This is a genomic window from Pseudomonas delhiensis, assembly GCF_900187975.1.
GTDB lineage: Bacteria > Pseudomonadota > Gammaproteobacteria > Pseudomonadales > Pseudomonadaceae > Pseudomonas > Pseudomonas delhiensis.
Genome location: NZ_FZPC01000025.1, coordinates 54,278 through 109,493, shown reverse-complemented (window position 1 = coordinate 109,493; position 55,216 = coordinate 54,278). Strand labels below are relative to the sequence as shown.

The window sequence follows — 55,216 nt, the reverse complement described above, 5'->3', positions numbered from 1 at the left end:
CGGCGTGGAGATCTTCGAAAACGACCTCCTGTACTACGACGGCAGCCCCCGCGACGTGCGCCAGATGTGCGCCGACCTGGGGCTTGCGATCACCCTGTTCCAGCCCTTCCGCGACTTCGAGGGCTGCCGCCGCGACCGCCTGGCGCGCAACCTGGAGCGCGCCGAGCGCAAGTTCGACCTGATGCAGGAACTGGGCACCGACCTGGTGCTGGTGTGCAGCAACACTGCCGCCGATTCCCTGGGCGAGCGCGACATCCTCGTCGACGACCTCCGTGAGCTGGCCGGGCGCGCCGGCAAGCGCGGCCTGCGCATTGGCTACGAGGCCCTGGCCTGGGGCCGCCACGTCAACACCTGGCAGCAGGTCTGGGACCTGGTGAAGGCCGCCGACCACCCGGCCCTGGGCGTGCTGCTGGACAGCTTCCACACCCTGTCGATCAAGGGCGACCCCCGCGGCATCGCCGACATCCCCGGCGAGAAGATCTTCTTCGTGCAGATGGCCGACGCGCCGATACTGGCCATGGACGTGCTGGAGTGGAGCCGGCACTTCCGCTGCTTCCCCGGCCAGGGCGAGTTCGACCTGGCGGGTTTCCTCGCGCCCATCCTGCGCAGCGGCTACAAGGGCCCGCTGTCGCTGGAGATCTTCAATGACGGCTTCCGTGCCGCGCCGACCCGCTCCAACGCCGCCGACGGCCTGCGCTCGCTGCTCTACCTGGAGGAGAAGACGCGCCGCCTGCTGGAGCAGGACGCCGCGCCCGCCGGCGACCCCGGCATCCTCTTCGCGCCGCCGCCGGCCAGCCGCTACGACGGCGTCGAGTTCCTCGAGTTCGCCGTGGACGAGGACCTCGGTGCGCGCCTTTCCGGCTGGCTGGAGAAGCTCGGCTTCGCCCGCGCCGGCGAACATCGCTCCAAGGCGGTGAGCCTGCTGCGCCAGGGCGACATCAACATAGTGCTCAACGCCGAGCCGTACTCCTTCGCCCACAACTTCTTCGAGGCCCACGGCCCCTCGCTGTGCGCCACCGCGCTGCGGGTGCGCGACGGCAACCGCGCGCTGGAACGCGCCCAGGCCTTCAGGGGCCAGCCGTTCCGCGGCCTGGTCGGCCCCAACGAGCGCGAAGTCCCCGCGGTGCGCGCCCCCGACGGCAGCCTGATCTACCTGGTGGAGCAGGGCGGGCCGGGGCAGACCATCTACGACAGCGACTTCCGCCTCGACCCCCAGGCCCGGGCCCCCGGCAACCTGCAGCGCATCGACCACATGGCCATGGCGCTGCCGGCCGACAGCCTGGACAGTTGGGTGCTGTTCTACAAGGCGTTGTTCGACTTCGAGGCCGACGACGAGGTGGTCCTGCCCGACCCCTACGGCCTGGTGAAGAGCCGCGCCATCCGCAGCCGCTGCGGCAGCCTGCGCCTGCCGCTGAACATCTCGGAGAACCGCAACACCGCCATTTCCCACGCGCTGTCCAGCTACCGCGGCTCGGGCGTGCACCACATCGCCTTCGCCTGCGAGGACATCTTCGCCGAGGTCACCCGCGCCAAGGAGGCCGGGGTGCCGCTGCTGGACATCCCGCTGAACTACTACGACGACCTGGCGGCGCGCTTCGACTTCGACGACGAGTTCCTCAGCGAACTGGCCTACTTCAACGTGCTCTACGACCGCGACGCCCAGGGCGGCGAGCTGTTCCACGTCTACACCGAGCCGTTCGAGGGGCGCTTCTTCTTCGAGATACTCCAGCGCAGGAATGGCTACGTCGGCTATGGCGCGGCCAACGTCGCCGTGCGCCTGGCCGCCATGGCCCAGGCGCGCAGCGGCGCTGCGCGCAAGCCCAAGCTCTGACGGGCCGCGGCGGAGGGCGGCGCGCGGTGCCTTCCCCCGCCGCGCGCCACGGCCCATAATCGGCGGATTCCAAAGGGCAGTGAGCCAACCATGCCGAATCTCGCCGAACCCCTGGACCGCGTCACGGAAGTGCGCGGCAAGGGGCGCAAGAACAATCCCGAAAAGACCCGCGAGGGCATCCTCCAGGCGGCCATCGCCGAGTTCGTCCAGCAGGGCCTGTCCGGCGCCCGGGTGGACGCCATCGCCGAGCGCACGCACACCTCCAAGCGCATGATCTACTACTACTTCGGCAGCAAGGAGCAGCTCTACGTCGAAGTCCTGGAGAAGCTCTACGGCGACATCCGCAACACCGAGGACAAGCTGCACCTGGCGGAGCTGGCGCCACTGGAGGCGATCCGCCGCACCGTGGAGTTCGCCTTCGACCACCACGACCGCAACGTCGACTTCGTGCGCATCGTCAGCATCGAGAACATCCACCATGGCGAGTACGTGAAGAAGTCCTCGGCGATCCGCTCGATGAGCAACAACATGCTGCTGTCGCTGGCCGAGATCCTCCGCCACGGCGCCGAACAAGGGCTGTTCCGCGACGGCATCGACCCGCTGGACCTGCACCTGTTCATCAGTTCCTTCTGCTTCTACCGCATCTCCAACCGGCACACCTTCGGCGAAATCTTCCAGATCGACCTGACCGACGAGCAGGTCAAGCAACGCCACAAGCAGATGATCTGCGAGGCGGTGCTGCGCTACATCCAGCGCTGAGCCCGGCCAGCTCCAGGCCGGCGAGGTAGCCGAAGGTCATGCCCGGCCCCAGGGTGATGCCGCCGCTGGGGTAGTGGCCGGCCATCACGCTGGCCATGTCGTTGCCCACCGCGTACAGCCCCCCGATGGCCGCGCCGCTGCCGTCCAGCACCCGCGCGCGGGCATCGGTGCGCAGCCCGGCGAAGGTGCCGAGGCTGCCGGGCAGCAGTTTCACCGCATAGAAGGGGCCTTTCCCCAGGGGCCGCAGCGACGGGTTGGGCCGCTGCCGCGCTTCGCCCTGGGCCTTGTTGTAGGCCGAGCGGCCGCGCTGGAAATCGGCGTCCTCGCCGAGGGCGGCGTGTTCGTTGAAGCGCTTCACCGTCGCCTGCAACTGCGCGGCGTCGATGCCGCAGCGCGCCGCCAGCTGCGCCAGGCTGCGGGCCTTCACCAGGTAGCCGCGGCGCTCGTAGGGCAAGTCCGGGAAGGGCAAGGGCTTCACCCAGCCGATGCCGTAGCGCCGCCGTGCCCGGGCGTCGGCGATCAGCCAGGCCTCGTGGGGCTCGCCCGCTGGCGTGGCGGCGAACAGGGCGTTCATGAAGTCGTGGTAGCAGTCGGCCTCGTTGGCGAAGCGCCGGCCGTCGCGGCGCACGCAGAGAAAGCCGGGCTTGGCCCGTTCGACCAGGTGCGGGAAGTGGCCGACGCTGCCGTCGCGGCGTGGCACCAGCGACACCGGCACCCAGGCGCCGGCGTGGGCCAGGTCGGTGGCCACCCGGGCGCCCACGGCTTCGCCCAGGCGCAGGCCATCGCCGCTGTTCTGCGGCGGCGCGGCGGAGCGGTGCTGCCAGCCGTCCGGGGCGTGGGGCATCAGCTGGGCGATGCGCGCGCGGTCGTGGGGGAAGCCGCCGCAGGCCAGGACCACGCCACGGCGGGCGCGGATTTCCAGGGTGTCGCCGCGGGCGCCGGTAACCTGGCCGCCTTCGTGGAGCAGTTCGCGGATCGGCGTTTGCGTCAGCAGTTGCACCTTCAGGTCCAGGGCGCTGCGCAGCAGGCGGGCCACCAGGGCGTTGCCGTTGACCAGTTGCGTGCCGCGCCCGTGGCGCAGGCGCCCGTACCAGTGCCGGGCGATGCGCTTGAGCACGTAGAGCGCGGCCCTGGGCGAGCGGGTGGCGTCGAGGAAGCTGGCCAGGTCGGCGCCGCCGGCGATGCCCATGCCGGCCAGGCTGACGACGTCCAGCGGCTCGCGCAGGTGGCGCAGCCAGGGGCCGAGTTCGCGGCCGTCGTAGGGCAGGGCGCACAGCGAGCGGCCGCCGCGGGCGGCGCCCTCGCCGTCGCGCATGTCCGGCATGCGCGTGCCGGAGAAGAACCGCACGGCGGTATGGCGCTGGAAGAAGTCGACCATTTCCGGACCGTGGCGCAGGAAGGCGGCCTGGCGCTCGTCCAGTTGCTCGGCATGGACCTGGGCCTTCAGGTAACGCTCCGGCGCATCCTCCGGTTCGATGCAGCCTTCGGCGATGGCCAGCGGGTTGCGCGGGATCCACAGCCAGCCGCCGGACCAGGCGCTGGTGCCGCCGAGTTGCGCGGCTTTTTCCGCGACGACCACGCGCAGGCCATGGTGCGCGGCGGTGACCGCGGCGGCCAGGCCGGCGGCGCCGGAGCCGACCACCAGCAGGTCGCAGTCGAGGGTTTGCAAGGTGGGCATGGGGTTTCTCTTGTCGTCATGGGGCGCGCGGAACGGCTCCGCGCGCCTTGGGGCTCACTGCAGCGGGGAGAAGCCGGTAGGCTTCATCAGCCGCGACTCCAGCCTGAGCACCGCGCCCAGCTCCCTGTTGCGCTTGCCGAACTCGGCCCAGCGCGGGTCGGCGGCCATGCTGGCGCGGCGCTGCATGCGCTCGTCCAGGCTCTCGTAGGCCCACAGGTGCACCACCTGGCTGCATTCGCCGAACTCGGTGGTGAAGAAGCCCACCAGCTTGCCCAGGTGCTCGGTCTGCACCGCGTAGGCGTGGCTGTGGTAGAGGGCCAGCCAGTCGGCCAGTTTCAGCGGGTCGATGCTGTAGGTGCGCAGTTCGTAGTACATCGTCAGTGCTCCAGGGTTGCTTGTTGCGAGGCCGGCGTGGCGAGGCGCGCGGCGATATGGTTGGCGGCCAGCCAGGCGAAGGTCAGGCCGGGGCCGAGGGTGATGCCGGGGCCGGGGTAGGTGCCGTCCATCAGCGAGTTCATGTCGTTGCCGGCGGCGTAGAGGCCGGGGATGGGCCGGCCGGCCGCGTCGAGCACCCGCGCCTGGCCGTCGGTGACCAGCCCGCGGGCCGAGCCGAGGTCGCCGGTGTGGAGGCGGATGGCGTAGTAGGGCGCCTTCTCCAGCGGCGCCAGGCAGGGGTTGGGGCGGTGGTCCGGGTCGCCCATGTAGCGGTTGTAGCTGTTGCCGCCCTTGGCGAAGTCCGGGTCGATGCCGTTGCGCGCGTTGGCGTTGAAGCGCTCCAGGGTCTGGCGCAGGCCGCCGGCGTCCACGCCGATGGCGCGGGCCAGGGCTTGCGGCGAGTCGGCGCGGAACAGGTAGCCGGCTTCCACCAGCGCGCGGTTGTCGACCGGCTTGGGCCGCGCCAGGCCCAGGCCGTAGCGGTTCATGGCGGTGGCGTCGCAGACCAGCCAGCATTCGGTGTTGCCCGTGGCGAACATGGTCTGCACGAAGTGGTGGTAGGAGTTGGATTCGTTGACGAAGCGTTTGCCCGCCCGGTTCACCGCGATGACGCCCGGCTTGGCGCGGTCGGTGACCAGGTGCGGGAAGCGCTCGCGGCTGCCGTCGGCGCGGCGCAGCTCGGAGACCGGCGCCCAGAAGAAGTTCGCCGCCAGCCCTTCGCCTGCCGCCGCGCCGACGCCTTCGCCCAGGCGCAGGGCGGCGCCGTCGTTGCATTCCGGCGACATGCTCAGGTGCTCGCCGTCGCTCGCCGGGCGGAAGCGTTCGGCCAGCTTGCCGGCGGCGAAGCCGCCCATGGCGCAGACCACCCCGCCATGCACGCGGATGCGTTCGATGCGGCCTTCGTGCAGCACCTGCGCGCCCACCACGGCACCGTTCTCGACGAGCAGTTGCTGCGCCTCGCTGTTCAGCCACAGCTCCACGCCCTTGTCGAAAGCCGTGGTGGCCAGGCGCGCGATCAGCGCATTGCCGGTGGTCAGGCGCGTGCCGCGGTGGTGCCCGAGGCGGTCGATGCCGTAGCGGGCCAGCAGCTTGAGGCAGTGCCAGAGCGACTTCGGCGAGCGGCGGAAGCTGAGGAAGTGCTGGATGTCGACGCGGTTGACCATCATGCCGCCGAACAGCAGCATGCCCGGCGGCGGCATGCGCAGGTCGCGGAAGCGCTCGCCCAGGCGGCGGCCGTCGTACTCGACCATCTCCAGCGCGCGGCCGAACTCGGTGCCGCCTTCCTCGTCGGGGTAGTAGTCCGGCGAATGCGGGCGCAGGGCGTAGCGCAGCTCGGTGTTGGCCTCCAGCCAGCGTAGCGCCGCGTGGCCATTGCCGATGAAGCTGTCCACCAGCTCGGGCTTGTAGCCCCGGCCGATGGTGCGCTGCAGGTAGGTGCGCATGGCCTGTTCGGAATCCTTCGCGCCGGCCGCGCGGGCCTGGTCGGTGCCGTAGATCCACACCGCGCCGCCGGAGATGGCCGAGGTGCCGCCGAAGCTCTCGGCCTTCTCCAGCATCAGCACGCGCAGGCCCTGGCAGGCGGCGCTGGCCGCGGCGGCGAAGCCGGCGGCGCCGCTGCCCAGCACCAGCACATCGCACTCGCGGCTCCAGGCCGGGGCGTTGAGGCTGGTCATGGCTGGATCTCCAGCGGGGTGACGCCCATGAAGGCGCCTAGGTTGCCCAGTTGCGCGAAGGCCATCTCGGCGCCGGTCTGGATGCGGCAGCCGGCCTCGCGGGCACGCTCCAGCAGCGGGGTGATCTCGGGCTTGGTGACCACGTCGGCCACCAGGGTGTGGGCCTGCAGGCCGTCGAGCAGCATGCCCGGCAGCGGCAGCTCGCCGGTGCCGCCCATGCCCACGGGGGAGGCGTTGACCAGCAGGTCGAGGCTGGCGATGTCGTCGCCGCCGACGCCGATGCGCACGTCCGGGAAGAGGGCGCCCAGGCGTTCGGCCAGCGCGCCGGCGCGGACCTGGTCGAGGTCGCGCAGCCGCAACTCGCCGATGCCGGCTTCGCACAGCGCATAGGCGATGGCGCTGCCGACGCCGCCGGCGCCGACCACCAGCGCGCGTTTGCTGGCGGGTTGCAGGCCATGGCGCCGGGCGGCGTTGAGGAAGCCGGCGCCGTCGACGTTGTCGCCCAGCAGGCGGCCGTCGCGCTCGCGGCGGATCACGTTGACCGAGCCCAGCGCCTCGGCGCGGGCGCTCAGGCCGTCCAGGCGCGGCGCCAGGGCCTGCTTGTAGGGCACGGTGACCACGCAGCCGCGCAGGTTGTGCCAGCCACGCAGGGTGGCGACGAAGGCATCCAGGGCATCGGCGCCCAGGTCGATGGCGATCATCGCGAGGTCCTGGCCGTTGTGGGCGAACCAGGTGTTGAAGTTCTCCGGCGATTTCACCTGAGCGATGGGCGTACCGAGGATGGCGACCAGTTCGGTCGAACCACGAATCATGCTGACCTCCAGGGTTCTTGGCGTTGTTCTGCTGGCCAGGGTGCGGCGGCGGGCTCTTGCGCTCAATGCGATTGACGGCGCTTTAGTGCGCTATTCGCAGTGGTAATGCGATAATCGCAATATTCGGCCGAATTACCCGGAGCCCGTACCTTGGAAACCCCCGGCGTCCACCCCCGCGACCTGATCGCCGGCCTGCAGAAGGGCCTGGCGCTGATGCAGCTGTTCAGCGCCGAGCGCCCGCGCCTGAGCGTGCCCGAGGCGGCGCGCCTGTCGGGCCTCACGCCCAGTGCCGCGCGGCGCTTCCTGCTGACGCTGGTGCACGAGGGCTTCGCCGAGACCGACAGCCGCCACTACTGGCTGACGCCCAAGGCCCTGCGCATCGGCCAGGCCTACGTGGACTCGGCGCAGCTGCCGCGCATGCTGCGGCCGATCGTCGAGCAGGTGGCGCGGCAGACCCAGGAGCACGTCTCGGTGGGCACCCGCGACGGCGACGAGATCGTCCACGTGGTGCGAAGCCGCTACAGCCACATCGCCTCGCTGTCGATCCGCCCCGGCTCGCGGGTGCCCATGTACTGCACCGCCAGCGGCCGCCTGTGGCTGGCGGCGCTGGATGAGCAGGCGCTGGATGCCTACTTCGAGCGCAACCCGCCACGGGCGCTGACGCCCTATACGCTGACGGACCTGGCGGCATTGAAGGCGGAAATAACCAAGGTCGCCCAGCAGGGCTACTGCCTGGTGGACCAGGAGTACGAGATCGGCATGCGGGTGATCGGCGTGCCGCTGCCGGACCGCAGCGGGCGCCTGCGCGCCAGCCTGGCGATCACCACCCACGCCTCGCGCCTGGGCCTGGACGAGATGCGCCTGCGCTACCTGCCGGCGCTGTACGAGGCCCAGGCGCTGCTGCGCCCGGTGCTGGACTGAGCGGGTGCTGATCGCCCCAAAGGCCTGGCGCAGACGCGCCGACGCGGCATAATCGGCGGCTCCGCTTGCCGACGAGTTCCACGATGACCCTCGAATTCCTCCTGGTGGCGATCCCCGCCGTGCTGCTCACCGGCGTCTCCAAGGGCGGCTTCGGCGGCGCCCTGGGCGGCATCGCCGTGCCGCTGATGGCCCTGGCCATGCCGCCGACCCAGGCCGCCGCGCTGATGCTGCCGATCCTCTGCATGGCCGACGTCACCGGCCTGCGCCGCTTCTACGGCAAGTGGGACGTGCGCAACCTGAAGATCATGCTGCCCGGCGCGCTGCTGGGCGTGGCGGTGGGCGCGCTGAGCTTCGGCCTGCTCAGCGAGCGCTTCATCGCCCTGCTGATCGGCGGCATCGCCATCGCCTTCGTGCTGCTCAACGCCCTGGTGTCCCGCGCCGCGGCCCAGCCGAAGCCGGCGGCGGTAGGCAAGGGCGTGGTGCTCTCGGGCATCGCCGGCTTCACCAGTTTCGTCGCCCACGCCGGCGGCCCGCCGGTGATGATGTACCTGCTGCCGCAGCAACTGGAGAAGGTGCGCTACATCGCCACGGTGAACTGCTTCTTCCTGCTGACCAACGCCATCAAGCTGGTGCCCTACGCGCTGCTCGGCCAGTTCACCTGGCACAACCTGGGCACCAGCCTGCTGCTGGCGCCCATCGTGGTGCTGGGCGTGTGGCTGGGCATCTGGCTGCAGGACAAGGTCAACCATCTGTGGTTCTACCGCATCGCGCGGCTGGGGCTGCTGGCGACCGGGGTGCAGCTGCTATGGGAGAACTGGCAGGGATAGGGGCGCTTTTCGTAGGAGCGAGCTTGCTCGCGAACAATGGCGTCAGGTTTGACTCCGGAGCTGGGGTGGCGTCCGCAACCCTCTCCCCAGCCCTCGGCTGCGCGCCCCGCCCTGAAGGGAGAGGGGGCTAGTCCGTGCCGAGATAAGTGATGGTTTCAGCCTGATATCGCCGAGATTGCCGGCTAACACCATGACATCCAACTCTGCCCAACGGTCCCCTCTCCCTTCAGGGAGAGGGCGCTCTTCAACGCAAACACCATGGACCCAAGGAGCGTAGGGCGAATAACGCTCCGCGTTATCCGCCGCCTGACCATGGTCGAGCGCCCGCTGGCTGTAGAACAGGGCTCCGCCAGGTGTAGCAGCGTATAACCGCGAACGGTCATACGCCCTACGCTCAATCCAGGCTGCGGAAGTGGGCCTGCATGCGCTGTGCATCGGCCGGGCGGCCGCTGAAGAGTTCGAAGGCCTTCACCGCCTGGAACACCGCCATGGTGCCGCCGTCGAGGGTGCGGCAGCCGAGGCTGCGGGCATGGCGCAGCAGTTCGGTTTCCAGCGGGAAGTAGATGATCTCCGCCACCCACAGCTCGGCGCGCAGCAGCTCCACCGGCAACGGCGTGCCGGGCAGCTTGGCCATGCCCACCGGGGTGGTGTTGACCAGGCCGTCGGCCACCGCCATGGCGGCCGGCAGGTCCTCGCAGAGCAGGGCGCGGCCGTTGCCGAAGTGGGCGTTGAGGTTGTCCACCAGGGCCTGGGCGCGGCTGGCGTCCACCTCGTAGACGCTCAGTTGTTCCACGCCTTCGCTGAGCAGTGCGTGGGCTACCGCCGCGCCAGCACCGCCGGCACCCAGTTGCACCACGCGGTTGCGCTTCACGTCCGCCAGGCCGCGCCGGAAGCCTTCGGCGAAGCCCAGGCAGTCGGTGTTGTGGCCGACGCGCTTGCCGTCCTTCAGCACCACGGTGTTCACCGCGCCTATGCCGCGCGCTTCCTCGGACAGCTCGTCCAGCAGCGGGATGATCGCCTGCTTGCACGGGAAGGTGATGTTCAGCCCGGTGAAGCCCAGGCGCTGGGCGCCGTCGAGCAGTTCGGGCAGGGCGTCCAGGTTCAGCTTCAACTGGTCCAGGTCGATCAGCCGGTACAGATAACGCAGGCCCTGGGCGTCGCCTTCGTGCTCGTGCAGGGCGGGGGTGCGCGAGGCCTGGATGCCGGCGCCGATCAGGCCGGCGAGGATGGAGGCTTTCTGGCTCATGGCGTCAACCCCGCTGCAGGTGGGCGAAGTGGTCGAGGGCCAGGCGGTAGCCGTTGCTGCCGAAGCCGGCCAGCACGCCCACGGCGATGCCCGAGACGAAGGAGTGGTGGCGGAATTCCTCGCGCTTGTGCACGTTGGACAGGTGCACTTCGATCACCGGCAGCTCCACGGCGGCGAGGGCGTCGCGGATGGCCACCGAGGTGTGCGTCCAGGCCGCCGGGTTGATGACGATGCCGGCGCAACGGCCGCGGGCCTCGTGGATCCAGTCGATCAACTGGCCCTCGTGGTTGGTCTGCTTGAAGTCCACCTGCAGGCCCAGTTCGTTGGCGCGGGCGTGGCACAGCGCCTCGACGTCGGCCAGCGTCTCATGGCCGTAGGTGGCTGGTTCGCGGGTGCCGAGCAGGTTCAGGTTGGGGCCGTTGAGGATCAGGATCGGGAGGGGCATGCGGGTGTCTCTTGTAGGTCTTGTCGCCGCTGGAGTGCGGTCATCAGAAAATGTACTAAGCAGTTACTTTCGTCAATCGACCCCCGCGACGCCTGTCGAAAGCCCTGGAAGCCAGGCGCGGCAAGGCCCGGCGCGGTTTCTGGCCGGGCCGGACGGAAGGAGGGGAGCGCGGAAGTGTGCGATCAGCGAACGGTCAGTCCCATTGCGGGGCGAATTCCGGGCTGACCAGGCGGACGTTCTTCGGCAGGGCGGCGATCTGCGCGCGGTCCTCGTCGTCCAGGCGCAGGTCGAGGGCGGCGAGGTTGGAGCTCTGGTTGGCCAGGCTGGCGGCCTTGGGAATGGCGGCCACGCCGTCCTGCTCCAGCAGCCAGGCCAGGGCCACCTGGCTGGGCAGCACGCCGTGGCGCCGGGCGATGGCCTGGATCGCCGGCTCTTCCAGCATGCGCCCGCGGCCCAGCGGGGTGTAGGCGGTGAGGGCCATGTCGTGGGCGCGGGCGTAGTCCAGCAGTGGCTGCTGGTCGAGCATCAGGTGGTACTCCACCTGGATGGCCGCCAGCGGCGCGCCCAGGGTTTCCACGGTCTCGCGCAGCAGCGCCAGGGGGAAGTTGGCCACGCCGATGGCGCGCGCCTTGCCGCTGTCGCGGGCGGCCACCAGGGCCTCGACGCTGCGCTTGAGGTCGTCGCCGGCCAGGCTGCCGTTGCGGCCCGGCCAGTGGATCATGAACAGGTCCAGGTAGTCGCTGCGCAGCGCGCGCAGGCTGTCGTCCAGGGACTGGGCGAGGTCGGCCGGGGCCAGGCGGTCCCACCAGACCTTGCTGGTGACGTGGATGTCCTCGCGGGGCAGGGCGCTGTCGGCCAGCGCCTGGCCGACGGCATCCTCGTTGTGGTAGCCGGCTGCCGTGTCGATGTGCCGGTAGCCCAGCTCCAGGGCCTGGAGCACGGCGGCGGTGCACTCGGCGCCGGTCATCGGCCAGGTGCCCAGGCCGAGCCTGGGCAGGTTCAGGCCGTGGCGGTTGCGGATGCGTGCTTGCATGGGGTGGCTCCTGCTTGGGGTTCGTAGTCGTGGGCGCCGGCGGCATGGCGGCCGGCGACGTAGCCGAAGGTCAGCGCCGGGCCGAGGTTGATGCCGCCGGAGGGGTAGTGGCCGCCGAACACGCTGGCCATGTCGGTGCCGGCGGCGTACAGGCCGGGGATGGGCTCACCGTCGGCGCCGAGTACGCGGGCCTGGCCGTCGGTCTTCAGCCCGGCGAAGGTGCCGAAGCAGCCGGGTTGCACTTTGACCGCGTAGAAGGGGCCGTGCTCGATGGGGGCGACGCACGGGTTGGGGCCGGGGTTGGCCGCATCGCCCTGCTTGCGGTTGAAGGCCGTGCTGCCGCGGCCGAAGGCCGGGTCCTCGCCGTTGCGGGCGTGGCGGTTGTACTCGGCGACGGTGGCGGCCAGGCCCTGCGGGTCGATGCCGCAGACCTGTGCCAGTTGCTCGATGGTCGCGCCGCGCCTGAGGTAGCCGCTGCGCAGGTGCGCGCCGATGGGCAGCGGCGCCGGGCGCACGTAGCCCAGGCCGTAGCGGCGCAGGAAGCGGTGGTCGCAGACCAGCCAGGAGCAGGCTTCCTGGTCTTCCGGCAGGGCAGCGATCATCGCGCTGACGTAGTCGTAGTAGCCGTGGGCCTCGTTGACGAAGCGCCTGCCGTTGGCCAGCACGCCGATGATTCCGGGCTTGCCGCGCTCGATGATGTGCGGGAAGTGGCCGACGCTGCCGTCGCGGTGCGCCACCTTCGACACCGGGGCCCAGGCCACCGGCGAGCGCAGGTTCGTCTCGACGCTGCCGCCGGCGGCTTCGCCCAGGCGCAGGCCGTCGCCGGAGCAGGATTCCGGCGGCAGGGCCAGGTTGTCGTGGCCGCTGGCGTCGCGGGGGAACAGCTGGCGGCGGCGCTCGGCGTCGTTGGGGAAGCCGCCGGCCGCCAGCACCACGGCTTTGGCGCGGATTTCCAGTTCGCCGCGCGGCGTCTGCACCACTGCGCCGCGCACGGCGCCGTCCTCCAGCAGCAGGCGCCTGGCCGGGCAGGATTCCATCAGGCGCACGCCCAGGTCCTCGGCCGACCTGGCCAGGCGCGCCACCAGGGCCACGCCGTTGACCAGGTGCATGGCACGGCCGTAGCGGGCCAGGTGGTAGAAGTGGGCGAGCACGCGCCTGGCCACGTGGACGAAGGCGCGGGGCGAGCGGGTCATGTTGAGGAAGGCGGCCAGGTCGGCGCCGGCCATGATCGGCATGCCGAGGAAGGAGGTTTCGCGCATTGTCCTGCGCAGGCGCGGCAGCAGGTCGCCGACCTCGCGGGCGTCGTAGGGCGCGGCTATCACCTGGTGCCCGCCGGTGGCGGCGCCGGGAGTGTCGCCATGCATGTCGGGGATGCCGTTGCCGTCGGCGAACTGCAGACGGGTGTGCTGCTCGAAGAAGGCCACCATGTGCGGCGCGGCTTCGAGGAAGGCGTCCACCCGCGCGGCGTCGTAGTGCTCGCCCAGCTCGTTGCGCAGGTAGGTGCGCGGCTGCTCGATGTCCTCGACGATGCCGGCGCGGCGCGCCAGCGGGTTGCGCGGCACCCAGGCCCAGCCGCCGGACCAGGCGGTGGCGCCGCCGAACACCGCTTCCTTCTCCACCAGGATGACCTTCTGGCCATGCCAGGCGGCAGTGACCGCGGCGGCCAGGCCGGCGGCGCCGGAGCCGACCACCAGGAGGTCGCAATCGGTGGGTGGGAGGTTCGAGGCAGGGGACATGGGCAGGGGACTCCGCGAGATTGTTTTTGGAACCTGGTTCCATAATCTTGTTTGGGGCGGAGAGAAGGCAAGCTGTCGGGAGTAACTACTGGTCGATAATCGGCCGGGGGGCGAAGCGATACCCATCATTCATCGGGGCGCGCAGCCGAGGGCTGGGGAGAGGGTTACGGACTTCGGCTCCACTCCGGAGCAAGGCTTGGCACCGCTGTTCGCGAGCAAGCTCGCTCCTACAGAGGTTTCCCGTCTTCTCTGAAAACCGGGAACGCTCGGGCGTGAGTCTGCGCTACTTCGGATTGTTGCCCCCGAGTTGCTCTCGCTAGGGTTCGGCCGTCATGACTTATGGCGGGCACCACGGCGGCTAGGCACAAGTATTAGTGGAGGTGCATTGTGAGCAAGATCATTGAGTCGCTACGTGGCGACCTGGCTGTTCTCCATGAGGCGGGCGCGATCAGCAAGGTGACGATGCGCGAGTTCGACACGATCTGCCCGCCGCCGGTACGGGAGTTCAGTGCTGCCGACATCAAACGCCTTCGCGAAGGGCTGAAATTCAGCCAGCCGGTGTTCGCGCTTCACCTGCACACCACTGCTTCGACCGTGCGCAAGTGGGAGCAAGGCGAAACCCATCCGACGGGGCCTGCGCTCAAACTGCTCAATGTCATTGCCGACAAGGGTTTGCAGGCGATTCTCTGATAAAGGCACTTGGGCGTCCCCGGTCGAGCGGCGTTACCAGCTAACATCAGACTTCTCCGCTGCACGGACAAGCCCCCTCTCCCCGAAGGGAGAGGGGGCCGTTGGGCGTCTGCGGGATACCCTGGGGCTCAGATATGCAACGCGTGCCCCAGGGCGCGCAGGGCGGCTTCCTGCACCGCTTCGCCGAGGGTCGGGTGGGCGTGGATGGTGCCGGCGATGTCTTCCAGGCAGGCGCCCATCTCGATGGACTGGACGAAGGCCGTGGACAGTTCCGAGACCGCCTTGCCCACCGCCTGCCAGCCGAGGATGAGGTGGTTGTCCGCGCGGGCCACCACGCGGACGAAGCCGTCGTGGGCTTCCAGGGTCATGGCGCGGCCGTTGGCGGCGAACGGGAAGTTCGCCGTCAGCACCTCGTGCCCGGCGGCCCTGGCCTGGTCCGGGGTGAGGCCGACCACCACCACTTCCGGGTCGGTGAAGCACACCGCCGGAATGGCCGCGGGGGTGAAGGCGCGGCGCTTGCCGGCAATGAGTTCGGCGACCATCTCGCCCTGGGCCATGGCGCGGTGCGCCAGCATGGGCTCGCCGGCGATGTCGCCGATGGCCCAGACGTTGCGCATCGAGGTACGGCACTGCTCGTCGATCCTGAGCGCGCGGCCGTCCATGTCCAGGTGCAGGCTCTCCAGGTTCCAGCCTTCGGTGTTGGGCCGGCGGCCGACGGCGACCAGCATCTGGTCGGCCTCGATCACCCGCTGCTGGCCCTGGCCGTCGCGCAGGCGCAGGCCCTTGCCGTCGGGTTCCAGGCCCATCACGCTGTGGTTCAGGTACGTCTCCACGCCGAGCTTGCGCAGGGCTGCCGCCACCGGCTTGGTCAGTTCCTCGTCGTAGCCCGGCAGGATGCGCGGCTGCGCTTCCACCACCGTCACGTCCACGCCCAGCTTGCGGTAGGCGGTGCCCAGTTCCAGGCCGATGTAGCCGCCGCCGATCACCGCCAGGCGCCGGGGCAGGGCCTTGGGCGCCAGGGCTTCGGTGGAGGAGATGACCTTGCCGCCGACCGGCAGGAAGGGCAGTTCCACCGAGCGCGAGCCGGCCGCCAGCAGCAGGTGCTCGGTGTGGATGCGCTGGGTGCCGCCGTCGGCCAGGGCGACTTCCACGGTCTTGCCGTCGACGATCTGCGCCCAGCCGTGCACCACGCTCACGCCATGCTTCTTCAGCAGGGCGGCGACGCCGGTGGTGAGGCGGTCGACGATGCCGTCCTTCCATTCCACGGTGCGCTGGATGTCGATGGCCGGCGCCTGCACGCTGATGCCCAGCGCGGACTTGCCGGCGAACTCGCGGGCTTTCAGGTATTCCTCGGCGGCGTGGATCAGCGCCTTGGAGGGGATGCAGCCGATGTTCAGGCAGGTGCCACCCAGGGCCGCGCCTTCCACCAGCAGGGTGCGGATGCCCAGCTGCCCGGCGCGGATGGCGGCGACGTAGCCGCCGGGGCCGCCGCCGATGACCAGCAGGGTGGTTTCCAGGGTCTGGTTGTGCTTCACGGCGGTCACTCCAGGAACAGGGTGGCGGGGTGTTCGAGCAGGGCGCGCACGGCCTGGATGAAGGCCGCCGCGTCCATGCCGTCGACCACCCGGTGGTCGAAGGAGGAGGACAGGTTCATCATCTTGCGCACCACGATCTGGCCGTTGACCACCATGGGCCGCTCGACCATGCGGTTGACGCCGACGATGGCCACTTCCGGGTGGTTGATCACCGGCGTGCTGACGATGCCGCCCAGGGCACCGAGGCTGCTCAGGGTGATGGTCGAGCCGGAGAGTTCCTCGCGGCTGGCCTTGCCGTGGCGCGCGGCCTCGGCCAGGCGCGCCACTTCCGCGGCGTTGCCCCAGAGGTCGCGGGATTCGGCGTTGCGCAGCACCGGCACCATCAGGCCGCTGTCGCTCTGGGTGGCCACGCCCAGGTGCACCGCGCCGTAGCGGGTGATGACCTCGGCCTCGTCGTCGTAGCGGGCGTTGAGCTGCGGGAACTCGCGCAGGGCCACCACCATGGCGCGGGCGATGAAGGGCAGCAGGGTGAGCTTGCCGCGGCTGGCGGCGTACCTGGCGTTGAGGTGTACGCGCAGCGCTTCCAGGTCGGTGACGTCGATTTCCTCGACGTAGCTGAAGTGCGGGATGCGCCGCTTGGCCTCGGCCATCTTCTGGGCGATCCTGCGGCGCAGGCCGATGACCTGGATCTGCTGCTCGTCGTGGCGCGCGGCGTAGCCGGAGGCGACCACCGCGCCGCCGTGGGCCAGGTACTGGTCGAGGTCGTCATGCAGGATGCGCCCGGCCGGGCCGCTGCCCTGCACGAACTGCAGCTCGACGCCCAGGTCGCGGGCGCGCTGGCGCACCGCCGGGGAGGCCAGCGGTTTCTCGCCGGGGGCGCGGCGCGGGGCCGGCGTGGCGGCAGCGGGGCGTGGCGCGGGGGCTGCCTTCACCTCGGCCCGGGGGGCTTCCTTGGTCGGCTGGGCTTTTGCTTCGGGTTCTGCGGCGGGCGCGCTTTCATGGGGCTTGGCCGCGGCTTCGCGGTGGTTGCCGGCGCCTTCCACTTCCAGGCGCACCAGTTCGCCGCCCACGGCCATGACCTGGCCGGGCTCGCCGCCCAGGGCGAGGATGCGGCCGGAAACCGGCGAGGGGATTTCCACGGTGGCCTTGTCGGTCATCACTTCGGCCAGCACCTGGTCCTCGTGGACCTCGTCGCCGACCTTGATGTGCCATTCCACCAGTTCCACTTCGGCGATGCCTTCCCCGATGTCCGGCATCTTGATCACGTGAATGCCCATTCAGACCTCCATGGCACGCTTGAAGGCGGCGCCGACGCGGGCCGGGCCGGGGAAGTAGTCCCATTCCTGGGCGTGCGGGTAGGGGGTGTCCCAGCCGGTCACGCGGGCGATGGGGGCTTCCAGGTGGTGGAAGCAGTGCTCCTGCACCAGCGACATCAGCTCGGCGCCGTAGCCGCAGGTGCGGGTGGCCTCGTGGACGATGACGCAGCGGCCGGTCTTCTTCACCGATTCGACTATGCTGTCCAGGTCCAGCGGCCAGAGGCTGCGCAGGTCGATGATCTCGGCGTCGATGCCGGTTTCCTCGGCGGCGGTCTGCGCCACGTAGACGGTGGTGCCGTAGGTGAGCACGGTCAGCTCGGAGCCGGCGCGGGCGATGGCCGCCTTGTCCAGCGGCACGCGGTAGTAGCCTTCGGGCACCTGGCTCTGCGGGTGCTTGGACCAGGGCGTCACCGGGCGCTCGTGGTGGCCGTCGAAGGGGCCGTTGTACAGGCGCTTGGGCTCCAGGAAGATCACCGGGTCGTCGTTCTCGATGCAGGCGATCAGCAGGCCCTTGGCGTCGTAGGGGTTGGACGGCATCACCGTGCGCAGGCCGCAGACCTGGGTGAACATCGCCTCCGGGCTCTGGCTGTGCGTCTGCCCGCCGTAGATGCCGCCGCCGCAGGGCATGCGCACCACCATGGGCACGACGAAGTCGCCCACCGAGCGGTAGCGGATGCGCGCGGCCTCGGACACCAGCTGGTCGGTGGCCGGGTAGACGTAGTCGGCGAACTGGATTTCCACCACCGGGCGCAGGCCGTAGGCGCACATGCCCACGGCGGCGCCGACGATGCCGCTCTCGGAGATCGGCGCGTCGAACACCCGCGAGGTGCCGTACTTCTTCTGCAGGCCTTCGGTGCAGCGGAACACGCCGCCGAAGTAGCCCACGTCCTGGCCGAACACCACCACGTCGTCGTCGCGTTCGAGCATCACGTCCATCGCCGAGCGCAGCGCCTGGATCATGGTCATGCTGGTGAGCGCCTGGGCGTTCTCGTGTTGCGGATTCATGGCGTTCATACCCCGAGCTCCTGGCGCTGCCGGCGCAGGTGCTCCGGCAGGTCCTTGTAGACGTCGTCGAACAGGTTGGCGGCGCTGAAGACGTGGCCGTCCACCAGCGAGCCGTGGCGTTCGGCCTCTTTCTGCGCGGCCATCACTTCGGCTTCCAGCTCCTTGTGCAGCGCCTCGTGCTGTTCTTCGCTCCAGATGCCGAGGGCCAGCAGGTGCTGCTTCAGGCGGGCGATGGGGTCGCCGAGGGGGAAGTTGGTCCAGTCGTCGGCCGGGCGGTACTTGGACGGGTCGTCCGAGGTGGAGTGCGGGCCGGCGCGGTAGGTGACCCACTCGATCAGGCTCGGCCCATGGCCGCGGCGGGCGCGTTCGGCGGCCCACTGCGAGGCGGTGTAGACGGCCAGGAAGTCGTTGCCGTCCACCCGCAGCGAGGCGATGCCGCAGCCCACGCCGCGGTTGGCGAAGGTGGTGCCCTCGCCGCCGGCGATGGCCTGGAAGGTGGAGATGGCCCACTGGTTGTTGACCACGTTGAGGATCACCGGGGCACGGTAGACGTGGGCGAAGGTCAGCGCGGTGTGGAAGTCCGACTCGGCGGTGGCGCCGTCGCCGATCCAGGCCGAGGCGATCTTGGTATCGCCCTTGATCGCCGAGGCCATGCCCCAGCCCACCGCCTGGATGAACTGGGTGGCCAGGTTGCCGGAGATGGAGAAGAAGCCCTTCTCGCGGCTGGAGTACATGATCGGCAGCTGGCGGCCCTTGAGCGGGTCCTGCTCGTTGGAGAGCAGCTGGCAGATCATGTCCTTGAGCGGGTAGTCGCGGGTGATCAGGATGCCCTGCTGGCGATAGGTGGGGAAGCACATGTCGCCGTCGCGCAGGGCCATGGTGTGGGCGGTGGCGATGGCTTCCTCACCCAGGCACTGCATGTAGAAGGACATCTTCTTCTGGCGCTGCGCGGTGAGCATGCGGGCGTCGAAGATGCGCGTCTTGAGCATCAGCCGCAGGCCGCGCAGCAGCTGTTCGTGGCTGAGCTGCGGGTCCCAGGGGCCGAGGGCGTTGCCCTGGTCGTCGAGCACGCGCACCAGGCTGTAGGCCAGGTCGGCGGTCTGCGCCGGCTCGACGTCGACGGCGGGCTTGCGCACTTCCCCGGCGGGGGACAGGTGCAGGTAGGAGAAATCGGTCTTGCAGCCCGGGCGCCCGGTGGGCTCGGGGACGTGCAGGCGGAGGGGGGCGTAGTCGGTCATGGTGGGTCTCCAGTTGTGATCGGGGGTGGGGATCAGCAGACGGAAGACGCCGTGCCCGGCGGGTGCGGCTGGCCTGGTTGGGCGACGGTGCGGGTGCCGCGCGCGGTAGCGCGGCGGGTGCTGACATCACTCATGGTGAGGTCCTCGTTCGTTGTTCTTGTGATTTCAGTATAGGTGTGACCGGCTGGTTTTTTGCTCCAATTTGACTAGCTTGAGACAGAAGATTTAGTGTCTTTGAACTACAAAAAACCTCTTCCGTAGAAGTGAGCGCCATGGCCGACATCGACCGCACCGACCTCAAGATCCTCCGCGCCCTGGCCGACGACGGCCGCCTGAGCTGGCGCGACTTGGCGCAGCGGATCGGCCTGTCGCTGACGCCGACGCTGCGCCGGGTGCGGCGCCTGGAGGAGGAGCAGTACATCCAGGGCTATTTCGCGCGGCTGGACGAGGAACGCCTGTCCGGGGCCATGAGCGTGTTCGTTTCGGTGACCCTGGAAAAACAGACCGGCGACTACCTGGCGCGGTTCGAGGAAAACATCGTCCAGGCCCCGCAGGTGATGAGCTGCTTCCAGATGACCGGCGACGCCGACTACATGCTGCGCGTGGTGGTCAAGGACCTGGCGGCCTACCAGGCCTTCCTCACCACCACCCTGACGCAGATACCCGGGGTGGCCGGGATCAAGTCGGCGTTCGCGCTGAAGTCGGTGCTCAAGCGGGCGGCGCCGCCGATTTGAGGGGGTAGGATTTATCCGCGATTGCGCCGGCAGGGCCGGCGCCCATGCCATCGCGAGCGTTACGAGCCAACCTGTAGGAGCGGGCCCTGCCCGCGATTCGCGCGGGGGAATGGCGTGGGTGGGGCAGCGTAGGAGCGGATCTCATCCGCGAAGCGCGCCGGTGGTTCCGGTTATCGCGGACAAGGTCCGCTCCTACGGGAGCGGTATGGCGCGCGCCAGCGGCGGATAACCGCGAACGGTTATGCGCCCTACGGTTTCGGGGGGCGCACGGCTGTGGGGAATGGCCTTACTGCTCGTCGAGGGCGAAGGCGGTGAGGCTGTAGGTGGGGATGCCGGCATCGGCCAGCTTGGCCGAGCCGCCGAGTTCCGGCAGGTCGATGATGGCGGCGGCCTCGAGGACCTTGGCGCCCATGCGCCGTACCAGCTGGGCCGCGGCCAGCAGGGTGCCGCCGGTGGCGATCAGGTCGTCGAAGATCAGCACGCTGTCGCCTTCGCACAGGCTGTCGGCGTGCACTTCCAGCAGGGCCTCGCCGTACTCGGTCTGGTAGGCCTGGGCCAGCACGTCGGCCGGCAGCTTGCCCTGCTTGCGGAACAGCACCAGCGGCTTGTTCAGTTCGTAGGCGATGATCGAGCCGATCAGGAAGCCGCGCGCGTCCATGGCGCCGATGTGGCTGAAATCCGCTTCGACGTAGCGCTGGATGAAGCTGTCGGCGACGAAGCGCAGCGCGCGCGGCGACTGGAACAGCGGGGTGATGTCGCGGAACATCACGCCCGGCTTGGGGAAGTCGGGGACCGCGCGGATCACGGATTTCAGGTCGAGCTGGTTGGGGATCATGCTGGCTGGGCACCTGGTGACTGCTTTCGAAGCCCCGAAGTATAACGGGCCCGCCACAAGGCGAGCCCGTTTTACGCGATGACCGGAGGGTCGTGCCTTCAGCTTTCCATCTGGCCGCCGGCCAGGGCGCACAGCTCGATGGAGTCGAGGATGCGCACTTCCTTGCCTTCGGCGGCGATCAGGCCGTTCTGCTGGAAGCGGGTGAACACCCGCGACACGGTTTCCACCGCCAGGCCCAGGTAGTTGCCGATCTCGTTGCGCGACATCGCCAGGCGGAACTGCTGGGCGGAGAAGCCGCGGGCGCGGAAGCGCGCCGAGAGGTTGACCAGGAAGGTGGCGATGCGCTCGTCGGCGGTCTTCTTCGACAGCAGCATCATCATCTGCTGGTCGTCGCGGATTTCCCGGCTCATCACCCGCATCAGCTGGCGGCGCAGCTGCGGCAGCTGCTCGGACAACTCGTCCAGGCGCTCGAAGGGGATCTCGCACACCGAGGTGGTTTCCAGGGCCTGGGCCGACACCGGGTAGGCCTCGGTGTCCATGCCGGACAGGCCGACCAGCTCGCTGGGCAGGTGGAAGCCGGTGATCTGCTCCTCGCCGCCGTCGGTGATGCTGAAGGTCTTCAGCGCGCCGGAGCGCACCGCGAACACCGAACCGAAGGCGTCGCCCTGGCGGAACAGGAACTCGCCCTTCTTCAGTGGCCGGCCGCGCTTGACGATTTCGTCGAGGGCGTCCATGTCGTCGTTGTTCAGCGACAGGGGCAGGCACAGGGGCGCCAGGCTGCAGTCCTTGCAATGCGCTTGGGGCAGGGCGCGCACCTTGATGGTTTCGGCCATGGGGAATCCTTGGGTGGAAAGGCACAAGAAACGCAAGGGTAACGCACCCAAGGGGTCGGCTGCCAGCATACCGGGGGGATTTCGGAATTTTCCGGCGTTTATTCCGAAACCTTATGTAAAAAAGGCCGGATTCGTACTTCTTCGATAGGTCTTTTCCTTCAGATAACCCGCGAGAACCGCTGCAGGTTCTGGTGCGGCAGGTAGTGGTCGAAGAGCATGCACAGGCTGCGCACCAGCAGCCGCCCGGCGGCGGTGACGTCGATGCCGCGGGGGTTCAGCTCGATGAGGCCGTCCCGGGCGAAGCGCTCCAGTTCGCTCCAGATGTCGGCGAAGTAGCCGTGGAACTCGATGTTGAAGCGTTCCTCGATGTCCTCGAAGTCCAGTTGGAAATGGCAGATCAGCTGCTGGATCACCGCGCGCCGCACGCGGTCGTCGGCGCTGCAGTAGAGGCCGCGGCGGGTGGCCAGTTGGCCGTTGTCCAGGCTGCTCTGGTAGGTGTTGATGTCGGTGCTGTTCTGGCAGTAGAGGTCGCCGATCTGGCTGATCGCCGAGACGCCCAGGCCCACCAGGTCGCAATGGCCGTGGGTGGTGTAGCCCTGGAAGTTGCGCTGCAGGGTGCCGTCCTCCTGGGCGCTGGCCAGTTCGTCGTCGGGCAGGGCGAAGTGGTCCATGCCGATGTAGCGGTAGCCGGCGGCGCTGAGCTGCTCGATGGTGCGCTGGAGCATGTCCAGTTTCTGCGCGGGGGAGGGCAGGTCCTGGGCGTTGATGCGCCGCTGCGGCATGAAGCGCTCGGGCAGGTGCGCGTAGTTGAACACCGAGAGGCGGTTGGGCTGCAGGCCGATGACCTGTTCGACGGTGCGGGCGAAGCTGTCGGGGTTCTGCTTGGGCAGGCCGTAGATCAGGTCGATGTTGATCGAGCGGTACTGCAGGGTGCGCGCCGCGTCCATGATGGCGCGGGTCTCGTCGAAGCTCTGCAGGCGGTTCACCGCCTGCTGCACTTCCAGGTCGAAGTCCTGCACGCCGACGCTGACGCGGTTGAAGCCCAGCTCGCGGAGCAGGCCCATGGTGGACCAGTCGGCCTCGCGTGGGTCGATCTCGATGCCGTAGTCGCCGGAGTCGTCTTCCACCAGGTTCAGGTGCTCGCGCAGCTGGCCCATGAGTTCGCGCAGCTGGCCGGGGCTGAGGAAGGTGGGGGTGCCGCCGCCGAAGTGCAGCTGTTCCACGCACTGGTCCTTGCCCAGGTGGCGGCTGACGATCTCGATCTCGTGGATCAGCCGGGCGAGATAGGGCGCGCTGCGCCCGCGGTCCTTGGTGATGACCTTGTTGCAGGCGCAGTAGTAGCAGATGTTGGCGCAGAACGGGATGTGCACGTACAGCGACAGCGGCCGGTCGGCCTTCTGGCTGTTGCGCAGGGCATGCAGCATGTCGAAGGGGCCCACGCCTTCATGGAACTGCACGGCGGTGGGATAGGAGGTATAGCGCGGGCCCGACAGATCGTATCGACGGATCAGATCTGTGTCCCAGCGGATATTGTCGAGCATGCCGCAGTCCCCGAATCAGGCGAGCTTTTCGGCGCAGTCTAGGGAGACTGCGGGAAAAGCCTCTTGACCTGCATCAAGCGGTCGCAGGGGGTACCTCGTTGGAGGGGGGGGCTTGCAGTGGTGTTGGGGTTGGCTCTGGAGTTGGGGTGGTGTCCGTTGCCCTCTCCCTAACCCTCTCCCTTCAGGGAGAGGGTTAGGGAGAGGGAGCTCTTCGGGCCGGGCACCAGGCTGAAGCCTGTTCGCGAGCAAGCACGCTTCCACGAAAAGCGGGGGCTTCAGTGCATCGCATGGCCCATCAGCCAGGCCTGGTGCGGGCCGGGCAGTGTCCACAGGCCGAAGAGGATCACCAGCAGGCCGCCGGCCATGCGTACGCTGCGTTTGCGCAGCAGCGCCGTGATCCGCTCGGCGGCGAGCCCGGTGGCCAGCAGCACCGGCCAGGTGCCCAGGCCGAAGGCGAGCATCAGCAGCGCGCTCTCCAGCGCCGAGCCCTGGCTGCTGGTCCACAGCAGGGTGCTGTAGACCAGGCCGCAGGGCAGCCAGCCCCAGAGCGCGCCGAGCAGCAGCGCGCGCGGCATGCTGGCCACCGGCAGCAGGCGGCTGGCGAAGGGCTGGATGTACTTCCACAGGCCGCGGCCCAGGGCTTCGATGCGCGTCAGGCCGCTCCACCAGCCGGCCAGGTACAGGCCCATGGCGATGAGCAACAGGCCGGCGACCACGCGCAGCGCCGAGGCGAAGGGGGTGCTGGCGATCGCCCAGCCGGCCAGGCCCAGCAGCAGGCCGGCGGCGGCGTAGCTGAGGATGCGCCCGAGGTTGTAGGCCAGCAGCAGCTGCAGGCGGCGCCCGCGCTGCTCGGGGGGAATGGCCAGGGTCAGCGCGCCCATCAGGCCGCCGCACATGCCCAGGCAGTGGCCGCCGCCGAGCAGGCCGAGGATCAGCGCGGACGCCAGCATGGGCGCCAGGTCAAGCATCGCGCGAGTCCTTGTCCCGGGCTTCGGCCTGCGCGTCCCTGGTGCCTTCGGCCTCGTCGATGCCGGCCTGGTGCCTGGGGTCCTCGTCGTCGAACAGGATGCTGTGGGCCGGACCGTCCATGTCGTCGTACTGGCCGCTGTTCACCGCCCAGAAAAAGATCCAGACGGCGATGGCGACGATGATCAGCGCCACCGGGATCATCACGTAGAGAGCGGGCATATCGACTCCGTTGAAAAGGCCTGCGCGCCTTCAGCGGGCGGCGAGCGGGATGGCCAGCGGCGCGGCTTCGGGGGCCGCCGGCAGGCCGCGCACGCGGGTCAGGCGCAGGGCGTTGAGGACCACGGTCAGCGAGCTGACCGACATGCCGATGGCCGCCCAGGCCGGGGTGATCCAGCCGAGGGCGGCGAAGGGCAGCATCAGCCCATTGTACAACCCCGCCCAGGCCAGGTTCTCGATGATCACCCGGCGCGTGCGGCGGGCCAGGGAGAAGGCCTGCACCAGGCTGTCCAGGCGGTTGGACAGCAGCACCGCGTCGGCGCTGGTCTTGGCCAGGTCGGTGGCGCTGCCCATGGCCACGCTGATGTCGGCGGCGGCCAGCACCGGCACGTCGTTGACGCCGTCGCCCAGCATCAGCACGTGGCGGCCTTCGCCGTGCAGCTGCCTGAGGATCGCCAGCTTGTCGTCCGGGCGCAGGCCGCCATGGACTTCGTCGATGCCCAGTTCGGCGGCCACGCTCTGCACCATCGGCGAGCTGTCGCCGGACAGCAGCAGGGTGCGCCAGCCGCGCTCGCGGCAGGCCTGCAGCAGGGCCGGGGCGTCGTCGCGCAGGCGGTCGTCGAGCACCAGCCAGGCCAGCGGGCCATGTTCGTCGCCCAGCAGCAGCCACTGGCCGTGCTCGCGGGGCATGACCGGTTCCGGCTGGCCGCTCAGGGCGCAGACGAAAGCCGCCTGGCCGATGCGCAGGCGCTGGCCGTCGACCACGCCTTCCAGGCCCAGGCCGGGGTGGCTCTCCACCGCTTCGGCGGGCTGCGGGGCGCGGCCGAAGGCGCGGGCGATGGGGTGTTCGGAACGGTTTTCCAGGGCCGCGGCCAGGCCCAGGCAGCGCTCGCCGTCCAGGGCTCCCAGGGGCTGCACGGCGCGCAGGGTCAGGCGGCCCTCGGTGAGGGTGCCGGTCTTGTCGAAGATCACCGTGTCGATGCGTTTCAGGCCTTCCAGCACATGGCCGCGGGTGAGCAGCAGGCCGAGCTTGTGCAGGCTGCCGGTGGCCGCGGTGAGGGCGGTGGGCGTGGCCAGGGAGAGGGCGCAGGGGCAGGTGGCGACCAGCATGGCCAGCACCACCCAGAAGGCCCGCGAGGCGTCGTGCTGCCACCAGAACAGACCGACCACCACGGCCAGCACCAGCAGCACCAGCAGGAACCACTGCGCGGCGCTGTCGGCGACCTGCGCCAGGCGCGGCTTGTCGGCCTGGGCGCGTTCCAGCAGGCGGACGATGGCCGACAGCCGGCTGTCGTCGCCCAGGGCCTGTACCTGCAGGGTCAGCGGGCCCTCGACGTTGAGGGTGCCTCCGGTGACGTTGTCACCGGCCTGGCGTGGCTGCGGCAGGTATTCGCCGGTGAGCAGGGATTCGTCGACGCTGGACTGCCCGGCGAGGATCAGGCCGTCGGCCGGCAGCACCGCGCCCGGCGGCACCAGCACCCGGTCGCCGACGCGCAGCTCGCTGAGCAGGATGCGCTGGCCGTTGCCGGCCTCGTCCAGGCGCAGGCAGGAAGCCGGCAGCAGGTTCACCAACTGCGCGGTGGCCGCCGCCGTGCGCTCGCGGGCGCGGCGTTCGAGGTAGCGGCCGGCGAGCAGGAACAGGGCGAACATGCCCACCGCGTCGAAGTACAGGTCGCCCTTGCCGGTGATGGCGGTCCAGATGCCGGCCAGGTAGGCGCCACCGATGGCCAGGGACACCGAGACGTCCATGGTCAGGTGGCGCGTGCGCAGGTCGCGCAGGGCGCCGCGGAAGAACGGCTGGCAGGAGTAGAAGACGATGGGCGTGGTGAGGAACATCGCCACCCAGCGCAGGATCTCGTGCATCTCGGCGCTGAGGTCGATGTTGAATTCCGGCCAGGTGGCCATGGTCGCCATCATCGCCTGGAACCACAGCAGGCCGGCCACGCCGAGCTGGCGCAGGGCGCGGCGGTTCTCTTCGGCGAGCTGTTCGGCGGCCTTGTCCGGGTGGTAGGGGTGGGCGGCGTAACCGATCTTGCGCAGCTCGGCGAGCAGGGCGCTGAGCGGCAGCTGGCTGTCGGCCCAGCGTACGTGCAGGCGGTGGTTGGACAGGTTGAGGCCGGCCTCGGCCACCGCCGGCAGGCGCCGCAGGTGCTTCTCGATCAGCCAGCCGCAGGCGGCGCAGCTGATGCCTTCGAGGATCAGGGTGGTCTCGGCCAGCTCGCCCTGGTGCTGGACGAAGGGTTGCTGCACGTCCGGGCGGTCGAGCAGGGCCAGTTCGTCGTTCAGCTGGGCCGGCAGCGCCTCGGGGTTGGTGGCCGTCTCGGTGCGGTGCCGGTAGTAGCCTTCCAGGCCGCCGGCGACGATGGCCTCGGCCACCGCCTGGCAGCCGGGGCAGCAGAATTCGCGGGTCTCGCCGAGGACCCGGGCGGTGAAGCGGCTGCCGGGCGGAACCGGCAGCGCGCAGTGGTAGCAGGGCAGGGGGGCGCTCATGGGCGCTGGACTTCATCCCCCTTGAGGGGTTCGTCGCCGAGGAGGATCTCGCCGTCGGCAACCAGCTTCTCTTCCTCGAACAGGCGCCAGGCGCGGCCGTCCTGTTCGCCGAGCAGCTCGACGAAGCGGCGCCCTTCGACGGCGCTGTCCAGGCGGCCGGTGTAGCGGCCCGGCTCGTTGGCCGGCAGCAGGCTGACGTGGCGGTCCTGGGATTCCAGGGTGGGGGAGATCAGGTTGAGGGTCAGCTGCGCCGGCTGGCTATTGCCTTTCAGGCGCACCTCGACCTCGCCGGTGAGCCTGTCCAGGCGTACCCGCGCCTGCATCTGCAACTGCTGGGCCAGGTGTTCGCGGTCCAGCGAGCGGTTGATGCCCTTGCCGGCCTCGTAGTAGTTGTCGTTGACCAGGGTGTCCTGGTTCTCCACGGCGATGCGCACCATCGTCAGGCTGAGGAACACCGAGGTGGCTAGCATGCCGATGATGATCCAGGGCCAGAGGTGCTTGTACCAGGGTTGTGCGGGAGCCGACTGCATGGCTTTTCTCTCTCGTGGTCCGCGGGGCGGAAGCGGCCTGCCCGAGGGGTGGGCGGCTCGCCGGGGTGGTGCGGATTCTACGTGCTCCGGGCGCCGCTGGCATCCCGCCGCGGGGGCGGGATGCGTTGCGGTTCAGCCGGGGTTCAGCGTACGACAGGGCCGATGAAGCGGCTGTCGGCTTCCTTGCTGATGGACGGCTCGTCCACCGACTGGATGGTGAAGGTGATCTTGTTGGTGCTGGACGGCAGCTTGTCCGGGTCCACCGCCAGTTCCACCGGCATGGCGAGGATGTCGCCGGCGGCCACCTGGACTTCCTTGCGGCCTTCCAGGGTCAGGCCTTCCAGGCCCTTGGCGCCGAGCACGTAGGTGTGGTCGCGCTGGTCCTTGTTCATGATCTTCAGGCTGTAGACGTTCTCGATCCGGCCTTCGGCGTTCTCGCGGTAGAGCACGCGGTCCTTGCTGACGTCGAAGCCCACCAGCGGGCGGATCACCACGGCGGTCGCCAGCAGGCTCATCATCACGCACAGGGCGATGGCGTAGCCGATCAGGCGCGGGCGCACCAGGTGCGTCTTCTGCCCGGACAGGTTGTGCTCGGTGGTGTAGCTGATCAGCCCGCGCGGGTAGTTCATCTTGTCCATGATGCTGTCGCAGGCGTCGATGCAGGCGGCGCAGCCGATGCATTCGATCTGCAGGCCGTCGCGGATATCGATGCCGGTGGGGCAGACCTGTACGCACATGGTGCAGTCGATGCAGTCGCCCAGGCCCTGGGCCTTGTAGTCCAGGGTCTTCTTGCGCGGGCCGCGCTTCTCGCCGCGGCGCGGGTCGTAGGAGACGATCAGGGTGTCCTTGTCGAACATCACGCTCTGGAAGCGCGCGTAGGGGCACATGTAGATGCACACCTGCTCGCGCAGCCAGCCGGCGTTGCCGTAGGTGGCCAGGGTGAAGAAGCCCACCCAGAAGTAGGCCCAGCCGTCGGCCTGGCCGGTGGCCAGGTCGGCCAGCAGCTCGCGCATGGGGGCGAAGTAGCCGACGAAGGTCAGGCCGGTGACCAGGCCGATCAGCAGCCACAACGAGTGCTTGGCGGCCTTGCGCAGCAGCTTGTTGGCGCTCATCGGCGCCTTGTCCAGCTTCATGCGCTGGTTGCGGTCGCCTTCGGTGACCTTCTCGCACCACATGAAGATCCAGGTCCATACGCTCTGCGGGCAGGTGTAGCCGCACCAGACGCGGCCGGCGAACACCGTGATGAAGAACAGCCCGAAGGCGCAGATGATCAGCAGGCCGGAGAGGAGGATGAAGTCCTGCGGCCAGAAGGTGGCGCCGAAGATGTAGAACTTGCGCTCGGGCAAGTCCCACCACACCGCCTGCCGACCGTTCCAGGTCAGCCAAACGGTGCCGAAGTAGAGAAGGAACAGGAAGGCGCCGCCGACACGGCGCAGGTTGCGGAAGAACCCGGTGAAGGCCCGGGTGTAGATCTTCTCGCGGGAGGCATAGAGGTCGACGTTCTCTCCACCCTTCTTCGCGGGCGGTGTGACGTCTTGCACGGGAATCTGTTTGCTCATCAGTGCGTACCACGGCAGTGGGAGGGTGCCCCGTCGATACATGCCGAAAGGGTCAGGATATGGCTGCACGCCTAAACATGATACGACTTGGCCCTGCGTGCAACGGTGCGACCGTTGGTCGCGTCAGACAAATCCTAAAATTTTTCGTCCCCCCGAAATAGAGCGGCGCCGGTGGTAGCCGGCGCCGCTGGGTGGTGCGAGGGGAGGGCGGAAGCGCTTATTCGCTCTTCTGCGCATCACCCTGGGACAGGCTGTACACGTAGGCGGCCAGCAGGTGCACCTGGTCACCGCCGAGGCGCTCCAGCTGGGCCGGCATCTGGCCCTGGCGGCCGTAGCGGATGGTCTGCTGCAACTGGGAGAAGCTCGAGCCGTAGATGAAGGCGGCCGGGTGGGTCAGGTTGGGCGCGCCCATGGCGGCGGTGCCCTTGCCTTCGGGGCCGTGGCAGGCGACGCAGGTGGTGGCGAAGATCTTCTGGCCGTTGGCGACCTGTTCGTCGGTCACGCCTTCGGGCAGCTTGCGGCCGTCCAGCTTGCTGGTGACGAAGGCGGCCACGTCATGCACGCCCTGGTCACCCAGCACCTCGCCCCAGGCCGGCATGGCGGCGTGGCGGCCACCCTTGATGGTGGTCTCGATGTCCGCGGTGCTGCCGCCCCAGCGCCAGTCCTGGTCGGTCAGGTTGGGGAAGCCGTAGGCGCCCTTGGCGTCGGAGCCGTGGCAGACCGAGCAGTTGGAGGCGAACAGGCGGCCGCCCATCTTCAGCGCCAGCGGGTCCTTGGCCACCTCTTCGATGGGCATGGCGGCGAATTTGGCGAAGATCGGCCCATATTTCTCGTCGGCCTTGGCCATTTCCTTCTCCCACTGGTGCACGCCGGTCCAACCCGGCTGGCCATTGGCGAAGGGCTTGCCGTCGCTGACTTCCTGGTAGCCCGGCAGCAGGCCTTTCCAGTTGCCCAGGCCCGGGTACAGGACCAGGTAGCCGAGGGCGAAGACGAAGGTGGCGACGAACAGCATGAACCACCACTTCGGCAGCGGGTTGTCGTACTCCTCGATGCCGTCGAAGGAGTGGCCGACGGTCTCGTCGGTGGCTTCGCTGCGCTGGCCGCGGCGGGTGGCGAACAGCAGCCAGGCCAGGGCGAAGATGGTGCCCAGGGTAAGTACGGTGACGTACAGACTCCAGAAGGTTGTCATTCTTTGTTGCTCCTAGAAGCTTGCTCTTGCTCGACGTGCTTCATGGCTGCCGGGTCGTCCGCGAAGGGCAGCAGGGCGTCCTGGTCGAAGCGCTGCTTGCGCTTGCCGCTGTAGGCCCAGAGCAGTACGCCGATGAAGGCCACCATCACCACGACGGTGCCGAGGCCGCGAATCGTCCCGATATCCATCTGCTGTCACCGTTTGCTCTTGATGATGGTGCCCAGGCTCTGCAGGTAGGCCACCAGGGCGTCCATCTCGGTCTTGCCCTTGACGGCATCGCGAGCACCGGCGACGTCTTCGTCGGTGTAGGGCACGCCGAGGGTGCGCATGGCCTGCATCTTGGTCTCGATGTCCTTGCCGTCGAGCTTGTGCTCGACCAGCCAGGGGTAGGCGGGCATCTTCGACTCGGGCACCACGTTGCGCGGGTTGTACAGGTGCGCGCGGTGCCAGTCGTCGGAGTAGCGGCCGCCGACGCGGGCCAGGTCCGGACCGGTACGCTTGGAACCCCACAGGAAGGGGTGGTCCCAGACGCTCTCGCCGGCCACGGAGTAGTGGCCGTAGCGCTCGGTCTCGGCGCGGAACGGGCGGATCATCTGCGAGTGGCAGCCGACGCAGCCTTCGCGGATATAGATGTCACGGCCTTCGAGCTCCAGCGCGGTGCGCGGCTTCATGCCTTCCACCGGCTTGTTGGTCACGTCCTGGAAGAACAGCGGGACGATCTGCGTCAGGCCGCCGATGCTGACGGCGATGACCATGAAGAAGGCCAGCAGGCCGATGTTCTTCTCGACTGCTTCGTGCTTCATCAATGAGCTCCTACAGCGGGAATGCGGGCAGCGGCATCGACTTCAGCAGCGTTGTAGCCACGCACGGTACGGAAGGTGTTGTAGGCCATCAGCAGCATGCCGAAGGCGAAGAAGAAGCCGCCCAGCGCGCGGACCATGAAGCCCGGGTGGCTGGCCTGCAGCGCTTCCACGAAGGAGTAGGTGAGGGTGCCGTCGGTGTTGACCGCGCGCCACATCAGGCCCTGGGTGATGCCGTTGACCCACATCGAGGCGATGTAGAGCACGGTGCCGATGGTGGCCAGCCAGAAGTGCGCGTTGATCAGGCCGGTGCTGTGCATCTGCTCGCGGCCGAAGACCTTCGGGATCATGTGGTACAGCGAGCCGATGGAGATCATCGCTACCCAGCCCAGGGCGCCGGCGTGCACGTGGCCGATGGTCCAGTCGGTGTAGTGGGACAGCGAGTTGACGGTCTTGATGGCCATCATCGGGCCTTCGAAGGTGGACATGCCGTAGAAGGCCAGGGATACCACCAGGAAGCGCAGGATGGGGTCGGTGCGCAGCTTATGCCAGGCGCCGGAGAGGGTCATCATGCCGTTGATCATGCCACCCCAGGACGGGGCCAGGAGGATCAGCGACATCACCATGCCCAGGGACTGCGCCCAGTCGGGCAGGGCGGTGTAGTGCAGGTGGTGCGGGCCGGCCCAGATGTACAGGGTGATCAGCGCCCAGAAGTGGACGATGGACAGGCGGTAGGAGTAGACCGGGCGCTCGGCCTGCTTGGGCACGAAGTAGTACATCATGCCGAGGAAGCCGGTGGTCAGGAAGAAGCCCACGGCGTTGTGGCCGTACCACCACTGGACCATGGCGTCGGTGGCGCCGGAATAGATGGAGTAGGACTTGAACCAGCCGACCGGGATCTCCAGGTTGTTGACGATGTGCAGCATCGCGGTAACCAGGATGAAGCCGCCGTAGAACCAGTTGCCCACGTAGATGTGCTTGGTCTGGCGCTTGACGATGGTGCCGAAGAACACCACGGCGTAGGTGACCCAGACGATGGCGATCAGGATGTCGATCGGCCATTCCAGCTCGGCGTACTCCTTGGAGGAGGTGTAGCCCAGCGGCAGGGTGATGCCGGCCAGCACGATCACCGCCTGCCAGCCCCAGAAGGTGAAGGCGGCCAGGCTATCGGAAATCAGGCGGGTCTGGCAGGTGCGTTGCACCACGTAGTAGGAGGTTGCGAACAGAGCACAGCCGCCGAAGGCGAAGATCACCAGGTTGGTGTGCAGCGGGCGAAGTCGCCCGAAACTGGTCCACGGCAGCCCGAAGTTCAGCTCGGGCCATACCAACTGTGAGGCGATGAAAACACCCATCCCCATTCCTAGTATCCCCCAGACCACCGTCATGATGGCGAACTGGCGGATTACCTTATAGTTATAAGCAGTCGGACTGATTGCTGTGCTCATTCTAAGGTTCCACGGTTTTTTTGCTATTTAGGGACAAAAAACGGCGGCAAGTATGTAGAAAGCCAGTAGGCAATGCAACGCGCCGGGATAAGCCCCGGAGCCGCTGCGCATGCCGCTTTGAAGGCATTTCTGCCAATGTTTTTCAGGCTCTCTCTCGGCGCGTAAACCCTGATAAGCGTAGGGCTTCCCCGAATTACCGCCGACTCACGGATGGAATGAGCTTAGTCTTGATCTAGAGCAGTGTGAAGGAATGGCGCGCGCCAGGTGCGACACTTGGTCGCGTAACTGCGCGGAAGTTGCTCGCGCCCGGACGGGCGCGAGCGGCAGGGGGTCAGTTGGCGTTCTCCGGGCGGGAAATGTTGTAGATGTATGCGGCCAGGACGTGGACCTTGTCCTTGCCCAGGTAGGCTTCCTGGGCCGGCATCTGGCCCTGGCGGCCATGGCGGATGGTCTGCTGCAGCTGGGCGAAGCCCGAGCCGTAGATGAAGGCACCCGGGTGGGTCAGGTCCGGCGCGCCCAGGGCGGCGGTGCCCTTGCCTTCGGGGCCGTGGCAGGCGACGCAGGTGGTGGCGAAGAGTTTCTCGCCATTGGCCACCTGGGCATCGGTCACGCCTTCGGGCAGCTTGCGGCCGTCCAGTTTGGTGGTGACGAATGCAGCCACGTCATGCACGCCCTGGTCGCCCAGCACCTCGCCCCAGGCCGGCATCACCGCGTGGCGGCCGCCCAGGATGGAGGTCTGGATGGTCTGCGCGTCGCCGCCCCAGCGCCAGTCCTGGTCGGTCAGGTTGGGGAAGCCCATGGCGCCCTTGGCGTCGGAGCCGTGGCAGATCGAGCAGTAGGTGGCGAACAGGCGCTCGCCGGTCTTCAGCGCTGCCGGGTCCTTGGCCACCTCTTCGATGGACATGGCCGAGTACTTGGCGAAGATCGGCGCATATTTCTCGTCGGCCATGGCCTGCTCGCGTTCCAGCTGCTTCACCTGGGTCCAGCCGTCGGTGTAGCCCGGCAGGATGCCCTTCCAGTTGCCCAGGCCCGGGTACAGGGCCAGGTAGCCGGCGGCGAAGACGATGGTGCCCACGAACAGCAGGAACCACCAGCGCGGCAGCGGGTTGTCGTATTCCTCGATACCGTCGAAGGAGTGCCCCATGGTCTGGTCGGTGGCGCCCTTGGTCTCGCCGCTGCGGGTGGCGAAGACCAGCCATAGCAGGGCGATCAGCGATCCGACGGTCAGTACGGTGATGTACAGACTCCAGAAGGTAGTCATGCTTTGTTGCTCCCAGAAGCTTGTTCATGCTCGGCGTGGCGCAGAGCCTGCGGGTCGTCGGCGAAGGGCAGCAGGGCGTCGGCGTCGAAGCGCTGCTTGCGCTTGCCGCTGTAGGCCCAGAGGGTGACGCCGATGAAGGCGAGCATCACCACGACGGTGCCGAGGCCGCGGATGGTTCCGATGTCCATGGCCATCACCGCTTGTTCTTGATCGCTGTGCCCAGGCCCTGCAGGTAGGCCACCAGGGCGTCCATCTCGGTCTTGCCCTGGACGGCCTCGCGGGCGCCGGCGATGTCCTCGTCGGTGTAGGGCACGCCGAGGGTGCGCATGGCCTGCAGCTTGCCCTCGATGTCCTTGCCGTCGAGCTTGTGCTCGACCAGCCAGGGGTAGGCCGGCATCTTCGACTCGGGCACCACGTTGCGCGGGTTGTACAGGTGCGCGCGGTGCCAGTCGTCGGAGTAGCGGCCGCCGACGCGGGCCAGGTCCGGGCCGGTACGCTTGGAGCCCCACAGGAAGGGGTGGTCCCAGACGCTCTCGCCAGCCACGGAGTAGTGGCCGTAGCGCTCGGTCTCGGCGCGGAACGGGCGGATCATCTGCGAGTGGCAGCCGACGCAGCCCTCGCGGATGTAGATGTCGCGCCCTTCCAGTTGCAGGGCGGTGTAGGGCTTCATGCCTTCCACCGGGGTGTTGGTGACGTCCTGGAAGAACAGCGGGACGATCTGCGTCAGGCCGCCGATGCTCACGGCCACGGCCATGCACAGGGCCAGCAGGCCGACGTTTTTCTCGAGTACTTCGTGTTTCATCAGTGGGCTCCTACGACGGCGGGAATCCGGGCGGCCGCTTCAGCGTCCTCCGCCTTGGAGGAGGCGATGGTGCGCCAGGTGTTGTAGGCCATGATCAGCATGCCGCTGAGGAACACGGCGCCGCCGATCATGCGCACCACGAAGCCGGGGTGGCCGGCGGCGAGCGCTTCGACGAAGGAGTAGGTGAGGGTGCCGTCGGCGTTGACCGCGCGCCACATCAGGCCCTGGGTGATGCCGTTGACCCACATCGAGGCGATGTAGAGCACGGTGCCGATGGTGGCCAGCCAGAAGTGCGCGTTGATCAGGCCCACGCTGTGCATCTGCTCGCGGCCGAAGACCTTCGGGATCATGTGGTACAGCGAGCCGATGGAGACCATGGCGACCCAGCCCAGGGCGCCGGCGTGCACGTGGCCGATGGTCCAGTCGGTGTAGTGGGAGAGGGCGTTGACGGTCTTGATGGCCATCATCGGGCCTTCGAAGGTGGACATGCCGTAGAAGGCCAGGGATACCACCAGGAAGCGCAGGATGGGGTCGCTGCGCAGCTTATGCCAGGCGCCAGAGAGGGTCATCATGCCGTTGATCATGCCGCCCCAGGAGGGCGCCAGGAGGATCAGCGACATCACCATGCCCAGGGACTGCGCCCAGTCCGGCAGCGCGGTGTAGTGCAGGTGGTGCGGGCCGGCCCAGATGTACACGGCGATCAGTGCCCAGAAGTGCACGATCGACAGGCGATAGGAGTAGACCGGGCGCTCGGCCTGCTTGGGCACGAAGTAGTACATCATCCCCAGGAAGCCGGCGGTGAGGAAGAAGCCCACGGCGTTGTGGCCGTACCACCACTGGACCATGGCGTCGGTGGCGCCGGAGTAGATGGAGTACGACTTCATCAGGCCGACCGGCAGCTCCAGGTTGTTGACCACGTGCAGCAGCGCCACGGTCAGGATGAAGCCGCCGAAGAACCAGTTGCCCACGTAGATGTGCTTGGTCTTGCGCTTCACCAGGGTGCCGAAGAACACCACGGCGTAGGCGACCCAGACGATGGTGATGAGGATGTCGATCGGCCATTCCAGCTCGGCGTACTCCTTGGAGGAGGTGTAGCCCAGCGGCAGGCTGATGGCGGCCAGCAGGATCACCAGCTGCCAGCCCCAGAAGGTGAAGGAGGCCAGGGTGTCGGAGAACAGGCGGGTCTGGCAGGTACGCTGCACCGCATAGTAGCTGGTGGCGAACAGGGCGCAGCCACCGAAGGCGAAGATCACGGCATTGGTGTGCAGCGGGCGCAGGCGTCCGAAGCTCGTCCACGGCAGGCCGAGGTTGAGTTCCGGCCACACCAGCTGGGCGGCGATGACGACGCCGACCAGCATGCCGACGATTCCCCAGATCACCGTCATCACGGCGAACTGGCGGACCACCTTGTAGTTATAAGCGGTCTGATTGGTTGTGCTCATGGTATATGGGCTTCCATCCACGGTTATGGGCTAGCCCATCCCGGCGGGTTCCTTACGGCGAACGCCGCCCCTCCCCCAGGGACAGGTACTAATTACGCAACTAGCGGAGCGAAGAATGGATAAACCCCGGAAACCGAATATTGATTTTGATCAATCGCCGTCGGCGGCCGGCCCGGCGGGGGAGTGTGGCGCTTTGTCGCTGCTGTGGAACCGGCCCGTCGGCGCGCTGTCGGCGACCCTCGTCCTGGCCCATGGCGCCGGCGCGCCCATGGACAGCCCGTTCATGGACGAAATGGCCCGGCGCCTGGCCGCCCGCGGGGTGGCGGTGGCGCGCTTCGAGTTCCCCTACATGGCCGCCCGCCGCGAGGACGGCCGCCGGCGCCCGCCGAACCCGCAGAAGCAGCTGCTGGAGTGCTGGCGCCAGGTGTTCGCCGAGATACGCGGGCAGGTACCGGGGCCGCTGGCCATCGGCGGCAAGTCCATGGGCGGGCGCATGGCCAGCCTGCTGGCCGACGAACTCGGCGCCGACGCCCTGGTGTGCCTGGGCTACCCCTTCTACGCCGCCGGCAAGCCGGAGAAGCCGCGGGTGGCGCACCTGGCCGGGCTGCGCACGCCGACGCTGATCGTCCAGGGCGAACGCGACGCCCTGGGCGACCGCGCGCACGTGGCGCAGTACCTGCTGTCGCCGGCGATCCGCGTCCAGTGGCTGGCGGCGGCGGACCATGACCTGAAGCCGCTGAAGGCCTCGGGTTCGAGCCATGGGCAGCATCTGGACAGCACCGCCGACGCGGTGGCCGCCTTCCTCGCCCGTTGAACCGGCCTAGCGGCGTGCGGCCAGCAGGTCGAGCACGCCGCCGCCTTCCTTGATGGTCTGCAGGATGATTTCCGAGCGGATGTCGGTCACGCCGTTGGCGCGGTTCAGGCGGTTGACGATGAAGTCGGAGAACTGCTTCAGGCTGCGCGCCTGTACCCGCAGCACGTAGTTGCTGTGCCCGGTGACAATGTAGGCGCCGACCACCTCGGGCCAGCCTTGCACCCGCTCGACGAAGCGATCGTGCCAGTCCGCCTCGTCCTGGCGCATGGACACATGCACCAGCGCCTCCAGCTCGATGCCCAGCCGCTCGGCATCCAGCACCGGGCGATAGCCGCAGACGATGCCTTCCTCCTCCAGATTGCGCAGGCGCCGCAGGCAGGCCGACGGCGACAGCGCGACCTTCTCCGCCAGCTCCTGGTTGCTGATGCGGCCGTTGTGCTGCAGGCAGAGCAGGATGCGCAAGTCGGTGCTGTCGAGAATCATCTGCAGGATATTCTGTAAAAGGTTTGGTTTGAGAAATTATCTGCGAATACGTGACGCATTCGCGACGAAGATAGCACGAAACTGCACCGGGCGTTGCAGCATCATCCTCCCATCTGCCGAGGAGACCGAGCATGCCCGACGACCGCGCCCTGTGGGACATCAGCCCGCCGCTGGACACCAGCACCCCGACCTGGCCGGGCGACACGCCCTTCCAGGAAGAGCGCTGCTGGCGGATCGATGAACAGTGCCCGGTCAACGTCGGGCGCATCACCCTGTCGCCGCACACCGGGGCGCACGCCGACGCCCCCTTGCACTACGACGCCGACGGCGCCGCCATAGGCGCGGTGGACCTGGCGCCCTACCTCGGCCCCTGCCGGGTGATCCACTGCCTGGATGCGCTGCCTTGCGTGCGCCCCGGGCACCTGCTCGGCCACCTGGCCGGGGTGCCGCCGCGGGTGCTGATCCGCACCTGGCGCAAGGCGCCGCTGGACGCATGGCCGGAGCGCTTCGCCGCCGTCGATCCGGCCTGCATCGAGCTGCTCGCCGCCCATGGCGTGCGCCTGGTGGGGACCGACACCCCATCGCTCGACCCGCAGGACAGCAAGCGCCTCGACGCGCACCGCGCCGTCGCCCGCCAGCGCATGGCCATCCTCGAAGGCCTGCTGCTCGACGAGGTGCCGCCCGGCGACTACGAGCTGATCGCCCTCCCGCTCAAGTTCACCCATCTCGATGCCAGCCCGGTGCGCGCCGTGCTGCGTCGTCTTTCGCACTAGGAACCGACATGACAACAAGAGAAGACTGCCTGGCCCTCGATGCCCGCGACCCCCTGGCCGCGCTGCGCGACGACTTCGCGCTGCCCGAAGGGGTGATCTACCTGGACGGCAACTCCCTCGGCGCCCGCCCCTGGGCGGCGCTGGAGCGCGCCCGCCAGGTGCTGGCGCAAGAGTGGGGCGAAGGCCTCATCGGTAGCTGGAACAGCGCCGGCTGGCGCGCCCTGCCGGAGCGCCTGGGCAACCAGCTGGCGCGCCTGATCGGTGCCGGCGAAGACGAGGTGGTGGTCACCGACACCACCTCGATCAACCTGTTCAAGGTGCTGGTGGCGGCCCTGCGCGTGCAGGCGGGCCGCGATCCCGCGCGCAAGGTGATCGTCACCGAGCGCAGCAACTTCCCCACCGACATCTACATGGTCGAGGGCCTGGCCGACATGCTCCGCCAGGGTTACCAGCTGCGCCTGGTGGATCGCCCGGAGGACGTGCCGGCTGCCGTCGGCGCCGATACCGCGGTGCTGCTGCTCACCCAGGTGAACTACAAGACCGGCCACCTGCACGACATGGCCGCGCTCACCGCGCTGGCCCATGAATGCGGCGCGCTGACCATCTGGGACCTGTGCCATTCGGTCGGCGCCGTGCCGGTCGACCTCACGGCGGCCGGTGCCGACTACGCCATCGGCTGCACCTACAAGTACCTCAACGGCGGCCCCGGTTCCCCGGCATTCGTCTGGGTGTCGCCGGCGCTGCGCGAGCTGGTCTGGCAACCGCTGTCCGGCTGGTGGGGCCATGCCCGCCAGTTCGGCATGGAACCGGCCTACGCGCCGGCGCCGGGCATCGGCCGCTACCTCTGCGGGACCCAGCCGATCACCTCCATGGCCCTGGTCGAATGCGGCCTGGACAGCTTCGCCAAGACCGACATGCAGGCCCTGCGCGCGAAGTCGCTGGCCCTGACCGACCTCTTCATCGAACGCGTCCAGGCCCGCTGCGCGGCCCACCCGCTGACCCTGGTGACGCCGCTGGAGCACGCCCGCCGCGGCAGCCACGTCAGCTTCGAGCACCCCGAGGGCTACGCGGTGGTGCAGGCGCTGATCGACCGCGGGGTCATCGGCGACTACCGCGAGCCGCGGATCATGCGCTTCGGCTTCACCCCGCTGTACACCCGCTACAGCGATGCCTGGGACGCCGCGGAAATCCTCGGCGAAGTGCTCGACAGCGGCGCCTGGCGCGCAGAGCGCTTCATGACCCGCAAGCAGGTGACCTGATCCGGCCCGCCAGGGCCTTGCCCGGGCGCCGGCTGGCGCCCGCCTTGACTGACAAGTACAACAAAAAGGTCGATCCCCTCCATGAAGCTGCATCCCTTGCCGATGTGTCCCTTGCTCGCGCTCGTCGCGCTGAGCGCGCCGCTGCTGGCGGACGAAGCCGACGGCGGATTCCTCGCCGGCAGCCAGCTGCTGCTGACCCAGCGCAACTTCTTCTTCCATCGCAACCTGCTGAACAACCCGGGCGGGCAGAACTATCGCCAGGAATGGGCCCACGGGATGCTGCTGGACTACCGCTCCGGCTATACCCCGGGCACCGTCGGCGTCGGCGTGGACGCCTACGCCAACCTGGGCCTCAAGCTCGACAGCAGCCGCGCCCGCACGGGCACCGACCTGCTGCCGGTGGACTCCCGGGGCGAGCCGGAGGACGAGTATTCCGAAGCCGGCGCCGCGGTGAAGCTGCGGGTCTCCCGCAGCGAGCTGAAGTATGGCAGCCAGGCACCGATGAACCCGGTGTTCGGCACCGGCAACGCGCGCCTGTTCACCCCGATGGCCATCGGCGTTTCGCTCAACAGCCGCGAGCTGGACGGCCTGCTGTTCGACGCCGGGCACTTCACCGCCGGCAACGACGGCAACTCCAGCAACGCCGACGGCGCGCTCAAGGCGCTCTACGCCCAGGTGGAAACCCGCGCGGTCGACTATGCGGGGCTGGCCTGGACTCCGCGCGAAGGCACCCGCCTGTCCGCCTACAGCTCGCGCTTCGACGACATCTGGCGGCAGTACTACGCCAACGCCGGCCAGCGCCTGGAATTGGGCGGCGGCCGGGCGCTGAACCTCGACTTCAACCTCTACCGCACCCTCGACGACGGCCGCCGGCTGGCCGGCGACATCGACAACACCACCTGGTCCGCCGCCGTGCGCTACAGCCAGGGCGCCCAGGCGCTGACCCTGGCCCACCAGCGCGTGCACGGCGACGAACCCTTCGACTACCTGGGCTTCGACCGCCAGAGCGGCACCTCGATCTACCTCGCCAACTCGGTGCAGGTGCTGGACTTCAACGGCCCCAACGAACGCTCCTGGCAACTGCGCTACGACCTCGACCTGGCCGGCCTCGGCGTGCCCGGGCTGACCTTCATGAGCCGCTACGTCAGCGGCGACCACATCGACGACAGCCATTACCAGGGCGGCCCCAACGGCGCCTACGGACGCTATGGCGACCACGGCAGGCGCTGGGAGCGCGATATCGAGCTGGGCTACGTGGTGCAGTCCGGCGCGGCGAAGGACCTGTCGATCCGCGTGCGCCAGGCCAGCGTGCGCTCCAGCGCTCAGGTGGCCCGCGCCGACACCGCCGACAACGACGAAGTGCGGGTGATCGTCGAATACCCGCTGCAACTGCTCTGACGCCCGCCATAACGACAAGACCCCAGAGGCACAAGATGAACGACAAGACTGGATTCGCCGCCATCGCGGCACGCGAGCAGGGGCTCAAGCGCCAGCTCACCTCGGCGCAGATGAGCATGATCGCCATTGGCGGCGCCATCGGCACCGGGCTCTTCATGGGCAGCAGCTTCGCCATCGGCTTCGCCGGCCCGGGCGTGCTGCTCAGCTACGCCATAGGCGCGCTGATCGCGCTGTTGCTGATGGGCTGCCTGGCGGAGATGACCGTGGCCCATCCCACCTCCGGCTCCTTCGGCGCCTACGCCGAGTTCTACGTCGGCCCGCTGGCCGGCTTCCTGGTGCGTTACGCCTACTGGGCGTCCATCGTCCTGGCGGTGGGCACCGAGGTCACCGCCATCGCCCTGTACATGAAGTACTGGTTCCCCGGCGTGGCCAGCTGGGTGTGGATCCTGCTGTTCTCCTCGGCGCTGATCCTGACCAACGCCATCAGCGTCAAGGCCTTCGGCCACTTCGAGTACGCCTTCTCGGCGATCAAGATCAGCGCCATCCTCGCCTTCATCCTGCTCGGCGCCTGGCTGGTGTTCGGCGGCACGCACCCGGAGTACGGCTTCCATCACTACGTCGCGCACGGCGGCTTCCTGCCCCACGGGCTGTCCGGCATGTGGGTCGCGGTGATCATCGCCATCTTCAGCTACCTGAGCATCGAGATGATCGCGGTGGCCGCCGGCGAGGCCGAACAGCCCGAGCGCGCGGTGAAGCAGGCCTTCCGCGTGACCATGGTGCGCCTGCTGGTGTTCTACCTCCTTACCCTGGCGCTGATCCTCGCCATGCTGCCCTGGGACCGGTCGGGGCAGGGCGCCGAGAGCCCCTTCGTCAGCGTCATGCAGCAGGTCGGGATTCCCGGCGCCACCGGGCTGATCAACTTCGTCATCCTGGTGGCGGCGCTGTCGGCGATGAACAGCCAGCTCTACACCACCACGCGGATGATGTTCAGCCTCTCGCGCGCCGGCTACGCGCCCCGCGCCATGGGCCAGCTGAGCGGCGCCGGGGTGCCGCTGAACGCGCTGGCGCTGTCCTGCACCGGCATCGCCCTGGCGACCCTGGTCAACGTGGCGTTTCCCGAGCAGTCCTTCATGCTGATGATGGCCATCTCGATCTTCGGCGCGCTCTTCGCCTGGATGATGATCTTCTTCACCCACTACCGCTTCCGCCGCTACCACCAGGCGCGCGGCGGCCTGCAGCTGTCCTTCCGCATGTGGGGGTTCCCCTGGGCGACGCTGCTGGGGCTGGGGCTCATGCTGGCGATCCTGCTGACCACCGCCTTCGTCGATGCCTTCCGCATGACCCTGGTCTTCGGTATCCCGTTCCTGGCGCTGCTGACGGCCGCCTACTGCCTGTTCGTGCGCAAGGCCGCGGCGGCGGTGGCGGCGGACCCGGCGCAGTCGCTGTAGCCCAAGGCACCTCGGCCAGGTTCGGCTTCGGAGCTGCGTTGGCGTCCGTAACCCTCTCCCCAGCCCTCTCCCGCAAGCGGGAGAGGGAGCTTGTCCGTGCCGAGAAGGGGAATGGTTTTAACCTGCTACTTCGGTACTAGCCGGATGACTCCTGGCTACCCGCTTGCGGGAGAGGGTTAGGGAGAGGGGGCGGAGTCAAGCCATGCACCGAAACCGCCGGGAGCGTAGGGCGAATAACCGTTCGCGGTTATCCGCCGCCTGACCTTGGTTGCGCAACGCTCGGGTTCGACCACGAAGCGCCTGTTCGACGGCACTCCGTTCCCGGTCGCGAAGCCGGATAGATCAGAGGGGTGTATCGGCGTACAACCGCGAACGCTTGTACGCCCTACGCCCGGGCGAGCCCCGGTGCTCAGCGGTTGAACCGCTCCACCAGCGAATACTGGCTCTGCGCCGTGCCGGTCAGTTCCTCGCTCAGCTGCGCGGTGCGCTGGGCCTCGTCGGAGGTCTGGTCGGCGAGCTGGGCGATGGTGGCGATGTTGCGGTTGATCTCCTCGGCCACCGCGCTCTGTTCCTCGGCCGCCGCGGCGATCTGGTTGGCCATGTCGGCGATGTTGGCCACCGAGTCGCTGATGCCGGACAGCGCCTGGTCGGCCTCCAGCACCCGCTCGACGCCTTCGTCGGCCTGGCGGCGGCCGACCTCCATGGCACTCACCGCGCCTTCGGCGGTGGTCTGCAGCTTGGCGATCAGGCCGTGGATCTGCTCGGTGGACTCGGCGGTGCGCTGGGCCAGCGAGCGCACCTCGTCGGCCACCACGGCGAAGCCGCGGCCCATCTCGCCGGCGCGGGCGGCCTCGATGGCGGCGTTGAGCGCCAGCAGGTTGGTCTGGTCGGCGATGCCCTTGATCACGTCGACCACGCCGCCGATCTCGTTGCTGTCCTGGGCCAACTGGCTCACCGCAAGGCCGGTCTCGCCCACCGAGGCGGACAGGCGCTGGATGGCTGCGCGGGTCTCGCTGGCCACGCTGCGCCCGCGGCGCGTCAGCTCGTTGGCCTGGCGGGTGGCGTCGGCGGTGCGCTGCACGTTGTTCGCCACTTCCTGGGTGGTGGCGGCCATCTGGTTGACCGCCGTGGCCACCTGCTCGGTCTCCACGCGCTGGCGTTCCAGGCCGGAGGAGCTGTGGTGAGCCAGGGTATCGGCCTGGCGGGCCTGGGCGGTGAGCTGTTCGGCGGTGTCCTGCAGACGTGTCAGGCAGGTCTTCAGCCGCGCTTCCTGGCTGAGGATGGACATTTCCAGGCGCGCCTGGGCGCCGCGGCTGTCGGTGTACATCTGTGCGATCAGCGGGTCCGAGGTGGTCTGCTCGGCCAGGCGCAGCAGGCGCTTGAGGCCGCGCTGCTGCCAGCCCAGGCCGGCCAGGCCGAGGGGGATGGCGAGCAGGGCGGCGAGGGCGAAGCCCCAGTGCGAGTCCAGCCAGACGCCGATGAGGAAGGCCACCTGGCTGATCAGGATGAACGGCAGCCAGTCCAGCAGCACCGGCAGCCACAGGTCGCGGCGCGGGATCGCCGGCTTGCCGGCGTTGATCCGCTGGTACAGGGCCTGGGCGCGCTCGACCTGCTCGGCGCTGGGGCGCACGCGCACCGACTCGTAGCCGACGATCTCGTTGCGCTCGAAGATGGGCGTGACGTAGGCGCTGACCCAGTAGTGGTCGCCGTTCTTGCAGCGGTTCTTGACGATGCCCATCCACGGCTTGCCGTTCTTCAGCGTGGCCCACATGTGGGCGAACACCGCCGGCGGCACGTCCGGATGGCGCACCAGGTTGTGCGGCGAGCCCTCCAGCTCGTCCCGGGCGAAGCCGCTGATGTCGACGAAGGCATCGTTGGCATAGGTGATCACGCCACGGCTGTTGGTGGTGGAGATCAGGCGTTGTTCCGCCGGGTAGGTGCGTTCACGCTGGGTGACGGGCTGGTTGTTGCGCATTCAGGGCAATGTCCACGAAAAAGGCATGTGACGGTTTTGTTATCGGCCGGGATCAACGAAAGTTGAAGCCTTGTTCGATATTTGACGTAGGAATATTGACGTGGACGATGGCAAAACGCTACCTGTCACATGGTCGTAGGTAATTTTCCTGTGGATTTATAGGTTTTGTCTGCTGGACAGCGGGTGTCGCGCAGGAATCGCGGGCAGGGTCCGCTCCTACGACAGACTCCGAATCCCGCATGGGGCGTAGGGCGTATAACCGTTCGCGGTTATACGCCGTTTCACCTATCTCCCCACCGGCTCCGACCTCGAGCCGGGCGACTGCTCAGATCAGGCTGCGCAGCACGTAGTGCAGGATGCCGCCGGCCTTGAAGTACTCCACCTCGTTGAGGGTGTCGATGCGGCACAGCACCTCGAAGCCATCCTGCTTGCCGTCCTCGCGGGTGACTTCCACCTTCAGCGTCATGTGCGGCTTCAGCTCGCCGTCCAGGCCGCGGATGTTCAGCACTTCCTTGCCGGTCAGGTTCAGCGCCCCGCGGTCCTGGCCGCCGGTGAACTGCAGCGGCAGCACGCCCATGCCCACCAGGTTGGAGCGGTGGATGCGCTCGAAACTCTCGGCGATCACCGCCTTGACCCCCAGCAGGTTGGTGCCCTTGGCCGCCCAGTCGCGGGACGAGCCGGTGCCGTACTCCTTGCCGGCGACTATCACCAGCGGCGTGCCCTCGGCCTGGTAGCGCATGGCCGCGTCGTAGATCGCCAGCTTCTCGCCGCTGGGCACGTGGAGGGTGTTGCCGCCTTCCTCGCCGCCGAGCATCTCGTTCTTGATGCGGATGTTGGCGAAGGTGCCGCGCATCATCACCTCGTGGTTGCCGCGCCGCGAGCCGTAGGAGTTGAAGTCGGCGTAGGCCACGCCGTGCTCGCTGAGGTAGCGCCCGGCCGGGCTGTCCTTCTTGATGTTGCCGGCGGGGGAGATGTGGTCGGTGGTCACCGAGTCGCCCAGCACCGCCAGCACCCGGGCCTTCTCGATGTCGGCCAGCTTCGGCGGGGCCTCGGCGATGTGCTCGAAAAACGGCGGATGCTGGATGTAGGTGGAGTCGGCCTGCCAGGTGTAGGTCTGCGCCTGGGGCACTTCGATGGCGCGCCACTTCTCGTCGCCCTGGAAGACCTCGGCGTATTCCTTGTGGAACATCGCGGTGTCGACCTTCTGGATCGCCTCGGCGATCTCCCGCTGGCTCGGCCAGATGTCCTTCAGGTACACCGGCTGGCCGTCCTTGCCGGTGCCCAGCGGGTCCTTCGACAGGTCCAGGCGCACGCTGCCGGCCAGGGCGTAGGCCACCACCAGGGGCGGGGAGGCCAGCCAGTTGGTCTTCACCAGCGGGTGCACGCGGCCCTCGAAGTTGCGGTTGCCGGACAGCACCGAGGCCACCGTCAGGTCGGCCTGCTGGATGGCCTTCTCGATGGGCTCCAGCAACGGCCCGGAGTTGCCGATGCAGGTGGTGCAGCCGTAGCCCACCAGGTCGAAGCCCAGCTCGTCCAGGTAGCGCGTCAGGCCGGCGGCCTTGAAGTAGTCGGTGACCACCTTGGAGCCGGGGGCCAGCGAGCTCTTCACCCAGGGCTTGCGCTGCAGGCCCTTCTCCAGCGCCTTCTTCGCCAGCAGCCCGGCGGCCATCATCACGCTGGGGTTGGAGGTGTTGGTGCAGGAGGTGATGGCGGCGATGACCACCGCGCCGTCCTGCAGGTGGTGGCTCTTGCCCTCGTGCTGGTACTCGATGCCCTGGCTCTCGGCGCTGCCCACCGCGGCGCCGCCACCGCCCTCGTTGAGCAGGCGCGAGACTTCCGGGCTGCGCGCGGCCTTGGGCTGCAGCGCGAGGAAGTCGGCGAAGGCCTTGCCCACCTGGCCCAGGGGCACGCGGTCCTGCGGGCGCTTGGGCCCGGCCAGGCTGGCCTCGACGTCGCCCAGGTCCAGCTGCAGGGCGTCGGTGAACACAGGCTCGTGGCCCTTTTCGCGCCACAGGCCCTGGGCCTTGCAGTAGGCCTCCACCAGCTTGACGGTCTGTTCCGGGCGGCCGGACAGGCGCAGGTAGCCCAGGGTGATCTCGTCCACCGGGAAGAAGCCGCAGGTGGCGCCGTATTCCGGGGCCATGTTGGCGATGGTGGCGCGGTCGGCCAGGGGCAGGTCGGCCAGGCCGTCGCCGTAGAATTCGACGAATTTCCCCACCACGCCCTTCTGCCGCAGCATCTGGGTGACGGTGAGCACCAGGTCGGTGGCGGTGATGCCTTCCTTCAGCTTGCCGGTGAGCTTGAAGCCGATCACCTCGGGGATCAGCATCGACACCGGCTGGCCGAGCATGGCCGCTTCCGCCTCGATGCCGCCGACGCCCCAGCCGAGCACGCCCAGGCCGTTGATCATGGTGGTGTGCGAGTCGGTGCCGACCAGGGTGTCGGGGAAGGCGTAGGTGCGGCCGTCCTCGTCCTTGGTCCACACCGTGCGGCCCAGGTACTCCAGGTTGACCTGGTGGCAGATGCCGGTGCCCGGCGGCACCACGCGGAAGTTGTCGAAGGCGTTCTGGCCCCAGCGCAGGAAGGCGTAGCGCTCGCCGTTGCGCTGCATCTCGATCTCGACGTTCGCGGCGAAGGCGGCCTGGCTGGCATAGCGGTCGACCATCACCGAGTGGTCGATGACCAGGTCGACGGGGGACAGCGGGTTGATCTTCTGCGGATCGCCCCCGGCCTTGGCCATGGCGTCGCGCATGGCGGCCAGGTCGACCACCGCCGGCACCCCGGTGAAGTCCTGCATCAGCACCCGCGCCGGGCGGTACTGGATCTCGCGCTCGGAGCGGCGCTCCTTCAGCCAGCCGGCCAGGGCGCGCAGGTCGTCGGCGTTGACCGTATGGTTGTCCTCCCAGCGCAGGAGGTTCTCCAGGAGCACCTTGAGCGACTTCGGCAGCCTGTCCAGGTCGCCGAGCTGCTTGGCGGCTTCCGGAAGGCTGTAATAGTGGTAGGTCTTGCCGCCCACCTCTAGGGTGCGCAAGCTGTTCAGGCTGTCCACTGCGGGCATGACGTTCTCCTCAGGCTGGATTCTGCCGGTGATCGACGGCACAGTTCCGATACTGCTGGTCCGATACTGCTGGAAAGCCCGGGCGGATTTCCCGGCTTGGCACGAAAGGAACGCAGATTGGCAGTCATCTTCTGCATATCGGGCGGCATCCTGGCGATTTCCGGCATGCGCTCCCCGGGGCACGGCAAGCCCTGGATCGCGACTTCGGAACTCTCAAACTAGACCGCTGCGCGCGGTCTTGCCATGGGTTCTGGACCTTTTGCCGCAGCCGGGGGTTCCCCTGGCGTGCGGCGAATCCGGGTGAAAGCCGGCCGCGCAGCGACTATAGTGCGCGGCCAAGGAGACACCCCGATGAACACCCTGCTACTGCATTGCCGTCCGGGCTTCGAGAACGAGGTCTGCGCGGAGATTTCCGACCTGGCCGCGGGCCTGGACGTGGCCGGCTACGCCCGCGCCAAGCCGGCCACCGCCTATGCCGAGTTCGTCTGCCAGGAGGCCGACGGCGCCGACCGGCTGATGCGCCACCTGCGCTTTTCCGAGCTGATCTTCCCGCGCCAGTGGGCCCGAGGCACCGGCTTCGTCCCGTTGCCCGAGCAGGACCGCATCGGCGCGCTGCTGGAGGAGCTGGGCCCGTACCCGCTGTGCGGCAGCCTCTGGCTGGAAGTCTTCGACAGCAACGAAGGCAAGGAATTGTCGACCTTCTGCCGCAAGTTCGAGAAGCCCCTGCGCGCCGCCCTGGTCAAGGCCGGCAAGCTGCGCGAGGACCCGAGCCTGCCGCGCCTGCTGCTGACCTTCCGCTCCGGCCGCGAGGTCTTCGTCGGCCTCGCCGAGCCGCGCAACAGCGCCATGTGGCCGATGGGCATCCCGCGCCTGAAGTTCCCCCGCGAGGCGCCGAGCCGCTCGACCCTCAAGCTGGAGGAGGCCTGGCACCACTTCATCCCGCGCGCCGACTGGGACAAGCGCCTGGCGCCGAACATGCTCGCCGTGGACCTGGGCGCCGCGCCCGGCGGCTGGACCTGGCAACTGGTCAACCGCGAGATGCGGGTGATCGCCGTGGACAACGGGCCCATGGCCGAGAACCTGGTCTATTCCGGCCTGGTGGATCACCAGCGCGCCGACGGCTATGTGTTCCGGCCGCGGCAGACGGTGGACTGGATGGTCTGCGACATCGTCGAGAAGCCGGCGCGCACCGGCTCGCTGATCGAGACCTGGATCGGCGAGGGCCTGTGCCGCGAGGCGGTGGTCAACCTCAAGCTGCCGATGAAGCAGCGCTACGCCGAGGTGCGCAGGATTCTCGAACGCCTGCGCGAGAGCTTCCGCGAGCGCGGCCTGCGCGTGGCCATCGGCTGCAAGCAGCTGTACCACGACCGCGAGGAGGTCACGGTGCACCTGCGACGCCTGTAGGCGCCTGCGACCCACGACCTTCGGCGACTTGCCGTGGCGCCGCGCAGCGACCATGCTGTGCGGCGCACCCCCTCCCGGAGCCGCTCGTGAAGCGAAAGTTGCCCTCGCTGCTGGGCAGTTACAGCCGCATGTTGTTGCCGCGCCGTGGCCTGGACCGCGGCGAGCGCCTGCCGAACCTGGCCATGGACAGCCGCGGCCTGCGCTTCGACGCCCGCCACCTGCGCGCCTACCGCCAGCACTTCGGCCTGGACCCGGCCCTGGGCGTGCCCCTGTTGTACCCGCAGGTGATCAGCCTGCCGCTGCACCTGCGCCTGCTCAGCCGTTCGCGCATGCCGCTGTCGATCCTCGGGCTGATCCACCTGCGCAGCCACATCCAGCGCTACCGGCTGCTGGAAGAGGGTGACCAGCTGCAGCTGGACTGCCGCATCCTCACCAGCCGGCGCAGCCCGCTGGGGCTGGAGGTGGACGTGGCGACCGAGGTCTGGCACCACGACATGCTCTACTGGCAGTCGATCACCACCTACCTGCGCCGCGGCGACTTCCTCGACGACCACGCCGAGCCCGACGCGCTGCCCGAGCGCGCCCAGTGGCACACCCTGGAAGTGCCTGCGCACCCCGGCGTGCAGTGGCGCGTGCCGAAGATCGCCGGCTGGCGCTACGCGGGCCTGAGCGGCGACTTCAACCCACTGCACCTGTCGCGCCTGATGGCCTCGCGCTACGGCTTCGGCAAGCCCTTCGCCCACGGCATGTGGAGCCTGGCGCGCAGCCTCACCGGCCGCCGCCTGGCCGAGCAGGTGCGCCTGGACGTGCACTTCAAGGCGCCGCTGCCGCTGGGCAGCCAGGTGCGCCAGAGCCACCGCCGCCTGGGCCACAAGGAACAGTGGGCGCTGCTGCCGTTGGACGGCGACGGCGAGCCGATGCTGCTGGCCCAGCTGGACGAGGCGCCCGCCGGGCCGCTGCGCTGAGTCAGCGGCCGGCCGCCAGGCGCGGCTGCAGCGGCAGCAGGGCGGGCAGTTGCACCTCGCCCTGCAACGCCACCGTGCGAAGCTGCCAGGAACCGTTGAACAGGTACTGGCCGCTGAAGCCGCTGACCAGCAGGCCGATCTCGTCCCCCGCCGCCAGGCGGGCGCTGACCGCGTTGAGCCGCGTCGTACCGCGGTTGAGCAACGGCTTGACCTGCTCGTCCAGCACCCGGGTGCGGCCGTCCGCGCCGCGAATCGCCAGCGAGGCGAACAACCGCGCCTGCTCGCCCGCGCCCAGCGGCCGGGAAAGGCGTACCTCGGGGCTGCCGAGCAGGGCGCCGGGCTCGGCGACCTGGTGCAGCGGGATGAAGGTACGGGGCTGCAGCAGCCCGCTGCTGGCCGGGCGTACCGGTGTCGGCGGCAGGGCCACGGTGGGGCCGGGGGCGGGCAGTTCGTCCAGCGCCAGGCCCTGGTCCAGGTCGAGGCTGACGCACAGCGAGGGCACGCTGTCGGCGGCGCCGGGGCGCCGGCGCAGCTTCTCCTCGTACCAGGCGAGGATGCCCTGGTAGAGGTTGATGGCACGCCCGCCGCAGTGGATCACCGGCTCGTTGTTGAACGGCGGCAGGCCGCTCCAGGCCTGCAGCGGCGGCGGCAGGATGTGCCCGCCCTGCATCCCCAGCAGGCGCACGTCGGCGCTGCCCTGGCGCAGGCACTGGCGGATCTGCAGGCCCTGGTCGAGGGGGAACAGGGTGTCGCGCAGGCCCTGGATCAGCAGGGCGTCGGCATGCGGGCGGCGGCCCTCGGCGCAGTAGCGCGCCGGGCTGTGGGCGGCCAGCTCGGCCCGCACCGGTGCGGCCATGCGCCCGCTGGCGCTGTGCAGGTAGTCGGCCTGGACGAACTTGCCCAGGTCGTAGCCGGTGGCCAGGCCCAGGCTGACCAGCACGCCGCCCCAGCCCATCTTCAGTTGGCCGTCGGGGGCCAGGGCGTCGCTCAGGTCGTACCAGGTGGCGATGGGCACGATGGCGTCGATGCGCGGGTCCTGCGCCGCGGCCAGCAACTGCACGGCGCCGCCGTAGCTCTCGCCGAGCATGCCCAGCCGCGGGTCGCCGGGGCCGTCCATGCTCAGCCGCGGCAGGTGCGCGGCGGCCCAATCGATCACCGCGCTGGCGTCGCTGACCTCGAAGCGTGGGTCCATCATCTCGATGCGCCCGTCGCTGCCGCCCCAGCCGCGCTGGTCGTAGCTGACCACCCAGTAGCCGGCCTTCCAGGCCTTGAGCGCGGCGCGCCCGGACATCATCTGCCTGCCGTAGAAGCCGTCCGGCCCGGTCACCCGCCAGCCGCCCCAGCCGTGGGTGTGCACGACCAGCGGCGCCGTCTCGCCGGCCCTGAGCGCCGGCTGGAACACGGTGGCGGACAGCCGCGTGCCGTCGCGGGCGGTGATCACCGCCTCGTACCAGGTGGCCGGCAGGTCCTGCCCGGCGCTGGCGGCATAGTCGGGCAACTGGTCGCGGGCGGCGCAGGCGGTGAGCAGCAAAGCGAGGCAGAGCAGGGCGGGCAGGCGCATGGGCGGGGGGCATCCGCTGTCGGGGAAGGCGCCGAGCTTAGCCCAGCGCGGCGCAGCGGGGGCCCGACGAAAGATTGGGCCATTGCCGTTCGCCCGCGACGCGTGACCCTGCGCCCCGCTTTGGGCGACAATGCGCCATTCGTTTTGCGGAGCCTCTCCATGTCCCAGCCTGTCGACGCCATCCTCGACGCCACCGGCCTGAACTGCCCCGAACCGGTCATGATGCTGCACAACAAGGTGCGCGACCTGCCGGCCGGCGGCCTGCTCAAGGTCATCGCCACCGACCCCTCCACCCGCCGCGACATCCCCAAGTTCTGCATCTTCCTCGGCCACGAACTGGTGGAGCAGCAGGAAGAGGCGGGCACCTACCTGTACTGGATCCGCAAGAAGCTCGACTGAGCCGTCGCCGTCGCCGATGTTTCCTGGGCGTAGGGCGAATAACCGTTCGCGGTTATCCGCCGCTACACCTCGGCTCAACCCGAGTTCACGGCCAACCCTGGTGATCTGATCGGCGGATAACGCCGGAGGCGTTATGCGCCCTACGTCGGCCACAGGGAAAACGCCTCGCCCGCTTGACCCTCCCATGGCAAAGTCGAATGCTGTCCGCTCTTGGTCATTGAAAGTGGACATCATGAAAGCCCTGGACATCGAGGCCGTGCAGGCCTTCGTGCTGGTCGCCGAGCTGAAGAGCTTCACCCGCGCCGCCGAGGCCCTGGCCAGCACCCAGTCGGCGGTGAGCCTGAAGATCAAGCGCCTGGAGGACGGCCTCGGCCGCCGCCTATTGGAGCGCACGCCGCGCCTGGTGCGGCTGTCCGCCGACGGCGGGGTGTTCCTGGAAGCGGCCCGCGCCCTGGTGGCGGCGCACCGCCAGGCGCTGGGCGCGTTCGCCGGCGGCCAGCCCAGGCGGCTGGTGGTCGGCATCAGCCACCACATCGTCGGCGCCGAACTGCCCGGGTTGCTGCGCCAGCTCACCCGCAGCGAGCCGGGGCTGCTGCTGGAACTGCGGGTGGACAGCTCGCGGGAAACCCTGGAGCGCTTCGACCGCGGCGACCTGGACGTGGCCCTGGTGCTGCAGCAGGGCCCGCCACGCCAGGACGGCGAGGTGGTGCTGCAGGAACCCTTCGCCTGGATGGGCGCCGCCGACTTCCAGCCATTGCCCGGCCAACCGCTGCCCCTGGCCACCCAGGCCGAACCCTGCAGCGTGCGACGCATGGCGGTGGACGCCCTGGACCAGGCCGGGGTGGCCTGGCGCGAGGTGTTCGTCGGTGGGGGGTTGATGACCATAGGAGCGGCAGTGAGCGCGGGCATAGCTGTGGCAGCCCTGGGCCGCCGGGTGGCGCCGGCGGGCTGCGAGGATGTGGGGGCGCGGCTGGGGCTGCCGGCGTTGCCGGGGCGCGATGTGCTGTTGTTCTCCCATCCCCGGGATGCGCAGGCGCAGGGGATGTTGCGCACCTTGGTGGCGGCGGTGCGGAGTACGGCGGGGTAGGGAATGGTTATCCGACCTGGAGGCTTTTCGTAGGAGCGAGCTTGCTCGCGAACGAGGCTTCCCGGGACTTCGGCGCCAAGATTGGAGCACCCTCTCCCCAGCCCTCGGCTGCGCGCCCCGCCCTGAAGGGAGAGGGGGCTAGTCCGTGCCGAGAAAGGATTTGGTGTCAGCCGGCTACTCGGTGCAAGCCGGCTAACGCGGAAATACCAGCGCACGCCGAACGGTCCCCTCTCCCTTCAGGGAGAGGGTTAGGGAGAGGGGGCGGAGTCAAGCCGAAACACTGTAATTGCCGGGAAACTCCATTCGCGAGCAAGCTCGCTCCTACGAAAAACCCCATCCTTACCCCACCAGCACCCGGGCCACCCGCACCACACCCCAGGCCATCCCCAGCACCATGAAGGCGCCGAAGGCCAGCCCCGCCAGTTGTGCCGCCAGTTCCCGTTTCTGCCTGTCGTTCATGGCAGTCGCTCCAGCCCTGGCCGTGCCAGGTACAGGACTTCGTAGCCGAGGCTGCCCGCGCGTGCCTCCAGTGCCTCGGCACTGAGGCTGAAGCGCAGCAGCGTCCAGCGCTGCAGGTCGGCCACGACCCAGGCCGCCAGCACATCCTCCCGGCCCGGCAGCGCCGCGCCGGCGGCCAGCGCGCCGTCGCGCAGGGCGGCGGCGCCTCTATCGGACAAGGGTAGTTCCTCGCGGTACAGCGCGCGGGCCGGGCGATCGAAGGCGGGGCCGCGGCAGGCGTCCAGCGGCAGCCAGGTTTCCACCGCGGGCCGGCCGAAGCTGTCGATCACCCCCTGGAAGGCCTCGCTGGCCAGGAAGGCCGCGGCGGCCGCCGGTTCCTGCCAGAGGTAGACTGAGGCGTAGAGGTTGCCTTCGGCGCCGTGGCGGCCCTTTTCCTGGAGGACGAAAGCCTTGCACTCCAGGCCCGGCCAGGCGTCCCAGTGCGGGCCCTTGCTGGCGGCGCGCTGGCGGATGGCGCCCATGTCGTGTGCCGCCGGCAGGCGGTGGCTGTATTGCATGGCGAACATGGCGGACTCCTTTATCCGTGGGCCTGGAAGGAGTCTGAGCGGCCGTAGCCATGCGAAACAGATATGAACGATTGTTTTAGTGATTCGATCTAGAAATCATTGAAGCCCAGTTCGCCCTGGGCCTGCTCCGGCTTCGGCCGTGCCGGGCGCTGGCGGGTGGGCGGCGGTGCCGGTTTGCGCGGCGCGCTGGCTTGCGCCTCCGGCTCCGGCGGCGGCAGGGCCAGCCGGCAGCTGCGCACGGTCCACCAGCGCGGCAGCAGTTGGCGCACTTCGCTGCGGCCGAAGCGGTCGTCGATCAGCCAGACCACACCTTCGTCCTGCTGGGTGCGGATCACCCGGCCGGCCGCCTGCACCACCTTCTGCAGGCCGGGGTAGAGGTAGGTGTAGTCGTAGCCGTCGCCGCCGCCATTTCCAAAGAGGGCATACATGCGCTGGCGGATTTCCTCGTTCACCGTGTTCACCTGGGGCAGCCCCAGGGTGGCGACGAAGGCGCCGATCAGGCGGTCGCCGGGCAGGTCGATGCCCTCGCCGAAGGCGCCGCCGAGCACCGCGAAGCCGATGCCACGCCCGCCGTTGCGGAACCGTTCGAGGAAGCCTTCGCGCTCGCTCTCGTCCATGTTGCGCGCCTGCACCCAGACCGGCACCCCGGGCTCGTCGCGGACGAAGCGTTCGCGCACCTGCTCCAGGTAGGCGTAGCTGCTGAAGAAGGCCAGGTAGTTGCCCGGCCGCTCTCGGTACTGCCGGGCCATCAGTTCGCAGATCGGCCGCACCGACTGGGCGCGGTGCTGGTAGCGGGTGGACAGGTTGCGCACCACCTGCACCTCCAGCTGTTCGGCGCGGAACGGCGATTCCACGTCGATCCAGGCGGTGTCCTGCGGCAGGCCCAGCAGGTCGCGGTAGTAGTGCGCCGGCGTCAGGGTGGCGGAGAACAGCGTGCAGCTGTGGGCCTCCTCGAAGCGCGGGGCGAGGAAGGGCGCGGGGATGACGTTGCGCAGGCACAGGGTGGAGTAGACCCGGCCGCTTTCGGTCTGGCGGCGGGTGATGTCGAACAGCGAGTGCTCGCCGAAGGCCTCGGCCAGGCGGCAGAAGGCCATGGCGTCGAGGTAGAAGCCCAGCAGCTCAAGGCTGTTGCCGTCGGGCTGCTCGCTCAGGTGGTCGGTGATGGCGGTCACCGCCTTCTGCAGCGCGAGGATGAACAGCTCCGGCGCCAGCGGGTAGACCTGGTATTCCAGCTCCTGGTCGCGGTGCAGCTGGTTCCAGTGGCGGCCGACGCGCTCCAGCGCGCCCTTCAGCTTGGCCGGGGCGACGCGGCGCAGGTCCTGGAAATCGGCCTGGTCGAGTTCGCCGGTGTACATCTTGCGCCCGCGCTCCACCAGGTTGTGGGCCTCGTCCACCAGCAGAGTCACCTTCCACTCGTTGAGCACGGTGAGCGCGTATAGCAGGGCGCTCATGTCGAAGTAGTAGTTGTAGTCGCATACCACCACGTCGGCCCAGCGGCTCAGTTCCTGGCTCAGGTAGTAGGGGCAGATGCCGTGCTCGCGGGCCACCTCGCGAATCCGCGCCTGGTCCAGCCAGGCGCCGTCCAGGGCGGCCAGGCGGGCGGCCGGCAGGCGGTCGTAGAAGCCCTTGGCCAGCGGGCAGGAGTCGCCGTGGCAGGCCTTGTCCGGGTGTTCGCAGGCCTTGTCGCGGGCCACGTGTTCCAGCACCCGCAGCGGCAGCTCGGGTTCGTCCTGGCGTAGGC

The 55,216-nt window shown here is 68.8% G+C and carries 49 protein-coding genes (2 of these 49 cut by a window edge); 15 read left to right on the top strand and 34 right to left on the bottom strand.

The window, feature by feature from the left end; all coding sequences use genetic code 11:
* Together quiC and CHC02_RS22090 are read left to right on the top strand one after the other, a co-directional pair.
* A protein-coding gene (gene quiC / locus CHC02_RS22095) for a 3-dehydroshikimate dehydratase QuiC (protein ID WP_089393552.1) crosses the window boundary here: on the top strand, positions 1-1,831 show its 3' portion. It extends 80 nt beyond the left edge of the window; the window shows 1,831 of its 1,911 coding nt (coding positions 81-1,911); its start codon lies beyond the left edge, outside the window; the stop codon is at positions 1,829-1,831.
* A 90-nt stretch (positions 1,832-1,921) separates the two neighbouring features.
* A complete protein-coding gene (locus tag CHC02_RS22090; RefSeq protein WP_089393551.1) occupies positions 1,922-2,590 on the top strand; it encodes a TetR/AcrR family transcriptional regulator in 669 nt (222 codons plus the stop codon).
* Here the strand turns inward: CHC02_RS22090 and CHC02_RS22085 are convergent.
* The 4 genes from CHC02_RS22085 to CHC02_RS22070 form a co-directional block, all read right to left on the bottom strand.
* A complete protein-coding gene (locus CHC02_RS22085) occupies positions 2,532-4,259 on the bottom strand; it encodes an FAD-dependent oxidoreductase (protein WP_089393564.1) in 1,728 nt (575 codons plus the stop codon). The two genes, CHC02_RS22090 and CHC02_RS22085, sit on opposite strands and share 59 nt — an antisense overlap.
* Positions 4,260-4,322: 63 nt before the next feature.
* On the bottom strand, positions 4,323-4,643 hold the full coding sequence (locus CHC02_RS22080; RefSeq protein WP_089393550.1) for an NIPSNAP family protein: 321 nt from the start codon (positions 4,641-4,643) through the stop codon (positions 4,323-4,325).
* Between the two features lie 2 nt (positions 4,644-4,645).
* Positions 4,646-6,376: an FAD-dependent oxidoreductase gene (locus CHC02_RS22075; RefSeq protein ID WP_089393549.1), complete on the bottom strand. Its 1,731-nt coding sequence runs from the start codon at positions 6,374-6,376 to the stop codon at positions 4,646-4,648.
* Entirely contained in the window at positions 6,373-7,188 is an 816-nt protein-coding gene (locus CHC02_RS22070) for a shikimate dehydrogenase family protein (protein WP_089393548.1), read from the bottom strand. Before CHC02_RS22070 ends, CHC02_RS22075 begins: the two co-directional genes overlap by 4 nt.
* Positions 7,189-7,338: 150 nt before the next feature.
* Here CHC02_RS22070 and CHC02_RS22065 point away from each other — a divergent pair, with 150 nt between their 5' ends.
* Both CHC02_RS22065 and CHC02_RS22060 read left to right on the top strand, forming a co-directional pair.
* The gene (locus tag CHC02_RS22065) at positions 7,339-8,109 is read left to right on the top strand and encodes an IclR family transcriptional regulator domain-containing protein (protein ID WP_089393547.1); all 771 of its coding nucleotides are present in this window, start codon (positions 7,339-7,341) and stop codon (positions 8,107-8,109) included.
* Between the two features lie 83 nt (positions 8,110-8,192).
* The gene (locus tag CHC02_RS22060) at positions 8,193-8,936 is read left to right on the top strand and encodes a sulfite exporter TauE/SafE family protein (RefSeq protein WP_089393546.1); all 744 of its coding nucleotides are present in this window, start codon (positions 8,193-8,195) and stop codon (positions 8,934-8,936) included.
* A 394-nt stretch (positions 8,937-9,330) separates the two neighbouring features.
* Here the strand turns inward: CHC02_RS22060 and CHC02_RS22055 are convergent, their stop codons facing one another.
* The 4 genes from CHC02_RS22055 to CHC02_RS22040 all read right to left on the bottom strand — a co-directional run bounded on the left by CHC02_RS22055 (position 9,331) and on the right by CHC02_RS22040 (position 13,396).
* Positions 9,331-10,182 (bottom strand): shikimate dehydrogenase, encoded by an 852-nt coding sequence (locus CHC02_RS22055; RefSeq protein WP_089393545.1) that lies wholly within the window; start codon positions 10,180-10,182, stop codon positions 9,331-9,333.
* Positions 10,183-10,186: 4 nt separating this feature from the next.
* Positions 10,187-10,627, bottom strand: a complete 441-nt coding sequence (gene aroQ / locus CHC02_RS22050; protein ID WP_089393544.1) for a type II 3-dehydroquinate dehydratase — start codon at positions 10,625-10,627, stop codon at positions 10,187-10,189.
* Positions 10,628-10,820: 193 nt separating this feature from the next.
* Positions 10,821-11,660, bottom strand: a complete 840-nt coding sequence (locus CHC02_RS22045) for an aldo/keto reductase (RefSeq protein WP_089393543.1) — start codon at positions 11,658-11,660, stop codon at positions 10,821-10,823.
* A complete protein-coding gene (locus CHC02_RS22040; RefSeq protein ID WP_089393542.1) occupies positions 11,627-13,396 on the bottom strand; it encodes an FAD-dependent oxidoreductase in 1,770 nt (589 codons plus the stop codon). The genes CHC02_RS22045 and CHC02_RS22040 overlap by 34 nt, the downstream gene beginning before the upstream one ends.
* A 387-nt stretch (positions 13,397-13,783) precedes the next feature.
* Between CHC02_RS22040 and CHC02_RS22035 the strand changes: the two genes are divergently transcribed.
* Positions 13,784-14,086, top strand: a complete 303-nt coding sequence (locus tag CHC02_RS22035; RefSeq protein WP_089393541.1) for a helix-turn-helix domain-containing protein — start codon at positions 13,784-13,786, stop codon at positions 14,084-14,086.
* A 128-nt stretch (positions 14,087-14,214) separates the two neighbouring features.
* Here the strand turns inward: CHC02_RS22035 and lpdA are convergent, their stop codons facing one another.
* Genes lpdA through CHC02_RS22015 form a run of 4 tightly spaced genes read right to left on the bottom strand, consistent with a single transcriptional unit; the run spans position 14,215 to position 19,180 of the window.
* Entirely contained in the window at positions 14,215-15,621 is a 1,407-nt protein-coding gene (lpdA, locus tag CHC02_RS22030; RefSeq protein WP_089393540.1) for a dihydrolipoyl dehydrogenase, read from the bottom strand.
* 5 nt (positions 15,622-15,626) lie between these two features.
* The gene (locus tag CHC02_RS22025) at positions 15,627-16,898 is read right to left on the bottom strand and encodes a dihydrolipoamide acetyltransferase family protein (RefSeq protein ID WP_089393539.1); all 1,272 of its coding nucleotides are present in this window, start codon (positions 16,896-16,898) and stop codon (positions 15,627-15,629) included.
* Positions 16,899-17,951 (bottom strand): alpha-ketoacid dehydrogenase subunit beta, encoded by a 1,053-nt coding sequence (locus CHC02_RS22020; protein ID WP_089393538.1) that lies wholly within the window; start codon positions 17,949-17,951, stop codon positions 16,899-16,901.
* The gene (locus CHC02_RS22015; protein WP_089393537.1) at positions 17,948-19,180 is read right to left on the bottom strand and encodes a 3-methyl-2-oxobutanoate dehydrogenase (2-methylpropanoyl-transferring) subunit alpha; all 1,233 of its coding nucleotides are present in this window, start codon (positions 19,178-19,180) and stop codon (positions 17,948-17,950) included. The genes CHC02_RS22020 and CHC02_RS22015 overlap by 4 nt, the downstream gene beginning before the upstream one ends.
* Before the next feature lie 272 nt (positions 19,181-19,452).
* Here CHC02_RS22015 and CHC02_RS22010 point away from each other — a divergent pair, with 272 nt between their 5' ends.
* Complete coding sequence (locus CHC02_RS22010) at positions 19,453-19,914, top strand: Lrp/AsnC family transcriptional regulator (RefSeq protein WP_089393536.1); 462 nt, start codon at positions 19,453-19,455, stop codon at positions 19,912-19,914.
* 286 nt (positions 19,915-20,200) lie between these two features.
* On the opposite strand, the gene CHC02_RS22005 is transcribed toward CHC02_RS22010, so the two are convergent.
* The 16 genes from CHC02_RS22005 to ccoN (CHC02_RS21930) all read right to left on the bottom strand — a co-directional run bounded on the left by CHC02_RS22005 (position 20,201) and on the right by ccoN (CHC02_RS21930) (position 35,826).
* Entirely contained in the window at positions 20,201-20,749 is a 549-nt protein-coding gene (locus CHC02_RS22005) for an adenine phosphoribosyltransferase (protein WP_089393535.1), read from the bottom strand.
* Positions 20,750-20,847: 98 nt separating this feature from the next.
* Positions 20,848-21,582 (bottom strand): transcriptional regulator Anr, encoded by a 735-nt coding sequence (gene anr / locus CHC02_RS22000; RefSeq protein ID WP_009622830.1) that lies wholly within the window; start codon positions 21,580-21,582, stop codon positions 20,848-20,850.
* Between the two features lie 158 nt (positions 21,583-21,740).
* Positions 21,741-23,123 carry an oxygen-independent coproporphyrinogen III oxidase gene (gene hemN, locus CHC02_RS21995; RefSeq protein WP_089393534.1) on the bottom strand — a complete coding sequence of 461 codons (1,383 nt, stop codon included), beginning with the start codon at positions 23,121-23,123 and terminating at the stop codon, positions 21,741-21,743.
* A gap of 275 nt (positions 23,124-23,398) precedes the next feature.
* Positions 23,399-24,091, bottom strand: a complete 693-nt coding sequence (locus CHC02_RS21990) for a sulfite exporter TauE/SafE family protein (RefSeq protein WP_089393533.1) — start codon at positions 24,089-24,091, stop codon at positions 23,399-23,401.
* Positions 24,084-24,311: a cbb3-type cytochrome oxidase assembly protein CcoS gene (ccoS, locus tag CHC02_RS21985; RefSeq protein ID WP_089393532.1), complete on the bottom strand. Its 228-nt coding sequence runs from the start codon at positions 24,309-24,311 to the stop codon at positions 24,084-24,086. Before ccoS ends, CHC02_RS21990 begins: the two co-directional genes overlap by 8 nt.
* Positions 24,312-24,341: 30 nt before the next feature.
* Entirely contained in the window at positions 24,342-26,798 is a 2,457-nt protein-coding gene (locus tag CHC02_RS21980) for a heavy metal translocating P-type ATPase (RefSeq protein ID WP_089393531.1), read from the bottom strand.
* On the bottom strand, positions 26,795-27,328 hold the full coding sequence (locus CHC02_RS21975; protein ID WP_089393530.1) for a FixH family protein: 534 nt from the start codon (positions 27,326-27,328) through the stop codon (positions 26,795-26,797). Before CHC02_RS21975 ends, CHC02_RS21980 begins: the two co-directional genes overlap by 4 nt.
* 143 nt (positions 27,329-27,471) lie before the next feature.
* Positions 27,472-28,887, bottom strand: coding sequence for a cytochrome c oxidase accessory protein CcoG (gene ccoG, locus CHC02_RS21970; protein ID WP_089393529.1), 1,416 nt, complete (start codon positions 28,885-28,887; stop codon positions 27,472-27,474).
* A gap of 217 nt (positions 28,888-29,104) precedes the next feature.
* Positions 29,105-30,076, bottom strand: coding sequence for a cytochrome-c oxidase, cbb3-type subunit III (gene ccoP / locus CHC02_RS21965; protein WP_089393528.1), 972 nt, complete (start codon positions 30,074-30,076; stop codon positions 29,105-29,107).
* Positions 30,073-30,264, bottom strand: coding sequence for a cbb3-type cytochrome oxidase subunit 3 (locus CHC02_RS21960; protein ID WP_089393527.1), 192 nt, complete (start codon positions 30,262-30,264; stop codon positions 30,073-30,075). Before CHC02_RS21960 ends, ccoP (CHC02_RS21965) begins: the two co-directional genes overlap by 4 nt.
* A 6-nt stretch (positions 30,265-30,270) precedes the next feature.
* Complete coding sequence (gene ccoO, locus CHC02_RS21955) at positions 30,271-30,879, bottom strand: cytochrome-c oxidase, cbb3-type subunit II (protein WP_089393526.1); 609 nt, start codon at positions 30,877-30,879, stop codon at positions 30,271-30,273.
* Positions 30,879-32,321: a cytochrome-c oxidase, cbb3-type subunit I gene (gene ccoN, locus CHC02_RS21950; RefSeq protein WP_089393525.1), complete on the bottom strand. Its 1,443-nt coding sequence runs from the start codon at positions 32,319-32,321 to the stop codon at positions 30,879-30,881. Before ccoN (CHC02_RS21950) ends, ccoO (CHC02_RS21955) begins: the two co-directional genes overlap by 1 nt.
* Positions 32,322-32,652: 331 nt before the next feature.
* Positions 32,653-33,582 carry a cytochrome-c oxidase, cbb3-type subunit III gene (gene ccoP / locus CHC02_RS21945; RefSeq protein ID WP_089393524.1) on the bottom strand — a complete coding sequence of 310 codons (930 nt, stop codon included), beginning with the start codon at positions 33,580-33,582 and terminating at the stop codon, positions 32,653-32,655.
* Positions 33,579-33,770 (bottom strand): CcoQ/FixQ family Cbb3-type cytochrome c oxidase assembly chaperone, encoded by a 192-nt coding sequence (locus CHC02_RS21940; protein WP_024128706.1) that lies wholly within the window; start codon positions 33,768-33,770, stop codon positions 33,579-33,581. The genes ccoP (CHC02_RS21945) and CHC02_RS21940 overlap by 4 nt, the downstream gene beginning before the upstream one ends.
* Before the next feature lie 5 nt (positions 33,771-33,775).
* Positions 33,776-34,384 (bottom strand): cytochrome-c oxidase, cbb3-type subunit II, encoded by a 609-nt coding sequence (gene ccoO, locus CHC02_RS21935; RefSeq protein ID WP_089393523.1) that lies wholly within the window; start codon positions 34,382-34,384, stop codon positions 33,776-33,778.
* Entirely contained in the window at positions 34,384-35,826 is a 1,443-nt protein-coding gene (gene ccoN, locus CHC02_RS21930) for a cytochrome-c oxidase, cbb3-type subunit I (RefSeq protein ID WP_089393522.1), read from the bottom strand. The genes ccoO (CHC02_RS21935) and ccoN (CHC02_RS21930) overlap by 1 nt, the downstream gene beginning before the upstream one ends.
* 115 nt (positions 35,827-35,941) lie before the next feature.
* Here ccoN (CHC02_RS21930) and CHC02_RS21925 point away from each other — a divergent pair, with 115 nt between their 5' ends.
* The gene (locus CHC02_RS21925; RefSeq protein ID WP_341845134.1) at positions 35,942-36,640 is read left to right on the top strand and encodes an alpha/beta family hydrolase; all 699 of its coding nucleotides are present in this window, start codon (positions 35,942-35,944) and stop codon (positions 36,638-36,640) included.
* A gap of 6 nt (positions 36,641-36,646) precedes the next feature.
* On the opposite strand, the gene CHC02_RS21920 is transcribed toward CHC02_RS21925, so the two are convergent.
* Entirely contained in the window at positions 36,647-37,123 is a 477-nt protein-coding gene (locus tag CHC02_RS21920) for an Lrp/AsnC family transcriptional regulator (RefSeq protein ID WP_089393520.1), read from the bottom strand.
* A gap of 131 nt (positions 37,124-37,254) precedes the next feature.
* On the opposite strand from CHC02_RS21920, the gene kynB reads away from it, so the two are divergent.
* From kynB to CHC02_RS21900, 4 genes are all read left to right on the top strand, one after another.
* Positions 37,255-37,896, top strand: a complete 642-nt coding sequence (gene kynB, locus CHC02_RS21915; RefSeq protein ID WP_089393519.1) for an arylformamidase — start codon at positions 37,255-37,257, stop codon at positions 37,894-37,896.
* An 8-nt stretch (positions 37,897-37,904) separates the two neighbouring features.
* The gene (gene kynU / locus CHC02_RS21910) at positions 37,905-39,155 is read left to right on the top strand and encodes a kynureninase (protein ID WP_089393518.1); all 1,251 of its coding nucleotides are present in this window, start codon (positions 37,905-37,907) and stop codon (positions 39,153-39,155) included.
* An 81-nt stretch (positions 39,156-39,236) separates the two neighbouring features.
* Entirely contained in the window at positions 39,237-40,553 is a 1,317-nt protein-coding gene (locus CHC02_RS21905) for an OprD family porin (protein ID WP_089393517.1), read from the top strand.
* 35 nt (positions 40,554-40,588) lie between these two features.
* The gene (locus CHC02_RS21900) at positions 40,589-42,001 is read left to right on the top strand and encodes an amino acid permease (RefSeq protein WP_089393516.1); all 1,413 of its coding nucleotides are present in this window, start codon (positions 40,589-40,591) and stop codon (positions 41,999-42,001) included.
* 409 nt (positions 42,002-42,410) lie between these two features.
* Here CHC02_RS21900 and CHC02_RS21895 read toward each other — a convergent pair whose 3' ends face one another.
* Complete coding sequence (locus CHC02_RS21895; RefSeq protein ID WP_089393515.1) at positions 42,411-43,976, bottom strand: methyl-accepting chemotaxis protein; 1,566 nt, start codon at positions 43,974-43,976, stop codon at positions 42,411-42,413.
* A gap of 325 nt (positions 43,977-44,301) precedes the next feature.
* Positions 44,302-47,034 (bottom strand): aconitate hydratase AcnA, encoded by a 2,733-nt coding sequence (gene acnA, locus CHC02_RS21890; protein ID WP_089393514.1) that lies wholly within the window; start codon positions 47,032-47,034, stop codon positions 44,302-44,304.
* 351 nt (positions 47,035-47,385) lie between these two features.
* Between acnA and rlmM the strand changes: the two genes are divergently transcribed.
* Entirely contained in the window at positions 47,386-48,438 is a 1,053-nt protein-coding gene (gene rlmM / locus CHC02_RS21885; RefSeq protein WP_089393513.1) for a 23S rRNA (cytidine(2498)-2'-O)-methyltransferase RlmM, read from the top strand.
* A gap of 86 nt (positions 48,439-48,524) precedes the next feature.
* Entirely contained in the window at positions 48,525-49,403 is an 879-nt protein-coding gene (locus CHC02_RS21880; protein WP_089393512.1) for a MaoC family dehydratase, read from the top strand.
* A 1-nt stretch (position 49,404) separates the two neighbouring features.
* Here CHC02_RS21880 and CHC02_RS21875 read toward each other — a convergent pair whose 3' ends face one another.
* Positions 49,405-50,964, bottom strand: a complete 1,560-nt coding sequence (locus tag CHC02_RS21875; RefSeq protein WP_089393511.1) for an alpha/beta hydrolase — start codon at positions 50,962-50,964, stop codon at positions 49,405-49,407.
* Between the two features lie 159 nt (positions 50,965-51,123).
* On the opposite strand from CHC02_RS21875, the gene tusA reads away from it, so the two are divergent.
* Together tusA and CHC02_RS21865 are read left to right on the top strand one after the other, a co-directional pair.
* Positions 51,124-51,363: a sulfurtransferase TusA gene (gene tusA, locus CHC02_RS21870; protein ID WP_009622807.1), complete on the top strand. Its 240-nt coding sequence runs from the start codon at positions 51,124-51,126 to the stop codon at positions 51,361-51,363.
* Positions 51,364-51,595: 232 nt separating this feature from the next.
* On the top strand, positions 51,596-52,450 hold the full coding sequence (locus tag CHC02_RS21865; RefSeq protein ID WP_089393510.1) for a LysR substrate-binding domain-containing protein: 855 nt from the start codon (positions 51,596-51,598) through the stop codon (positions 52,448-52,450).
* A 455-nt stretch (positions 52,451-52,905) separates the two neighbouring features.
* Here CHC02_RS21865 and CHC02_RS21860 read toward each other — a convergent pair whose 3' ends face one another.
* Together CHC02_RS21860 and CHC02_RS21855 are read right to left on the bottom strand one after the other, a co-directional pair.
* A complete protein-coding gene (locus tag CHC02_RS21860) occupies positions 52,906-53,475 on the bottom strand; it encodes a DUF4865 family protein (RefSeq protein WP_089393509.1) in 570 nt (189 codons plus the stop codon).
* A gap of 89 nt (positions 53,476-53,564) precedes the next feature.
* On the bottom strand, positions 53,565-55,216 hold the 3' portion of the coding sequence (locus tag CHC02_RS21855; protein ID WP_089393508.1) for an ATP-dependent DNA helicase. It continues 757 nt past the right edge of the window; the window shows 1,652 of its 2,409 coding nt (coding positions 758-2,409); its start codon lies beyond the right edge, outside the window — the gene reads right to left on this strand; its stop codon occupies positions 53,565-53,567.

Bases quoted from the DNA above. Each gene is read 5' to 3' on its own strand.
- CHC02_RS22055 (WP_089393545.1), bottom strand. From the start codon at position 10,182: ATGAGCCAGAAAGCCTCCATCCTCGCCGGCCTGATCGGCGCCGGCATC.
- CHC02_RS22005 (WP_089393535.1), bottom strand. From the start codon at position 20,749: ATGATCCCCAACCAGCTCGACCTGAAATCCGTGATCCGCGCGGTCCCC.
- CHC02_RS21940 (WP_024128706.1), bottom strand. From the start codon at position 33,770: ATGGACATCGGAACCATCCGCGGCCTCGGCACCGTCGTGGTGATGCTC.
- ccoN (WP_089393522.1), bottom strand. From the start codon at position 35,826: ATGAGCACAACCAATCAGACCGCTTATAACTACAAGGTGGTCCGCCAG.
- CHC02_RS21960 (WP_089393527.1), bottom strand. From the start codon at position 30,264: ATGGATATCGGGACGATTCGCGGCCTCGGCACCGTCGTGGTGATGGTG.
- CHC02_RS22010 (WP_089393536.1), top strand. From the start codon at position 19,453: ATGGCCGACATCGACCGCACCGACCTCAAGATCCTCCGCGCCCTGGCC.
- CHC02_RS22060 (WP_089393546.1), top strand. From the start codon at position 8,193: ATGACCCTCGAATTCCTCCTGGTGGCGATCCCCGCCGTGCTGCTCACC.
- hemN (WP_089393534.1), bottom strand. From the start codon at position 23,123: ATGCTCGACAATATCCGCTGGGACACAGATCTGATCCGTCGATACGAT.
- rlmM (WP_089393513.1), top strand. From the start codon at position 47,386: ATGAACACCCTGCTACTGCATTGCCGTCCGGGCTTCGAGAACGAGGTC.
- ccoS (WP_089393532.1), bottom strand. From the start codon at position 24,311: ATGCCCGCTCTCTACGTGATGATCCCGGTGGCGCTGATCATCGTCGCC.
- tusA (WP_009622807.1), top strand. From the start codon at position 51,124: ATGTCCCAGCCTGTCGACGCCATCCTCGACGCCACCGGCCTGAACTGC.
- CHC02_RS22075 (WP_089393549.1), bottom strand. From the start codon at position 6,376: ATGACCAGCCTCAACGCCCCGGCCTGGAGCCGCGAGTGCGATGTGCTG.
- CHC02_RS21990 (WP_089393533.1), bottom strand. From the start codon at position 24,091: ATGCTTGACCTGGCGCCCATGCTGGCGTCCGCGCTGATCCTCGGCCTG.
- ccoP (WP_089393524.1), bottom strand. From the start codon at position 33,582: ATGACTACCTTCTGGAGTCTGTACATCACCGTACTGACCGTCGGATCG.
- CHC02_RS21875 (WP_089393511.1), bottom strand. From the start codon at position 50,964: ATGCGCCTGCCCGCCCTGCTCTGCCTCGCTTTGCTGCTCACCGCCTGC.
- acnA (WP_089393514.1), bottom strand. From the start codon at position 47,034: ATGCCCGCAGTGGACAGCCTGAACAGCTTGCGCACCCTAGAGGTGGGC.
- CHC02_RS22090 (WP_089393551.1), top strand. From the start codon at position 1,922: ATGCCGAATCTCGCCGAACCCCTGGACCGCGTCACGGAAGTGCGCGGC.
- anr (WP_009622830.1), bottom strand. From the start codon at position 21,582: ATGGCCGAAACCATCAAGGTGCGCGCCCTGCCCCAAGCGCATTGCAAG.
- CHC02_RS22025 (WP_089393539.1), bottom strand. From the start codon at position 16,898: ATGGGCATTCACGTGATCAAGATGCCGGACATCGGGGAAGGCATCGCC.
- ccoN (WP_089393525.1), bottom strand. From the start codon at position 32,321: ATGAGCACAGCAATCAGTCCGACTGCTTATAACTATAAGGTAATCCGC.
- CHC02_RS22020 (WP_089393538.1), bottom strand. From the start codon at position 17,951: ATGAACGCCATGAATCCGCAACACGAGAACGCCCAGGCGCTCACCAGC.
- CHC02_RS21920 (WP_089393520.1), bottom strand. From the start codon at position 37,123: ATGATTCTCGACAGCACCGACTTGCGCATCCTGCTCTGCCTGCAGCAC.
- CHC02_RS21925 (WP_341845134.1), top strand. From the start codon at position 35,942: ATGGATAAACCCCGGAAACCGAATATTGATTTTGATCAATCGCCGTCG.
- ccoP (WP_089393528.1), bottom strand. From the start codon at position 30,076: ATGACAACCTTCTGGAGTCTGTACGTCACCGTACTTACCCTGGGCACC.
- aroQ (WP_089393544.1), bottom strand. From the start codon at position 10,627: ATGCCCCTCCCGATCCTGATCCTCAACGGCCCCAACCTGAACCTGCTC.
- CHC02_RS22045 (WP_089393543.1), bottom strand. From the start codon at position 11,660: ATGCAAGCACGCATCCGCAACCGCCACGGCCTGAACCTGCCCAGGCTC.
- CHC02_RS21860 (WP_089393509.1), bottom strand. From the start codon at position 53,475: ATGTTCGCCATGCAATACAGCCACCGCCTGCCGGCGGCACACGACATG.
- CHC02_RS21865 (WP_089393510.1), top strand. From the start codon at position 51,596: ATGAAAGCCCTGGACATCGAGGCCGTGCAGGCCTTCGTGCTGGTCGCC.
- CHC02_RS22070 (WP_089393548.1), bottom strand. From the start codon at position 7,188: ATGATTCGTGGTTCGACCGAACTGGTCGCCATCCTCGGTACGCCCATC.
- ccoG (WP_089393529.1), bottom strand. From the start codon at position 28,887: ATGAGCAAACAGATTCCCGTGCAAGACGTCACACCGCCCGCGAAGAAG.
- CHC02_RS21975 (WP_089393530.1), bottom strand. From the start codon at position 27,328: ATGCAGTCGGCTCCCGCACAACCCTGGTACAAGCACCTCTGGCCCTGG.
- CHC02_RS21980 (WP_089393531.1), bottom strand. From the start codon at position 26,798: ATGAGCGCCCCCCTGCCCTGCTACCACTGCGCGCTGCCGGTTCCGCCC.
- kynU (WP_089393518.1), top strand. From the start codon at position 37,905: ATGACAACAAGAGAAGACTGCCTGGCCCTCGATGCCCGCGACCCCCTG.
- CHC02_RS22015 (WP_089393537.1), bottom strand. From the start codon at position 19,180: ATGACCGACTACGCCCCCCTCCGCCTGCACGTCCCCGAGCCCACCGGG.
- kynB (WP_089393519.1), top strand. From the start codon at position 37,255: ATGCCCGACGACCGCGCCCTGTGGGACATCAGCCCGCCGCTGGACACC.
- CHC02_RS21900 (WP_089393516.1), top strand. From the start codon at position 40,589: ATGAACGACAAGACTGGATTCGCCGCCATCGCGGCACGCGAGCAGGGG.
- ccoO (WP_089393526.1), bottom strand. From the start codon at position 30,879: ATGAAGCACGAAGCAGTCGAGAAGAACATCGGCCTGCTGGCCTTCTTC.
- ccoO (WP_089393523.1), bottom strand. From the start codon at position 34,384: ATGAAACACGAAGTACTCGAGAAAAACGTCGGCCTGCTGGCCCTGTGC.
- CHC02_RS22080 (WP_089393550.1), bottom strand. From the start codon at position 4,643: ATGTACTACGAACTGCGCACCTACAGCATCGACCCGCTGAAACTGGCC.
- CHC02_RS22040 (WP_089393542.1), bottom strand. From the start codon at position 13,396: ATGTCCCCTGCCTCGAACCTCCCACCCACCGATTGCGACCTCCTGGTG.
- CHC02_RS21895 (WP_089393515.1), bottom strand. From the start codon at position 43,976: ATGCGCAACAACCAGCCCGTCACCCAGCGTGAACGCACCTACCCGGCG.
- CHC02_RS21905 (WP_089393517.1), top strand. From the start codon at position 39,237: ATGAAGCTGCATCCCTTGCCGATGTGTCCCTTGCTCGCGCTCGTCGCG.